Raw genomic sequence first — 40,919 nt, forward strand, 5'->3', positions numbered from 1 at the left:
GACGAGTACGGGAGTCTGTCGGTCGACGGCGTCGGGGCCGGGCAGGCGGGAACCGTCCGTATAGATCATGGCCCGGATGGTCTTGTCGTTCGGTGACTTGACGAATGCGGGTCGGCGGAGTTCGTACGCTTCGTCGATCGGGACCAGGGTGATCTCCCGGAGCGTGACGTCCCGGGGCAGCCCGGCGAGCCAACCGTGTGGGGCCTCCAGCGGGGCGATCCCGAGCAGCGGGGCGACGGCGTCGGCGAAGGTCGGCCCGGCGTGCAGGTGGTCGGCGTGCACACCGGCGGGCACCTCGAAGGTCGAGAGCTGCACGGTGGGCAGCCCTCGCCGATGGGCGGTATCGCGCAACCGCTGAGCCGATGCGGTCAGTCGCGGCGGCAGGACGAGTGTCACGCACGAGGATCTTGCCGCATCGGGTGCCGCTGCCACAGCCGTTATCCGTGGCTGGTCGCCGTCGCGCTGCCGGGGCTGGCCCGGTTTCGCGTGCGAGGATCTGTGGCCATGGGCCTGGCGGACGCTCTCGCTGATTGGACCGACGTGGACGGCGCCCAGTACGCCTTGGGCAGGGCTGTGGGTCTGTTTGTCGATCACACGTTCTTGCAGGTCAAGTGGGTGTTCTGGTCGGACAGTCCGGTTGGTGCGGCACTCTACGACATGCTGCACGCGTTGGTGCGCGCTGGCGTTCTGGACCATCGTGACGAGCCCGACCACCAGTTTCGATGGAAGACGGCGACACCGCCCGATGGCCGGACGGCTGCGCCATGACCCGGCGCCCCGGACGGCCGCGGCGGCCCGGCCCGTCGACCCGTCAGCGGCGTGCCTGCTGTTTCTTGTGGCCAGCCTGGGTCACGGCTGCGTAGCTGACGCCTCCGACGAGGGAACCGAGCCCGGCGAAGAGGATGCCGCTCCAGGACTGGGGTAGCCACCCCTTCAGTGTCGCCGCGGTAGCCAACGCCACCGGTACCGCGGTGATCCACGCGGTGACGATGGCCCGGCCCGAGCGCCGGTCGTCCTGGTGGTGCAGGAAGCCCAACGCGCTGAGGATCGCGAGAAGACCATCATCATCGTAGATCCATGACAGCGCCAGGACGAGGAGGGCTCCGATGGCCAGGCCGACCGACGAGCGCCGGAGAGCCTCGCGTACGGAAACCCCGTCCCGCCGAGACGCGTCTGTCCGACCTGCCGGGTCATCGGGTCCGTTCGGCACCGATGACTGCTCGTCCACCGAACGATCGTCGCAACGCCCGACCAACGCTCGGGTGCTGCCAGGCCAACACCAGCGGTACGCGGTCGGTCCGACCGGAAGCTTCCGCTACGCCCGCGGGTCGACGTCGATGATCCCGCCGCACCACGCGCCAGCTCAGGCGTTGTCGAGCACGAACGCCCGCATGAGGTCGGCGCATTCGGCCGCGTGTGTCTCCAACAGGAAGTGCCCGCCGTCGTAGATGTGCGCGTCCATCCGTTCGAGAGCACGGTGGTAGGCGAGGACCTCCTCGACGTCGAAGAACGGGTCGTGCCGTCCCCAGAGGACGAGCGCCGGCGGCTGGTGGGCGCTGTGGTAGTCGGCCAGCTCGGCGAAGCGGGCGACGTGGTTGGCGTAGTCGGTGAACAACGCGAACTGGGCGTCGATGTTGCCGGGTCGTCGCATGCGCTCCCAGTCGAGGTGCCACGACTCGGGAGGTTGCCAGGCACGCACGTCCTCGGGCAGCCCGGCGAGGTACTGGTCCCGGGTGCCGGCGAAGGTCAGCCAGTCCGGCAGCGCGGCGCGCCGCTGGTCGGTCGGGTCGGCCCAGTACGCCTTGGCGTCGTCCCACTGCTCGCCGAGACCGTCGGAGTGCGCGTTGCCGCTCTGCACGATGAGGCCGCGGATGCGATCCGGGGCGCGGGTGGCCAGGTGGTATCCCACCGGTGCGCCGAAGTCGTGCAGGTAGACGAAGAAGCGCTCGACGCCGAGCTGGTCGAGCAGGTTCTCGATCGTCCGGGAGAGGTTCTCGAAGGTGTAGTCGTACTCGTCGACGGTGGGCGACGAGGACATGCCGAAGCCGGGGAGATCGGGTGCGATCACGTGCGCGACGTCGGCCAGCGTGGGCATCACCTCGCGGAAGGTGTGCGACGAGCTCGGGAACCCGTGCAGCAGAAGTACGGCCGGCTGCCCGGTCCGCCCCGCCTCGCGGAAGAACACCTCCAGGCCGTCGACGTCGGCCTGTCGGTGGCGGATCTTCTGGATGGCCTGCATCGCGTCCTCCTCCCACCGCGGTCGGCGCGGGCCCACCGGGTGTCCGCCGCGCAGCACCGGCAGCGGGGTCCATTGTTCCCTGCCCGGCCTGGCCGCGCTGGCATTGTCGGTCCAACCCGCCCGTCAGACCGGGCCGCTCGATGACGATTGCCCGGCGTGGTCGCCCGCGTCGGTGTCGATGGGGGCGGCTCGCCGTCACCGGGTCCGGCCGCCGGCCGGCGACGCGACCGTGAACAGCACGGTGAGCAGGGCCAGGACCGCGATGCCGGTGCTGACCTGGAATGCGCTGCGCATGCCGTCGGCGATGAGCGACGCGGTGGGTGCGGCGCCCGTGACCTGCGGGGTGTCACCGACGACCGAGGTGTACACCGTGGACAGGACCGCCACCCCGAGTGTCGCACCGGCCATCATGATCGCTTGAAGTAGCCCGGACGCGGCCCCGGCGTTCTCGGGGTCCACCGTCGACATGACGGTGACGTTGAGCGCAACGGCCACGAGGCCGAGGCCCGCGCCGGCGAGCAGCAGTGGCCCGAACAGGCCGGCGAGGTAACCGGTGGTGGCGGTGATCGTGGTCAGCCAGGCGGTGGCGATCAGGAGTACGACGACACCCGTGGCGGCCGTCGTCTTCGCGCCGTATCTGCCCAGTGGCCTGGCCGCGTTCCGGGCGGTGACCAGCAGCCCGGCCGCCATCGGCAGGAAGGCGAGGCCGGCCTGTAGCGGGCTGAAGCCGGACACCTCCTGCACGAAGAGGATGAGGAGGAACTGCATGCTCAGGGTCACCATGGGCACCAGCAGTAGGCCCAGGTAGGCCCCCGCGCGGGAACGGTCGGCGAACACGCCGAGCGGCATGATCGGCTGCGGTGCCGTTCGTTCGATCACGACGAACGCGATCAACGACAGGACGCCAACGCTCAGTCCGACCAGGGTGAGCGGGTCGTTCCAGCCGTGTTCGGCGGTGCGCACCAGCCCGAACACGACGCCGACCATGCCGACCAGGGAGGTCGCCGCCCCGGGAAGGTCGAGACGGCCGGCCGTCCGTGGTGACTCGTCGACGAATCGGCGCGCGAAGAGCAGCACGAACAGGCCGACCGGAACGTTGACGAACAGCACCCAGCGCCAGGAGGCCAGGGTGACGATGACGCCGCCGAGGATCAGGCCGAGAGTCATCGCCGACGCGGTCGTCGACGAGTAGATGCCGAGCGCTCTGGTCTGTGCGGCGCCCCGAAAGCTGATGACCAGCAGGGCGAGGGTGCTCGGCCCGGCGAGTGCCGCGCCGACGCCTTGCAGCGTCCGCATGGCGACCAGCCACTCCGCGCTCTGGGCCAGGCCGCCGAGCAGGGACGCCACGGTGAACAGCGCGATGCCGACCAGGAACACCCGGCGTCGACCGAGGATGTCGCCGGCTCGACCACCGAGCAGCAACAGGCCGCCGAAGGCGAGGAGGAAGGCGTTGACCACCCAGGAGAGGCCGGCGGTGGAGAAGCCCAGGCCGTCTCTGATCACCGGAAGCGCGACGTTGATGACGGTGCCGTCGAGCATCAGCATGACCTCGCAGGACACCAGGATCGTCAGGGTCAGCGTGGCCGCCCGGCCGGTCCTCGGGGCCGACGACCGGGTGGTGTCCGCGGTGCGGGGCGGTGAACTCGACACGGATCCTCCTGCTTGAATAGCGTGGAGACGAGTGAGCCAATAGTGAACGCTTCCGTCTACTATATGGGCCGCGGTGTGACCGTGACAAGCTGTCTCCGCGCGCGGAGGCAGAGAGGTGACCGATGACGACTCCGACCGCAGGGGCGGACCAGGCGGCCCGGGTCCAGGGGCGGCGACGGGGTGCGGATCTCGAGCGCGCGATCTTCGAAGCGGTGATCGACCAGCTCGGCACCGTCGGCTACGCCAAGCTCAGCATGGAGGGCGTGGCGGCGGCGGCCCGCACCGGCAAGGCCGCCCTCTACCGCCGCTGGGACAACCGGGACGAACTCATCCGCGACGCCCTGGGCACCCTGCTGCCGGGGCCGCCCGACGTGCCGGAGTCGACCTCCCTGCGTGCGGGTCTGCTGATGCTGCTGCAGTACTTCGACTCGGCACTGTTCGGGTCCAGGGGCGCCGCGTTCCAGGCGGTCGCCGCCGGGAGCGGCAACGACGTGACGATGCTGCGTGCCCTCTTCCAGGCTCGGGTGACCGACCCGTGCCAGGAGCAGATCCTGGCGCTGCTGCGCCGGGACGTGCCGACCGGCGGCGCGTCGACGATTGACGAGGCGCAGGCGAGGGTGTTCGCCACGGTCGGGCCCGCGATGCTGACGTACAACTGCGTCAACGGGCAGGACAGGAGCACCGACCAGCAGATCGAGTCCATCGTGGATGCCGTGCTCCTGCCGCTGGCACACGCGCACCGGTCATCGGTTGGGCAGAAGCCCGGATAACCCGACGGTCCGGGACGTCGAGAACGGCCGGGCGGTTCCGTCCCAGTGATGAGCGGCCACCAGGGCCGCACCAAGGAGAGGCAGGCCCGGCATGGCGATCCAGCGGATGGACAACGTCCTCATCGTTGTCGACGATCTTGACGCGGTCATCGCGTTCTTCGTCGAACTCGGCATGGAGTTGGAGGGCAGGGGTCCGGTCGAGGGGCGCTGGGTAGAGCGGGTGATCGGGCTCGACGACGTTCGGCAGGAGGTCGCGATGCTGCGGACCCCGGACGGCCACGGCAAGGTCGAGCTGGCGATGTTCCACACGCCGGCGGCGGTCCGGGCCGAGCCGGCGGACGCGCCCGCGAACACCCTGGGCATTCGTCGGATCATGTTCGCCGTCGACGACGTCGAGGACGTCATCGCCCGCCTGCGTCCGCACGGGGCCGAACTCGTCGGTGAGTTGGCGCAGTACGAGAACAGCTACCGGCTCTGCTACGTCCGTGGTCCGGAGGGCATCATCGTCGGCCTGGCCGAACAGCTCGGTTGAGGGCCAGCGCCGCGAGGGTCAGGCGCGAATGTCGGTGACCATCGTGTCCGCGTTCTCGAACGACTCGATCGTGCGGAACCCTTCGGCGGCGTAGAGCTTCGCCGCGAAGTTCGCACGCTCCACACTCAGTGACACCCGAGGGATGCCGCGCGCGCGTGCGGCATCCCGGGCAGCGCGCAGCAGCATCCGGCCCACCCCCCGACCCCGCCACGACTCCACCACGCCGATGGTCAGCTCCGGCACGTCGTCGCTCACATACCCGTAGCCCGGGTCCGCGGCGGTCAGGTGCCGCAGCCAGGCCGCGCCGACGGGCTGACCGGCGGGCTCCACCGCGACCACCCCGACGTCGTCCGGCCGCATCCACCCGGTGACGTAGTGCGCCAGCGCGGGGTCGGCCAGGATCCGTTCGCGAGACCAGTCGCGCTCCGGCAGCCAGTTCACGGCCTCCACCAGCATGTCGACCAGGAACGCGAGATCGGACGGAGTGGCGGCGCGGATATCGACGTTCTGCACCGCCACACCCTGCCACAGGCCCAGACCCGGCCGCCATTGACGAGAAAGTGACTCGCCGAGGTGGGCGGTCGTAGTACCAACTGATGAGGTCTTCTTCATTCCCGGTGTCGATGGCACGGCCGTATGTCGGCGCCAGAGTGGACGCAGTGTCGCCTCGCTGGCCGCGGCCGTCATCGACGGGTCGAGGTCCGGACAACCACATCGAGAGAGGGCAGTACGTGAGCGGGAACGAAGAGCAGAGGAGCACGTGGGCGCCCTGGTGGGTCTACCTGTGTGTCATTCTCGGCGGCAACTACGTGAAGCAGTACCTGGTTCGGGACCTGCCCGTGGTGGTCAACGCCGCCATCACCATCGTGCTCGTGGGCACGCTCTTCGTGGTCATCACGGCGGTCTACCGTGGTGTCCGACGCGTCGACCGTTAGCGGCGCGGCGCGTGCCCGCGCGGTGGCGGCTTCCGGCTTCCTCGTTACGCTCGGGGCATGTTCCGTGCGGCTCGGCCTGATGACTTCGCGCAGATCATCCGCCTCTACCGGCAACTGAACCCGGACGATCCGGTGCTCGACGACGGATCCGACGAGCAGGTCTTCCACCAGATCGTGGACACACCGGGGCTGCGTCTGTTCGTCCTCGAACTGGACGGGGTCGTCGTCGCCACGACGTACCTCAACGTGATCCCCAACCTCAGCCGGTCGGCGTCGCCGTACGCCGTGGTCGAGAACGTGGTCGTCGAGGAGTCGCGGCGCGGCACCGGGCTCGGCCGGCAGATCATGGCCGGCACCCTCCAGGCCGCCTGGGACGCGGGCTGCTACAAGGCGATGCTGATGACGGGGTCGCGTACCCCGGCGACGCACGCCTTCTACCGCGCCTGCGGGTTCGCGCCCGACGTCAAGACCGCGTACCTGGCGCGACCACCGGCATCCGAGAGCCAGGCGCGCGGTCCAGCGCGGGCGGGCCGCGCTGGTGAGACAGCCTAGACGGGGAAGGTCTCGCGCAGCGCGGGGTCCAGTGACCGGCCGGTCGTCGGCTCGACGAACAGCTCGGCGAGCAGAAGGCCCGCGAGGTGGGTCACGTTGATGCCCGACTCCTTGCCCCCGAGGCCCTGCAACGCGCCGCCGAGTCGGAACGCGGCCTTCGCCACGCCGGCCGGCAGTCGGCCCACCCGGCGACGTCGGCCGACCGCCTCGGCGATACGCCCGATCATGTCGTCCCAGGTCAGGTTCTCGTCGGCGACCGGAATGTCCGCGCCGCTGGCCTGCTCCAAGGCGTCCGCCGCGATCTCGGCGACGCTGCGCACCGCGACCGCGGCGCTTCCGCCGGTCGGCACCACCAGCGGGGTACGCGACCGCGCCCACCGGTCCAGCGGCCCGGCCCAGTTCGGCAGCCGGTCACCGGCCCGACCGAAAACGAAGGGCAGTTCGAGAACGGCGACCGGCAGATCCGGGCCGGCGGCCGCCCGCCCCTCCCGGGCCTGCTCGACACGGCACCGGATGTACGTGTGCCGCTCGGCGAGCCGCCACTGCGGATGCAGCCGGTCGAAATAGGTGTAGTAGGAGCCCATCACGACCCCGCGGGTGAGGCCCTCCAGGCGGGCGGCGGTGCACAGGCGTACCACCGGTTCGACGTTGTCGCGGCGGAACTCCGGGTAGATCGGCTTGCGCAGCGGCCGCTGCTCGTCGGTGCGGGTGGCGTACACGACGCCGTCGTGACCGGCGAGCAACGGCCGCAGGTCCTCGATCGAGGCGGACCCGACATCGAGGCGGTGATCGACCCCCGGCTGGGCGGTCCGCGCCACCGTGGTGGTGGCATGGCCGCGCTCGCGCAGCACGTCCACGACATGAGCGCCGATCAGGCCACTGCCACCCACCACGAGAATCCGCACGGTGCATCGTCCACTCTGGAGCCGGGTGCTTGTCAAGCCACCGTGGCCACCCGGTCCGTTGCGCCGGCTGCACCGCCGCGGCGAACGCCCACCCAGCAGCCGCTCAACCCACCTCACTTAGCCCAGAGAAGAACCGGGGCGGACGGTTTTCACCGTCCGCCCCGGACTCCCGCCGTTCGGCGGCCCCGGCCGCCGACCAGGCCGGGCACCGCCGGCTAGCTGGTCAGGATGAACCTCTCCCACGACCCGACCGACGTACGGTTGGCGATCAACGCGCCCGCCCCGGCGTTCTCGGCGGCCACGATCTGGTTGTTGGCCAGCGCCCGCAGGCCGACCGTGCCGTCCGAGTTGTTGATGATCGTGAAGGTCTCCCACGGCCCGACCGTCGTACGGCTCGCGATCAACGGACTCGCGCCGGCGTTGTCAGCGCAGACGTACAGCCCGTTGGCGCGCGAGCGCAGGGCGATGTTGCCGTTGCCGGCGTCCACCCGGTCGAACTGCTCGGTCGTCGAGACGCTGGCCTTGTTGGCGATCAGCGGGTTGGTGCCGACGGCCGATACGTACTGGTTGTTGACCTGCGCCCGCAGCGTGATACCTCCGCTGGGGGTGGTGGTGCCGGTGGTGAAGGTGAACGCGTCTACATCGAACAGGTAGCCGGACCCGCCCTTGAACACCAGGTACAGTGCGGTCGACGCGCTCGGCGGGTTGCTGATCGTGCCGGACGACTCGACGAAGGTCTCCCAGTTACCGGTCACCGGCACCGTGACGGTGCCCAGCAGGGTGCCGGTGGCCGACCCGGCCCGGACCTCGATGGTGCCACCGGCGCCGGCCGACGACGCCCGGACGGTGATGCGGTTGGCGTTGGACAGGTTGTACGGCTGGTACGAGATCCAGTCGTTGTTCTCGATGAACCCGGCGGTGCGGCCACCCTCGGCGCTGGTGTGGTCGGTCGCCTGGACACCGGACTGGGCGCTGAAGTGCTCACCCTGACGGTGCTTCGGCTGCAGGGTCTTGATGCTGTGCGTGGTGAGCCCACCGTTGTCGGTGTAGGCGGCGTCGAAGACTCCGTAGATGTTGGCCGCGGAGTCGTGCTCCCCGTCCGTCGGGACGGTGATGGAGCCGCTGCAACCGGTCTTCGAGGTGATCTGGTGCGCGTGGCTGTCGTGGCCCAGCGCGTAGGTCAGGCTCACCTTCGAGCAGTCGATCGTGCCGTCCTGCGGGTCGCTCACCGAGATCTGGTACGACACGGTGTCACCGAAGCTGAACAGCTGCCCGTCGGCCGGCGTGGTCAGCGTCACCGTCGGCGCGGTGTTCCCCACGGTGATGACCAGGCTCGCCGTGCCGGATAGGCCGGTCGGGTCGGTGACCTTCAGGGTGGGGGAGAAGGTGCCGTTCGTGGTGTACGTCTTCGTCGGGTTGGCCGCCGTCGACGTGGTGCCGTCGCCGAACGTCCACAGGTAGCTCAGCGCCCCACCCTCCGGGTCGGAGGAGCCGGCCGACGAGAAGTTGACGGTCAGCGGGTTCGACCCCGAGGTGGGGTTGGCCGAGGCGACCGCGATCGGGTTGCGGTTGCCGCCACCGATGTACTCGATCCGGAAGAGCGCCTGGTTGTTCGAGCCGGTGCCGTAGTCCAGCACGTAGAGCGCGCCGTCCGGGCCGAAGGCCATGTCCATGACCTGGGTGCCGCTCCACGGGAAGCTGGAGATCTCCCCGCGCGAGCCGTCGGAGTTGACCTTGATCGGCTTGATCCACCGGCGGCCGTACTCGCCGGCGAAGAACTGGCCGTCCAGCGACTGCGGGAACTTGATGCTGGAGTTGAGCGAGGCGTTGTACCGGTACACCGGGCCGCCCATCGGCGACTCCGAGCCGCTGCCGAACTCCGAGGGCGACCCGGAGTCGCCGGCGTACTTGATCCAGGCCGGCTTCGCCGCGGGCAGCGTGCCGAGGCCGGTGTTGCGGAACGAGTTGTTGGTCGGCCCGCCCGTGCAGTTGTACTTGGACTGCGACGGCCCGGACGGGAAGGTGTATTCGTTGTACGTTTCGGTGCTGCTGTTGCTGCCGGTGCAGTACGGCCAACCGAAGTTGCCCGGTGCCGCGATGCGGTTGAACTCGACCTGACCGGAGGGGCCGCGGCTGGAGTTCGTGGACCCGGAGTCGGGGCCGTAGTCGCCGAGGTAGACGACGCCGGTGGCCTTGTCGACGCTCATCCGGAACGGGTTACGCAGGCCCATCGCGTAGATCTCCGGGCGGGTGTTCGCCGTGCCGGGGGCGAACAGGTTGCCCGACGGGATGGTGTACGTGCCGTCCGCCTGCGGCTTGATCCGCAGCACCTTGCCCCGCAGGTCGTTGGTGTTGCCCGCGGAGCGCTGGGCGTCGAACTGTGGGTTGCGGTTGGTCCGCTCGTCCAGGGGCGCGTAGCCGGACGACTCGAACGGGTTGGTGTCGTCGCCGGTGGTCAGGTACAGGTTGCCCGCGGCGTCGAAGTCCAGGTCACCACCGACGTGGCAGCACTGCCCACGGTCGTTGGCGACCTGGAGCACGATCTTCTCGGTGCTCAGGTTGAGCGTGTCGTCGCTGTTGAGGGTGAACCGGGACAGCCGCAGGTGCCCCTTCCACCGGTCCCAGTCCGACTGCGAGCCGGTGGTCGGGGCGTCCCCGGACGGGGTGCTCAACGTCGGCGAGTAGTACAGGTAGATCCACCGGTTGGTGGCGAAGTTGGGGTCGACGGCGACGCCCTGCAACCCCTCCTCGTCGTGCGTGTAGACCGACAGGGTGCCGGAGGTCTTGGTGTTGCCGTTCACGTCGGTGACCCGCAGGACACCGTTGCGGGCGGTGTGCAGCACCGAACGGTTGGGCAGCACGGCCAGGGACATGGCCTCACCCAGCTCGGCGGAGCCGGTGGCGAGTTTGACCTGCTGATAGTCGGAGGCGGGGATGACCACCGCCTGCGCGGTGGACGGTGCGGCGGCCACGGCCAGGGTCACGCTCGCGACGGTGGTGACCGCCGCGATGAGTGCCCGGGACCAGCGCCGGGGGTTCGAAAGCATGATCGTCCTTTCTCGACGACCAGGGCCGGGGCGTGCGGGGGCGCACCACGGCCAGGTGGGGGTGGTGAAGAGCGCGTCGAGACGCGATCAGTTGGTGGTGACGAGGTCGAACTTCTCCCACTGACCGATGGAGGTCCGGTTGGCGATCAGCGGAGAGCCACCACCGTTGTCGGCCGCGACGTAACGGTTGTTCACCGTGGCCCGCAGGCTCACCGTGCCGTCGGAGTTGCGGACGAGCTGGAAGGTCTCCCAGGCGCCGGCGCTGCCCCGGTTGGCGATCAGCGCGGAGGCTCCGGCGTTCTCCGCCGCGACGAACTGACCGTTGCTCTTGGCGCGCAGCGCGACGTTGCCGTTGGCCAGGCTGACCACGTCGAACCGCTCGCTGGTCCCGACGGAGGTCTTGTTGGCGATCAGCGCGGTGGTGGCGTTGGGCGCGCTCACGTACTGGTTGTTGGCGCGAGCCTTCAGGGTGGAACCGACGGCCGCGGGCGGCGGGGTGGTCGGCGGGGCCGTCGTCGGCGGCGCGGTGGTCGGCGGCGCGGTGGTCGGCGGGGCGGTGGTCGGCGGCGGGGTGGTCGGCGACGTCCCCGGCGAGCAGTTGGCGCTCACGGAACCCGCGGCGACCTGCAGGCCGCCGAGCAGCATCCGGGTGAAGTTCGGGTCGGTGTACGACGCCTCGGTGTGCCCGAGGCCCGTGTACCACGCCCGTCCGCTGCCGACCGTCTTGCACCAGGTGATCGGGTGGTCGCCGCGCATGTTGCCGCCGCTGTAGGACGACTCGTCGAGGCTGGCGAGGACCCGCACGGTGGACCGGGGGTTGGTGCGGTAGTTGTACCACTCGTCGGAGCGCGACCAGGTGCTCGGCAGGTGCGCGGTCGACGGGTTGGTGCGGTCCTCGATCTTCACGGTCGCCGTCTGGATCGCCGGGTGCGAGTCGAACCACGCCCCGACCAGCGCGCCGTACCACGGCCAGCTGTACTCGGTGTCGGCGGCGGCGTGCACGCCGACGTACCCGCCACCACCGGCGATGTACGACTCGAACGCCGTCTGCTGGCTGGCGTTGAGGACGTCACCGGTCGTCGACATGAAGACCACCGCCTGGTACTGGGCCAGGTTGGAGGTGGTGAACTGGCCGGCATCCTCGGTCGCGGTCACGCTGAAGCCGTTGGCGGAGCCGAGCTGCTGGATCGCGGCGATGCCGTTGGGGATGGCCGAGTGGCGGAAGCCGGCGGTCTTGCTGAACACCAGGACCTTGGTCAGCGGTGCGGCCGAGGCCTGCGTGGGCAGGGTTATCAGGCCGGCCACCAGCACGGCCAGGCCGGTGATGAGAGCCAACAAACGGGGACGGGAACGCATGGTCTTGCTCCTCTGCTGAGCGTCGACCTCAGGCTGTGCACGGGGGCAGGCCGGGGCCGCAGTGGCGGTGGTGCGGAAGCCGGGCCGCCGATGCTCGGCTGAGGTGGTGCGGGGGGTGGTGGGGTGATGGGGGACGGGTCACTGCGCCAGTCGGCCGACTCGACCGACACTGTGGACGATCAATTGTATCGACTGGCATCGCTGACGCAGTAAACCTCCGATGTCTGGCCCTCGTCAAGCCCACGTGCTCCGGCCCCGGGGTCCGTCGACGCGGACGGCGCGGGCGCTGCGGCGCGGCGCGTGGTCGGCGGCAGGTCCACCCGCCAAGACGAGAACTTCGCGTCGAACAGGGCGCGGCGCTGCCGGTTTGACCCGCCGACCCCGGTGCGCGTCGGGCGGTTAACCCCGCTCGTCCGACGCGCCACCGCGAGTGCCCCGGGTCGCCATGAGGATGAGGTCGGCGATCGTCTCCGGGTGGGTGACCATGGCAAGATGCGACGATTCGACCTCGATCGTCGTTGCGTCCATCCGGTCGGCCAGGAACCGTTCCAGCTCCGGCGCGGTCGTGCGGTCCTGCGTGGAGATCGAGTAGTAGCAGGGTCGGTTCCGCCAGGCGGCCGTCGTCGTGCGGCCCTGGAACAGGTCCCCGGCGATCGGCCCCTGCACCGCGTAGAGGGCGCGGGCGCGAGCCTCCTCCACCCCGCCGGCGAAATCGGTCAGAAAAGCACTCTCGCTGAGCTGGGCGTACCCGTCGTGGTGCACGAGACCGGCGTTCGCCGGCGGCGTGGGGTACTTTGCCGCCAGCGCGGTGAAGTCCTCGCCGACGTCCGGCGCGCGGGCTGCCACGTACACCAGGGCGCTCACCCGGGGATGGTTACCGGCGTCGCTGATGACCGTGCCGGCCCAGGAGTGGCCCACCAGCACCGTCGGCCCGTCCTGGCGGTCGAGGGCACGGTTGGTGGCGGCGACGTCGTCGGCCAGGGAGGTCAGCGGATTCTGCACCGCGGTGACGGTCAGCCCGGCGCGCTGGAGCAGGGGGATGACGTCGGACCAGGAGGAGCCGTCGGCGTACGCGCCGTGGACCAGCACGACGTTGCGCGCCTGCATGGCGGGGGACTGGTCGCTCATCTGAAACCTCCGCGGGCGGGGCGACGCCGTGCCACCGCTGGGTCGTCGACGACAGCTCTCGCCTGCCACTCTTCCCCAGGACGGTCCCGCCGGTGGGCGAAACGCCGACGCTCGCGCCCTCAGCGCACCGGGTCCGGTGCGACCGCCCGCCAGTCCAGGCGGTCGCGGTAGTGACGACGGACGACCAGCCAGCCGACCGAGAACGGGATCGCGCCCATGGCCACGACTCCCAGGACGGCCGAACCGGTGACGTCGAAGACCGCTCCGACGTCACCGAACAACTGGGCGACCGTCTGGAAGGCCACGTGGAAGCCGATGCTCGCCCACACGTCGCCGGTGGCGGCACGGAAGGCGCCCAGCAGGAGAGCGAAGACGAGGAACAGCGCGATCCGGTCGACGGACCGGGCGGCCCCGATGAGGAACCCGAACACGGTGAACAACACCGCCTGCCCGATCACCGCCCGCCCGGCCGGCCACCGGGTGGCGAGGTTGTGCTGCAGGTAGCCACGGAAGACGAGTTCCTCCGGCAGCGCCTCTTTCAGCCCGACGAGCACGACCAGCAACGCCGCCACCCGAAGCGCGTCCCCGACGGACGTCCGAATGCTGATCTCGACCCAGCCGAGACCGAGGCAGAGCGCGAACCCGAGGGCGGCGGGCAACAGCCAGCAGGCCATGCCGAGCAGCAGGCGCCGCCAACCGGACCGCAGCGAGGGCAGGCCGAGACCGGCCCAGGGGCGCCGGTCGAGCCGGTGGCGGGCAACCACGACCAGGGGTACGACGAGCGCCGTCGTGAGGACCGCCCCGGCGGCATGGGTCGGACGGTCGTACTCGCGGTCGAGCAGAGCCCCGAGCGCCAGCCACACCAGCACGGCGCCCGCGTAGACGACGAGGATCCGCCCGGGCAGGGCGACGCGAGGGTTGCCGTTCACCACCGGCAGCGTAGCCAGCGGCGGCAACACGGGCCGTCAGCGACCGAGGACGAGGTAGGCGAGCCCGAGGATGCCCCGGTAGCCGTCGACGTACTCGCGCAACCTGTCGTCGAGCTGCGTGCGGACATCGGCCGCGCGGGGATCCTCCGGGTACGTCAGCAGCCACTCCTGGCGGCCCGCGAGCCAGGTGGACTCGAAGTCGTCCCACTCCCGTTGGTCGGCGGTGCTCAGGTGCAGCACCCGCCAGCCGCGTTCCCGGGCGGCCTCGACCAGCCCCGGGAGGGTCACCACGTCCCGGCCGAAGATCTCCTCGACCTCCGGTGTCGGAGGGCGCTCCCAGTACGCGTCACCGAGCAGGAGTCGGCCACCGGGTCGGACCACGGCGGTGAGCGCGTCGAGCGCGGGCAGGGTACCGCCGAAGGCGTGCGCCGATCCGATGCAGAGCACCCGGTCGGCCGGCTCCTGCCAGGCCGCCGCCTCACCCTCGACGAAGGTGACGTGCCGGTTCAGCGACCGGTCCGCGGCCAGTCGCCGTCCCCGCTCCAGGGCGTCGCCGTCGGTGTCGACGCCGACGCCGCGCGTCGCGACCGGACCGGACACGCCCCCGGCGGCGACCGCGCGCAGCAGCAGCTCACCCCAACCGCAGCCGAGATCGAGCACGCGCGCGCCGGGGCGGACGTCGAGTCGTTGCAGCAGCAACGCCGCGTGCTCCGGTGCCAGCGGCGTGTTCCAGCGCATCCGGGCGTGGCGGCTGGCGGCGAGGTGGTCGGCTGACTGCATCCGTGGATGGTGCCACGTCGTGATCATCGGCGTGCGCCGCGTCCGGTGCCCGCGCGTACGGCAGGATCGGTGGGGTGGACGCGCAGCGGGCGGGGCCGTTTCGGCGGCCGACCCCGCAGGAGGTGGCGGCGGCGGCCGGCCGGGGCCTGGCCGACGTGATCGGCCCCGGCCTGCGGGTGCTGTTCTGTGGCTTCAACCCGGGTCTCTACTCCGCCGCCGTGGGGTTGCCCTTCGCCCGCCGGGGCAGCCGGTTCTGGCCGGCCCTGCACGGTGGCGGGTTCACCGACCGGGAGCTGCACCCGTGGGAGCACGACGAGTTGCTTCGCCAGGGACTGGGCATCACCAGCCTGAGCAACCGGGCCACCGCCCGCGCCGACGAGCTGACCTCGGCGGAGCTGGTGGCCGGGTTGACGGGGTTGGCGGTGAAGGCCGAGCGGTACCGGCCGCGGTGGGTGGCGATCCTCGGGGTGACCGCGTACCGGATCGCCTTTGTCCGACCGAAGGCCGGGCTGGGTCCGCAGCCGGATCGGCTGGGTCCGGCCCGGGTGTGGGTGCTGCCCAACCCCAGCGGCCTGAACGCACACTTCCCCCTGCCCACGTTGACCGCCGAGTTCGCCAGGCTGCGGCGGGAGCTCGACCCCTAGGGCGTGTCTCGCGAGTGCTGGCCGGCCAGCGCGACACGGAGGTCGGCGAGCGTCGCGACCGCCCAGCGGCCGACGGCGTCGGGATACTCCGCCTCCGGTCGCTCCGTGACGTCCTGGGCCGTGACCGACCACGACACCGGCCAGCGCTTGTCGAGGTGCGAACGATCGGTGGGCGGCGCCGACCGGGTGACCTTCCGCGAGCCGGCCGCGAAGCGGCCCATCTCGCGGCGCAGGTGCGCGATCGGAGGCGCGCCGGGACCGGTCATCTCGTCGACCGCGGCGTGCAGGCGGTCGAGCGTCTCGGTCGTGAGCCGGGACGGATGCTGGAGCTGGTACGTGGCCACCGCGAAGAAGTGCGCGCGCATCCCCGCCTCCGGTTCGAGAGCGGGTAGCACGCGGGTCTCGATCTCCAGCAGCTCGTGCAGCCGCGTCCAGCAGTCGCCGGTCGCCGGCAACGCCCCTCCGCACTCAGGGCAACGCGCGTGCACGGGCGCCCCTCCTCGGTGAGCTGCTGCCCCTCACTGCCGGCCCTCGTTCACCAGCTGCCCGGCGAGCCCCTGGTAGTAGGGCTGCATGGCGGGGTGGTACTCGTCGAACTCGGGCCGGGGTGAGCCGTCCCGGGAGGCGACGAGCAGGTCCAGGTAGTACTCCCAGCCGGCACCGACCTCGGCGATGCCCTCCACGCTCGTGAGGTGCTGGACGAACCGCAACTCGGTGGTGCCGTCGGTCTCGGTCAGCGCCAGCTCCAGCCGCCAGGTGCCGTAGCTGTCGATCAGCGAGACGGCGAGGCGTCGCGGTGGCTCGCACGCGTCGATGTGGACCTCAGACCAGGGCTGTTCCTCCTCGAAGGCCATCTGGAGCCGGACGGTCCGTCCGGGCGCGGCGTCGCCCTCCCACGGGCCGTACCAGCGGGCCGTGCGCTCCGGCTCGGTCAGACTGGCCCAGACGTCCTCCGCCGGGGCGCGGAAGGTCCGGGTGAGGACGAGGTCGTGGCCGGCGTCGGTGCGAAACAGGCGTCCGGTGGGCGTACGGGTCATGCCGTGTGCTCCCTTCGATGCTCCGCCGGGCCGCTGCTGCGGCGCTCTCGGCGGGTGCGATAGATCTCGGTCTCCAGCGCGTCGAGGTGTCGCTCCCACCGGTCGGTGCCGACCAGCCCGGCGAGCCAGTCGGCCAGCGGGGCGAGTGGGCCGGGGTCGAGGCGGTAGATCCGGTGTCGGCCCACGACCTCGTCGCGGACCAGCCCGCTCTCGCGCAGCACCCGTAGGTGGCGGCTGATGGCGGGTCGGCTGATCGCGAACCGTTGGGCGATGTCGCCGGCAGAGAGGGGTTCGGCGCGCAGCATGGTCAGGATGTGCCGTCGCACCGGGTCCGCGATTGCGGTGGCCACCTCGTCCACACCAGAAGCGTAACCCATGGGTTACGGGTTTGGTGACCCGCCTGCGTCGATGGTGGGCACATGATCAGGTCGCCTGGCACTCTGTACGCCATGGCCACCCTGCTTCGCTCCCGGATGACCGACTGGACCGTCGCCGTACCCGTGCTCGCCGTGCTGGTGCTGCTCGCCACCTGGGGGCGGGACCTGCCGGCTCCGATCATCGTGGTGGTCGCGGTGCTGCTGGGAGGTGCGGTGCTGGCGGCCGTGCACCACGCGGAGGTGGTCGCCCACCGGGTGGGGGAGCCGTACGGGTCGCTGGTGCTCGCCGTCGCGGTCACCGTGATCGAGGTCGCCCTCATCGTCACGCTGATGATCAGCGGCCCGGAGAAGACCCAGTCGCTCGCCCGCGACACCGTCTTCGCCGCCGTCATGATCACCTGCAACGGCATCCTCGGCCTGTCGCTGCTGCTCGGGGCGCTGCGCCGGCGCGTCGCCGTGTTCAACCCGGAGGGCACCGGCGGCGCGCTGGCCACCGTGATCACCCTGGCCACGCTGAGTCTGGTCATCCCGACCTTCACCACGGCCCGGCCCGGCCCGGAGTTCAGCCCGGCCCAACTCACCTTCGCCGCCGTCGCGTCGCTGGCCTTGTACGGGCTGTTCGTGCTCGTGCAGACCGGCCGGCACCGCGACTACTTCCTGCCGGTGGACAGCCAGGGCCGGGTGATCGACGCCGAGGAGCACGCCAAACCGCCGACGACCCGAGCGGCGCTGATCAGCCTGGGGCTGCTGCTGGTGGCGTTGATCGCGGTGGTGGGCGACGCGAAGACGGTCTCCCCGACCATCGAGGCCGGTGTCGCGGCCGCGAACCTGCCGCACGCGTTCGTCGGTGTGATCATCGCCCTGCTGGTGCTGCTGCCGGAGACCCTCGCCGCCGCGCGCGCCGCCCGCCGCGACCGCGTACAGATCAGCCTGAACCTCGCCCTCGGCTCCGCGATGGCCAGCATCGGCCTGACTATCCCGGCCATCGCCATCGCCTCGATCTGGCTGGACGGCCCCCTGCTGCTCGGCCTCGGCGGCACCCAGCTCGCCCTGCTCGCGCTGACCGCGGTGACCGCGGTGCTGACCGTCGTGCCGGGCCGGGCCAACGTGCTGCAGGGTGGCGTACACCTGGTGTTGCTGGCCGCCTTCGTCTTCCTGGCCGCGAGTCCCTGACCGTCCGCCGCCCGGCTCAGCCGGCGGGCGGCGGGTCGCCCCCGAGACGGTCCGCGCGGGCGTTCAGGTAGCGCTGCTGCGCCAGGTTCGTCGAGCGCGCCGCCGCCATCCGGTACGCCTCCCGCGCCGCGACCCGCTCACCCCGCAGCTCCCACAGGTGGGCGCGGGCGGCCGGCAGCCGCGGGTCGTCGGCCAGCCGCGGGTCGTCGGCCAGGTCGGCGAGCAGCGCCAACCCGGCCGGCGTGCCCCGACTCATGGCCACCGCCACCGCGTGGTTGAGCGCCACCACCGGATTGTCGGACATCTGGAGGAGCACCTCGTACAGGGCGGTGATCTGCGCCCAGTCGGTGGCTGCCGCGCTGGGTGCCTCATCGTGCACGGCCGCGATGGCCGCCTGCACCTGGTACGCCCCGACGACCCCGCGCGGCAGCGCCGCGCTGATCAACCCGACCCCCTCGGCGATCTGGTCGGCCCGCCACCGGGAGCGGTCCTGCTCGGCCATCGGCACCAGCTCGCCGTGCGCGCCGATCCGGGCCGGCGCTCGGGCGTCGGTGAGCAGCATCAACGCGAGCAGCCCGGTCACCTCGGGATCCTCGGGCACCAGCCGGTGCACCAGGCGGGTCAGCCGGATCGCCTCGGAGGTCAGGTCGGCGCGCAGCAACCCGGGCCCGGCCGTGCGGGCGTACCCCTCCGTGAAGATCAGGTAGAGCACGTGCAGCACGGCGGCGAGCCGGTCGGCGCGCTGCGGGCCGGTCGGCGGCGCGAACCGCAGCCCACTGTCGCGGATCCGCTGCTTGCCCCGACTGATCCGCCGGGTCATCGTCGCCTCCGGCACCAGGAACGCGCGCGCCACCTCGGCGGTGCTCAACCCGCCGACCGCCCGCAGTGTGAGCGCGATCTGCGACGCCGGCGACAGCGCCGGGTGGCAGCACAGGAACAGCAGGATGAGTGTGTCGTCGGCGTCCGCGGGCTGCTGGTCGGCCGCCGGAGCGCGCCACTGCTCGGGCAGCACCCACCGCGCCACCGTGTCCTCCCGCCGCATCCGGGCCTGCTCCCGGCGCAGCAGGTCGGTCAGCCGGCGGGACGCGACGGTGATCAGCCAGCCGCGCGGGTTGTCCGGTACGCCGTCGCGCGGCCAACCGTCGGCCGCGGCGATCAGCGCCTCCTGCACGGCGTCCTCAGCGGTGTCGAAGTGCCCGTAGCGACGGACCAGCGCGCCGAGGACCTGCGGCGCCAGCGCGCGCAGCAGGTCCTCGACGGGTGTCTGCGGCATCGGTCAGCCGGCCAGGTCCTCGATGCCCTCCAGCACCGGCCGCACGTCCACGTACCCGCCGGGGGCGTCCGGGTCGACCAGCCCGGCGGCGATCTCGGTGGCCCGGTCGAAGCTGGCGCACTCCACGATCGTGTAACCGGCCAGGACCTCCTGCGTCTCCGGGTACGGGCCGTCGGTGACCACGGGTGCGCCCTCGCGTACCTGCACCCGGCGCGCGTGCACGGGCTCGCTCAGGCCCTGGGCGTCCACCAACTCCCCGGACTCGGCCAGCGCCTGGTGGAACGTCTCCATGTGCTGGTGCATCGCCGCGATCTGCTCGGCCGACATCGCGGGCCGGTCGGAAGCCCGCCCCGACAACACGTCGTAGTCCTGCTGGGAGCCGTACAGCAAAATCATGTACTTCACGGGTGTCTCCTCGTGTCGCTGGCACCGCCTCCGGCGCCGCTCACCAGAAACGTCGAAGCCCAACCCCCAACCCGGACACCCACCCCCGGCCCCCGCCCGATTCGATCCGTTGATCATGAGGTTATAGCTCCGACACGCCGATGCGAGTGGCAATAACTCCATGATCAACGGGGGAGGGGTGGGGTGGGGTGGTCTAGGTTGGTGCCATGGCGGTGGTTTGGGCTGTGGTGGGAGGTTTCGCTGCGGTGGCTGTTGCCGCGTTCGGGGTTGTGGTTCGGCGGGGGCGGCGGACCGGCGAGGTCGGGAACGACGAACGCACGGCCGGTCGGGATGCCCTCGGCCGGCAGCAGCGCTACGAGGCCGAGCGACACGGCGACCAGGGCGACACCTGGCAGCGCGGCGGCGCTGCCGGCGGCTGACGGCTCACTGACCGTAGGAACGGCGGAGCCGGTCGTTGATCAGGTAGTTGAGCCGGTGCCGCAGGTACCCCAGTGTGCTCTCGCTCGGCACGTCCCCGCCGGTGGTGAGCGTCCACCGCAGCGCGCACTCCGGGCCGGGTGGGTCGGCGGCCAGGTCGAAACGGATCCGGTCCAGCGGCCGGTGCGGCCACAGCGACGACCAGATCAGCAGTACGGGCGCGTAGCTGGCGAGCACCCGGGGCGCCACCTCGTCGTCACGCAGCTCCAGCCAGGGCCGGGCACCGACCTCGTACGGGTCGCGCAGCGAACGCCACACGACGTGTGGCGGGGCCGGCTGACGGCGACGGCGGCTGCCCAGCTCGTGCACGACGACCCTCCTCGCCGGACGGCCGCACCCGCCCCGGCTCATTCTGGCCGTACGACACGGTTGCCGTGAACCATCCGCAGCCGCCGCACGTGAATCCGGTGCGTGGGCGTGGGGTCGTATCGTCGGGGTACTACCAGCGCGAGCACGGATGTCTGGGGAGGCACAGTGGGCACACGGTCAGGACGCGCCGCCCGGGGACCGCTGGCGGCCCTGCTGATCGCCGCCCTGCTGTCGCTCGCCTGCGCCGGGGGCGGGCTGGCCGAGCCGGAGGGCGAGCGCCCCGCGCCGGCCCGTTCGCAGGGATCCCCGGCGCCGAACACCACCCGGGCCGACGGCACCACAAGTGTCGCCGAATTCGAGCAGGACGTCGCCGACGCGCAGACGATCGCCGAACGGTACTGGGCGGCCCAGTTCAAGGAGTCCGGGCAGCGGTTCCAACCGATCCGGCGGATCACCCCGTACCAGCGGGCGGGCGAGGTGTCCTGCGGGGGAGAACCGCTGCCCCGCAACAACGCCGTCTACTGCTCCCGGGGCGACTTCATCGCGTACGACATCGCCTGGTCGGTGGCGGCGTTCCGCCAGGTCGGTGACGCGTTCGTGTTCTACCTGCTCGGCCACGAGTACGCCCACGGCATCCAGGTGCGGCTCGGCATCAACTACAGCTTCACCATCCAGCAGGAGTTGCAGGCCGACTGCATGGCCGGCGCGTACCTCGGCGACTCGGTGCGCGCCAAGGTCCTGACCCTGGCCGACGGTGACCTCGACGAGTTCCGTGAGGGGCTGGCGGCCGTGGGCGACGACCCGGACCAGCCGTGGTTCGCGGAGGGCTCGCACGGCACCGCCGAGCAGCGCACCGACTCGTTCTTCCGCGGCTACGAGCGTTCGCTGGAGGCCTGCGACCTGGGCTGAGCGGGTTGCCCGGATCACGTCGGCGCCCATCGCGGTCACCAGCGGGGTGCCGGCCTGGCAGGATCGCCGGTGTCGGCCACGACCCTGGAGGATCCGCTGAGCAGCCACCACCTTGCCGCCGTGCTCTTCGACATGGACGGCACGCTCGTCGACAGCGAGAAGCTGTGGGACGTCGCGCTGCAGGAACTCGCCCGGGAGTACGGCGGGGAGCTGTCCGAGGACGCCCGCCGGTCGATCATCGGCACTGCCATGGCCGAGTCGATGCGCATCCTGCACGACGACCTGGGGCAACCCGAACGGGATCCGGAGATCAGCGCGGCGTGGATCAACGCCCGGATCCTGGAGTTGTTCCGCACCGGACTGCCCTGGCGGCCCGGCGCCTTCGAGTTGCTGCGCGCGGTCCGCTCGGCGGGGATCCCCACCGCGTTGGTCACCTCCAGCCCCCGGGCGCTCGTCGAGATCGCCCTGGACACCCTGGGCCGGGACACCTTCGACACCGTGGTCGCCGGCGACGAGGTGGTGGCGGCCAAGCCGCACCCCGAGCCCTACCTGACCGCCGCCCGGCAGCTCGGTGTGCCGATCGAGCGTTGCGTGGCGATCGAGGACTCGCCGACCGGGGTGGCCAGCGCGCTCGCCTCGGGTGCGGCGGTGCTGGCCGTACCGGCGGAGGTGGCGCTCGCGCGCACTGCCGGCGTACATCAGGTGGAGAGCCTGACCGGCGTGGACCTGGGGCTGCTCGCGGCGCTGCTGACCGACCGGGCCGCGGCGACCGGCTGAGAGGCCGGCGCCCCGCCGCCTGAGCGTCGATCGGGGACGAAACGCCCCGGGACGGCCGACGCCCCCGATCGCACTGGCGACCGGGGGCGTCGGCTGTTGCCGATCAGTCGTGGGCGATCGCGCCCAGGACGTTGATCCGGGCCGCCCGGATGGCCGGCACCACGGCCGCCACCACACCGATGATCGCGGCGAGACCGAGGAAGACACCCATCTGCCCCCAGGGCAGGATCAGGTCGGTGATGCCCTCGTCCTTGAGCGCCTCGACCACCGCGGCGCCGAGACCGGTGCCGACCGCCACGCCCAGCAGCGCGCCGAACACGGAGATCACCACCGCCTCCACGGTGATCATGCCCATCGTCTGGCCCCGGCGCAGACCGATCGCCCGCAGCAGACCCAACTCCCGGGTCCGCTCCAGCACCGACAGCGCCAGGGTGTTGATGATGCCGAGCACGGCGATCACGATGGCCAGGGCCAGCAGGATCTGGATCATCGTGAGCAGCCCGTCGAGCTGACCGGTCTGCTGCTTGATGAACGCGTCCCGGTCGGCCACCGACACCTCGGGGCTGTCCGCCAGCAGCGTCTCCACCTGGGGCTGCACGTCGGCGACCCGGGCGCCGGGGGCGAGCTGGATGAAGCCCTGGCTGGGCTGCGGGATGGTGAAGTCCTTCGCGGCCTGCACCGGCAACGTCACCGGGTTGGTCAGCTGGGACGACTCGTAGATGCCGCTGACGGTGTACGTCCGCGCCTCACCCCGGGTCAACTGCACCTTGACCGTCGAACCCACCGACCAGCCACGCGAGGTGGCCGTGTCCGAGCTGGACAGCATCTGGGTCGGCCCGAGCCGGTCGATGTCACCGGCCGTGGCCTTCGCCCCGAAGATCTGCCGCAGCGACGCGATGTCACTGCTCGCCGCGACCCAGGTGCTCTCGCCGTCGAGCTTCGCCATGTCGCCGTACTCGCCGTCGACCAGCTGCACGCCGGGCAGGGCCTTGGCCTTGTCCAGCACCGCCGGGTCGAAGCTCGGCGGACGCGGACCGCCCTGCTGACCGGAGATCACCAACTCGGCCTTGATGGTGTCCTGGGCGAGCGCGCTGATGCTGCCCTTGGCCGAGTCGAGGATCACCGTGACGCCGGTGACCAGCGCGATGCCGACCATCAGCGCCGCGGCGGTGATCGCGGTGCGGCGCGGGTTGCGCCCGGAGTTGAGTCGGCCCAGCTTGCCCGGCACCGACCAGGAGAAGATCGCGCCGAGCAGGTTCACCACCGGCCGGCTGATCAGCGGGGTCAGCAGCGCCACACCGATGAAGGCGAACAGCACCCCACCCAGGATGGTGGGCAACGTGCTGCCCCGGGCGTTGCCGCTGAGCCCGAGGAACAGCAGCACCGCGCCGATCCCGGTGACCAGCGACCCGGTCACGGTGATCTTGGTCAACGGTCGGTCCGGGGTGGCCACGTCCTGCATGGCCGCGATCGGCGGGATCCGCGACGCCCGCAACGCCGGCAGCAGCGCCGCCACCACGGTGATGACCAGACCAACCGCGAACGAGCCGATCACCGCGGCCGCCGGTACGCCGATCCCGGCCAGGGTGAGCCCACCGGCCAGCTCGCCGAACAGGAACGCCAGCAGCGCCCCCACCCCGATGCCGGCGGCGAGACCGAGCACCGAGGCGATCAGCCCCACCGCGATGGCCTCCAACACCACCGAGCCGATGATCTGCCGACCGCTGGCCCCGATGGCGCGCATCAACGCCAACTCCCGGGTGCGCTGCGCGACGATGATCGAGAAGGTGTTGAGGATCAGGAACGTGCCGACCAGCAACGCCACCGCGGCGAAGCCGAGCAGAATCTTGTTGAAGAAGGACAAGCCCTCCTTCAGGCCGGCCGACGCGTCCGCGGCCACCTGCTCACCGGTCTTCACCTCGAAGTCCGGCCCCAGCGCGCGGGCCACGTCGTCGCGCAGCGTCTCGTCGGAGACCCCACCGGCGGTGCGGACGGTGACACTGCTGAACGTGTCCGGCTCGCCGAGCATGAGCCGCTGCGCCACCGGCGTGGTGAAGAAGACCTCGTTGACCCCGCCGATCGAGTCCCGGTCACCGCTGTAGCCCATGATGCCGACCAGGGTGAAGTCCCGCTTCTTCGACTCGAACGCGGTGAGCACGCCCACCTTCTGGCCGACCTGCACCTTCGCCGCCGTGGCCAGCGCCTTGTTGAGCACGACCTCGTCCTCGGCCTGCGGCGCGCGCCCCTCCCGCAACTGCATCAGGTCGCTCTCGCCGATCCAGTTCTCACCCAGCTGGGGCGGACCGAACGAGGTGATCACCTTGCCGTTGCTGCCGACCACGCGGGCGCCGTCGGCGTTGACGATGCCGGTCGCCGAGGCCACCCCCGGCACCTGCTTGACCCGTTCCACCAGGGCGGCGGGCAGCGGGGCGGAGGTCTGCTCGCCCTCCATCTCGCTGAGCTCCACCTTCGGTTTCGCCGCGACGTTCACGTCGATCTCGGAGAAGCCGTCGGCGAAGACGGAGTCGAACGAACGCCCCAGCGTGTCGGTCAACACGAAGGCACCGGAGACGAACATCACCCCGAGCACCACCGCCAGACCGGACAGGATCAGCCGGACCTTGCGGGCCAGCAGACTCTTCAGTGTCGCCCGGAACATCAGTTGCCCACCTCGGCCGGAGTGTCCAGCTTCTTCATGGTGTCCAGCACCGTCTCGGCGGTCGGCTCGATCAACTCCGAGACGATCTGCCCGTCGGCGAGGAAGACCACCCGGTCGGCGTACGCGGCGGCGGTCGGGTCGTGGGTGACCATCACGATCGTCTGGCCGTGCTCGCGGACCGAGCTACGCAGGAAGTTGAGCACCTCCGCGCCGGAGCGCGAGTCCAGGTTGCCGGTCGGCTCGTCCGCGAAGATCACTTCGGGGCGGGAGACCAGGGCACGCGCGCACGCCACCCGCTGCTGCTGCCCGCCGGAGAGCTGCGCCGGCCGGTGGTCCAGCCGGTCCTTCAGACCAACCGTGGTGATCACCGTGTCGTACCAGGCCGGATCCGGCTTGCGCCCGGCGATCGACAACGGCAGCAGGATGTTCTCCTTGGCGGTCAGCGTGGGCAGCAGGTTGAACTGCTGGAAGATGAAGCCCACCTTGTCGCGGCGCAGCTTCGTCAGCCCCGCGTCGCCCAGCCCGGTGACTGTCGTCTCACCGATCGCCACCGTCCCCCGGGTCACCGAGTCCAGACCGGCCAGGCAGTGCATCAGCGTCGACTTGCCCGAACCCGACGGCCCCATGATCGCGGTGAACCGGCCACGTTCGAACTCGGCGCTGACCCCCCGCAGCGCGACGACCTGAGCCTCGCCGCTGCCGTACACCTTCCACACGTCGTTCGCCCGGGCCGCGGCCTGCGCTTGGCCTACCGTCGCGGTCACGTCATCTACCTCTTCCGTCTGTCCGTCTGCTCACGCCGCCCCCCGATGGTCCGGCGTGACTGTTCCATCATCGGCGCTGCTCACGCCCGTTCCGTCCGCCCCTGGGGGGACCCGGCGCGGATTTCCCGCTGCGGGTGGCCCCCGATGCCGGATCAGGGTTGCCCCTGACCCGACGACCGGTCGACCCGTTTCCCGCGACCGGTGGACAGCGCCGAACCCGAGACTGCCCCCTCACGCCACAGGAGGGTCAACCGCGCCGAGCCGTCTCCGGTCACGGTAGGTGAGCACGGCAACAAGGCCGTCCCCCCACGGAGGGATTTCCGAGTACGCCGAGTGGGGTAGCCGCCGGACGTCGGCTACGCCCCGGGGCGGATCAGACCCGACTCGTACGCCAGCACCACGGCCTGCACCCGATCGCGTAGTCGCAGCTTCGTCAGCAGGCGCCCGACGTGGGTCTTCACCGTGGTCTCGCTGACCGACAGCACCGCCGCGATCTCGGCGTTGGACAACCCCCGAGCCACCTGCACCAGCACCTCGCGTTCCCGGTCGGTGAGCGCGTTGAGCACCGGTGCGGGCGTCGCCGCCGGATCGGGCAGCAGGTCGGCGAAGCGCTCCAGCAGCCGGCGCAGGATCCGCGGCGAGACCACCGCGTCCCCGCCGGCCACCGTGCGGATCGCCGCGATCAACTCCTCGGCGGGCACGTCCTTGGCCAGGAAGCCGCTGGCGCCCGCGCGCAGCGCCCCCACCACGTACTCGTCCAGGTCGAAGGTGGTGAGCACCAGCACCCGCACCGGCAGCCGGGAGTCGACGATGGCCCGGGTCGCCGCCACCCCGTCCATCCGGGGCATCCGGATGTCCATCAGCACGACGTCGGGCAGCAGCCGGCGGGACAGCTCCACCGCCTCCACACCGTCGCCGGCCTCGGCCACCACATTCAGGTCACTCTCGGCCCCCAGCACCATCCGGAAGCCGGTGCGCAGCAGCGGTTGGTCGTCGGCGAGCAGGATCCGCACCGGCCGCGCCGAGGCCACCCGATCCGTCATCTCGTCTCCCGTTCCGCCGACGTCGTGCCCGCACCGCTCATCCTCGCGTACGGCGGACGTGCGTCGCGGACCACGGTAGAGGCCTCCCCGCCGCGGTGTCGTCACCGACGCGGCACCGCGTCGGCCCCCGCCACGGTGCCCGCGGCGGGGGCGGTCAGCGACCGGCCGGACACACCGCGGCGCGCACGAGTGGCCCGCGGCGGTGTGTCACTCGTCGGCGCCGGGCACCACCGGCGCGGACCGGGCGTCGCGCAGCGGATCAGCGGACGCCGCCGCCACCGGGAACGGCGGCGGGGTGCCGCCGAAGCTCGGGCACAGCGCCTGGTGACTGCACCAGTCGCACAGCTTGCTCGGCCGCGGCCGGAAATCCTGCCGGGCGGTGGCCTGCTCGATCGCGCGCCACAGCGCCACCACCGTGCGCTCGAAGCGGACCAGCTCGTCGGCGTCCGGCGTGTAGTCCAACACCTCGGCGTCGCGCAGGTAGAGCAACCGCAGCACCCGGGGCACCACCCCCCGGGTACGCCACAACACCAGGGCGTAGAACTTCAGCTGGAACAGCGCCCGCGCCTCGAACGCCTCCCGGGGCGCGCCCCCGGTCTTGTAGTCGACGACCCGCAGCGCGCCGTCCGGAGCGACGTCGAGCCGGTCGAGGTAGCCCCGGATCAGCAACTCGTCGTCGACCACCGCCGAGATCAGGCTCTCCCGCTCGGCCGGCTCCAGCCGGGTCGGGTCCTCCACCGCGAAGTAGCCCTCCAGCAGCCCGGCGGCCGAGCGCAGGAACTCCACCGGACCGGCCGGCTCCGCGCCGTCGAAGATCGCGGCCAGCTCCGGCTGCTCGGTGACCAGCCGGTCCCACTGGGGGGCCACCAGGTCGCCGGCCGCCGCCGGCGTGCGGCCGGTCGCCGGCAGGTCGAACAGGCGCTCCAGCACCGCGTGCACCAACGTGCCCCGGGCCTGCTCGATCGTGGTGCGCTCGGGCAGCCGGTCGATGCTGCGGAACCGGTAGAGCAGCGGGCAGGTCTTGAAATCCGCCGCCCGCGACGGCGACAGCGAGGCCCGCACCGGCGGTGGTGCCTGCGCCGCGAGGGAGGGCTGGGGGGTGGTGACCGATTCCGCCGTCATGTCGGCAAAGGTTAGGGCACCGGTGTGACACCGACCGCCGCCCGCCCCGCGCGGCGACGGTCCGTAGCATCGTGGCGATGGAGCAGACATCCCCGCCGCCGCGCCGACCCGACCGGCGTCTCGGCCTGAACGTCGGCCGGGTGTTCGGGGTGCCGCTGCACCTCAACGGCTCCATGGTCCTGTTCGCGGTGCTCATCGCCGTCCTGTACGCCGAATTCGCCCGCCGACAGCTCGACCTGCCGCAGATCAGCGGCTACCTGATCGGCTTCGGGTTCGTGGTGTCGCTGCTCGGCTCGGTGCTGCTGCACGAGCTGGGCCACGCCCTCACCGCCCGCCGGTACGGCATCGGTGTGCGCGGAATCACCCTGGAACTGCTCGGCGGCTACACCGAGATGGACCGGGACGCCCCGTCCCCCCGTGTCGACCTGCTGGTCTCGCTGGCCGGCCCAGCGGTCTCCGCGGTGCTCGGAGTCCTCGCCGTCGCCGCCACCCTCGCCCTGCCCGAACGGACGGTGGCGCACCAACTCGCCTTCCAACTCGCGGTCAGCAACGTCATCGTCGCGGTGTTCAACAGTCTGCCCGGGCTGCCGCTCGACGGCGGCCGGGCGCTGCGCGCCGCCGTGTGGGGGCTGACCCGCGACCGGCACCTCGGCACCGAGGTCGCCGGCTGGGCCGGCCGGGCCGTCGCGGTCGGCACCGCCGCCCTGGTCGGGCTGCTGACCGTGGCCGACGTCCTGTCGCCGCTGGCGCTGCCGCTGATGCTGCTGGTCGCCGTCACCCTCTGGCGGGGCGCCGGGCAGGCCATCCGGGCCGCCCGGGTCAGCCGCCGGTTCCCGCTGATCGACCTCTCCCGGCTGGCCCGCCCGGTCTGGCCGGTGACCACCGGTACGCCCCTGGCCGAAGCCCAGCGCCGACGCGCCGAAGGCGGGCAGCCCGCCTCGGCCCTGCTGGTCACCGACTCCACCGGGCGGCCGGTGGCGCTCGTCGACCCGGCCGCCGCCGACGCGGTGCCCGTCGACCGCCGACCATGGCTGGCGGTGGACGCCGTCGCCCGCGCACTGGGCACACTTCCCGCGCTGTCGGTCGGCTGGGACGGCGAGCGGGTGATGGAGGCCGTACAGACCTACCCGGGCGCGCAGTACGTGGTGACGTCAGGCGAAGATGTCGTCGGCATTCTGCACATCGCGGACCTTGCACAGCTCCTCGAACCCAACCGGAAGATGACACCGTGACCGCAACTCCCTCCACCGTCGGAGCCGACCCCACCACCCCGGCGCTGACACCCGTGCACCGTGGGCCGTTCCGGCCCGGCGACCGGGTTCAGCTGACCGACCCCAAGGGGCGGATGCACACCGTGACGTTGGAGCCCGGCAAGGAGTTCCACACCCACCGCGGCATCCTGGCGCACGACACGCTGATCGGGCTCCCCGACGGCAGCGTGGTCACCACCGCCGGTGGCGGCACCGCGTTCCTCGCGCTGCGGCCCCTCCTGTCGGACTATGTGCTGTCCATGCCGCGCGGCGCCCAGGTGATCTACCCGAAGGACTCGGCGCAGATCGTCGCGATGGGTGACATCTTCCCCGGCGCCAAGGTCCTCGAGGCCGGCGCCGGCTCCGGCGCGCTGAGCTGCTCCCTGCTGCGGGCCGTCGGCACCGAGGGTGAGTTGCACTCGTTCGAGCTGCGCGACGACTTCGCCCAGATCGCCAAGCGCAACGTCGAGGCGTTCTTCAACGGGCCGCACCCGTCGTGGCACCTGCACGTCGGTGACGTCGCGCAGTGCCAGGAGACCGGCTTCGACCGGATCATCCTGGACATGCTGACCCCCTGGGAGACTCTCGACATGGTCGAGCGGGCGCTGGTCCCGGGCGGGGTGTTCATCGGCTACGTCGCCACCACGCCGCAGCTGTCCGAGCTGGTGGAGGCGCTGCGCGAGCGCGGCGGCTGGACCGAGCCGCGCGCCTGGGAGTCCCTGGTACGCGACTGGCACGCCGAGGGCCTCGCCGTCCGGCCGGACCACCGGATGATCGCGCACACCGCGTTCCTGGTGTCCGCGCGCAAACTGGCCCCCGGGGTCACCGCGCCGCCGCGCCGACGCAAGCCCAGCAAGGGCACCGAGGCGTACGCGCAGCGCCGCCAGGACCTCCGCGCGGCGGAGGCGGCCCGACAGGCCGCCGCCCAGGTGGCGGACGCGCAGTCCAACGGTGCGGGGGAGATGGACAGGCCGTGACCATCGAGCTGGCCGGAGGCACCGCCGAGCAGGGGGAGGCGCTGGCATGAGCCGACCGGGCTACGGCGGCGGTGACCTCCCCGCGGTCTTTCCCGACTGGTCGCCCTACCAGGATCTGGAGTCGGCGGCGCGGGCCTACCTGCGCGACCCGGACGTCGCCCTGGAGGCGCTCGGCGGCGTGCTGCGCGGCGCGTCCGTGCTCGGCTTCACCCTGGAACGCTTCGTCAACGAGGTCAACGGCGTGTGGCAGGAGGTCGTCGTCTGCGACGGCAGCCGGCTGATCCTCTGGCACGGCGAGGACGTGCCGCCGGAGGAGGGCCCTCCCGGCTCGATGACCTCGTCGTTGCGGGTCGTGCCGGTCTCCACCGTCACCGAGGTCGGCTGCCGGCGGCGGCTCAACCGCGCCGACAGCGGCGAGATCCGGGTCGACAGCATCGACGTCTACCTGCTGCTCACCTCACTGGACGAGGCGCCACCGAGCGAGGAGATGGTGGGCACACCCCGGCACGACGCGCTGCGCTTCGGCAAGACCCTCGACGACGGGGGAGCCGGGCAGATCGCCCGGCTGGAGGAATTCGCGCGGCTGGTCGCCTCGGTGGTCGGCCGTCCGATGCTCTGAGGCGTACCCCTCCCGGGTCCGGCCGGGCCGCGCGGCCCGGCCGGTGGGTGCCTCAGTCTTCCTCGGCGTCCGGACCGGCGACCTCGACACCGTCGCCGCGCACCACGTGGATGCAGTCGCCCGGGCACTCCTTCGCCGAGTCGATCACCTCGAGGCGCAGGTGCTCGGGCACGTCGACACGGCTGCCCGGCGCCGCCAGCAGCTCACCGTCGGCGCCCTTGACGTACGCCAGACCGTCGATGTCGAACTCGAAAACCTCCGGCGCGTACTGCACGCAGAGCCCATCGCCCGTGCACAGATCCTGGTCGACCCAGACCTGCAGCTGATCGGTCGCGACCTCGGTCACCGGTGCACCCCCCATGTTCTCCCGTCCTACACTCCGACGGTACCCGAACGCCGGTAACCGCCCGTCAGGCCACCCTTGGCGATCAAGGTTCGGTGACGAGGGTGTTGCGTGGGACCGAATCGGCCTCATAGCGGCTAGTGTTAGGGCAGAACGTTCAAGCCCCCCGGGGAGGTGGGACGTGGCAGCACGCAGCGACGACGCGGACTCGCGCGCCGCACGGTGGGAGAAGGAAGCCCACGATCTCTCCACGCAGGTCGCGTTCCTTCAGGAGGAACTCGCTCTGGTGCGGCGCAAGTTGACCGAAAGCCCCCGACACGTCCGGCAGCTCGAAGAGCGGCTGGCGGCCACCCAGGCACAGTTGGCGCGGCTGACCGAGAACAACGACCGGCTGGTGAGCACCCTCAAGGAGGCTCGCACGCAGATCGTGACGCTCAAGGAGGAGATCGACCGGCTCGCGCAACCGCCGAGTGGCTATGGCGTCTTCCTGGCCAAGCACGACGACGGCTCGGTGGACGTCTTCACCGGCGGTCGCAAACTACGGGTCGCGGTCTCACCCTCGCTGGATGTGGGTGACCTGCGCCGTGGCCAGGAGGTCCTGCTCAACGACGCGCTCAACATCGTCGACGCGTTCGGCTATGAGCGGGTCGGCGAGGTCGTGATGCTCAAGGAGATCCTGGAGGGACCAAACGGCGGGCCGGGTGACCGGGCGCTGGTGGTCTCGCACTCCGACGAGGAGCGCATCGTGCACCTCGCCGAGACCCTCATCGGCTCCGCGATCCGAGCCGGCGACTCGCTCATGATCGAGCCCCGCTCGGCGTACGCGTACGAGCGGATCCCGAAGAGCGAGGTCGAGGAGCTGGTCCTGGAGGAGGTGCCCGACGTCGACTACGGCGACATCGGTGGCCTCCAGTCGCAGATCGAGCAGATCCGCGACGCGGTGGAGCTTCCCTTCCTGCACGCGGACCTGTTCCGTGAGCACCAGCTCCGCCCGCCCAAGGGCATCCTGCTCTACGGCCCGCCCGGCTGTGGCAAGACGCTCATCGCCAAGGCGGTGGCCAACTCGCTGGCCAAGAAGATCGCCGAACGGCAGGGCAAGGAGAAGCACACCAGCTTCTTCCTCAACATCAAGGGCCCCGAGCTGCTCAACAAGTACGTCGGCGAGACCGAGCGGCACATCCGGCTGATCTTCCAACGGGCACGGGAGAAGGCCGGCGAGGGCACCCCGGTGATCGTGTTCTTCGACGAGATGGACTCGATCTTCCGGACCCGTGGCTCCGGTGTCTCCTCCGATGTGGAGAACACCATCGTCCCGCAGCTGCTCAGCGAGATCGACGGCGTGGAGGGGCTGGAGAACGTCATCGTCATCGGCGCCTCCAACCGGGAAGACATGATCGACCCGGCGATCCTGCGCCCCGGTCGGCTCGACGTGAAAATCAAGATCGAGCGACCGGACGCCGAAGCGGCCAAGGACATCTTCTCCAAGTACATCCTCGCCGGGCTGCCCCTGCACCCGGACGACCTGGCCGAACACGGCACCGACCCCCAGGCCACCGTCGCGGCGATGATCGACGCCGTGGTGCTGCGGATGTACTCCGAAACCGAGGAGAACCGCTTCCTCGAAGTCACCTACGCCAACGGTGACAAGGAAGTCCTCTACTTCAAGGACTTCAACTCCGGCGCGATGATCCAGAACATCGTCGACCGGAGCAAGAAGATGGCCATCAAGGAGTTCCTCACCTCCGGTCGCAAGGGGCTGCGCCTGCAGCACCTGCTCGACGCCTGCGTCGACGAGTTCCGCGAGAACGAAGACCTCCCCAACACCACAAACCCCGACGACTGGGCGCGCATCTCCGGCAAGAAGGGCGAGCGGATCGTCTACATCCGCACGCTCGTCTCCGGTGGCAAGGGCGCCGAGGCCGGCCGGTCCATCGAGACCGCCAGCAACACCGGCCAGTACCTCTGACCGCCAGCGGCGGCACCGGACCTCGTCCGGTGCCGCCGCTGCGTGCGTCCCACCAGCCCGCGCGTCCGCACCCCGCCCACGGCGGCCCGTCGCGGCCGACCCGCGGGCCATCGACGGCATTCACGCGCGCAACGGGCGCGCCGCGCCGGCGGAGCGGGGTGCCACCGCGACCCGCCACGGCACGGCAGCTGCGCCGCGCCGACCGGCAGGGCCGCGCGGTACGCCACCGCGCAGACTAGTCTCGATGGTGTGAGCGGCGGGTACGCCGGCTCCAGGGGCGAGCGAAGCGAGTGGTCGCATGACGGTACGTCGGATCATGGGCACCGAAGTCGAGTACGGAATCTCCGTGCCCGGACAGGCCGGAGCCAACCCGATGGTCACCTCATCACAGGTGGTCAACGCCTACGGGGCACGCCCCGAGCTCAACCGGGGTGGTCGAGCCCGCTGGGACTACGAGGAAGAGTCGCCGCTGCGCGACGCCCGCGGATTCACCTACTCCGGGGCCGCCTACGATCCCGCCGAGGCCCTCGCGGACGAGGACCTCGGCCTCGCCAACGTGATACTCACCAACGGCGCCCGTCTCTACGTCGACCACGCCCACCCCGAATACTCCACCCCGGAGGTCACCACCCCCCGCGACATCGTGCGCTGGGACAAGGCCGGCGAGCGGGTGATGGCCGAGGCGTCCCGCCGGGCCGCCACCATCCCGGGCAGCCAGCCGATCCACCTCTACAAGAACAACACCGACAACAAGGGCGCCAGCTACGGCGCCCACGAGAACTACCTGATGCGCCGGCAGACCCCGTTCGCCGACATCGTGGCGTACCTGACGCCGTTCTTCGTCACCCGCCAGATCGTCTGCGGGGCGGGCCGGGTCGGCATCGGTCAGGACGGCGGGCAGAGCGGCTTCCAGATCTCCCAACGCGCCGACTTCTTCGAGGTCGAGGTGGGCCTGGAGACCACCCTCAAGCGGCCCATCATCAACACCCGCGACGAGCCGCACGCCGACGCCGACAAGTACCGCCGGCTGCACGTGATCATCGGCGACGCCAACCTCTCCGAGATCTCCACCTACCTCAAGGTCGGCACCACCGCCCTGATCCTCAACATGATCGAGGAGAAGGCGCTCGGCGCCGACCTCGGCATCGCCGACCCGGTCAGCGAGCTGCGCGCGGTCAGCCACGATCCCGGCCTGGCGCACCTCATGCGACTGCGCGACGGTCGCCGGCTCACCGCACTCGACCTGCAGTGGGCGTACCTGGAGCGCGCCCGGTCCTTTGTCGACGACCGCTACGGCACCGACGCCGACGAGCAGACCGTCGATGTGCTCGACCGCTGGGAGAGCGTGCTGGACCGGCTCGGCCGGGACCCGATGCTCTGCGCCGACGAGTTGGACTGGGTGGCCAAACTGCGGCTGCTCGAGGGTTACCGGGAGCGGGAGAAGCTCGGCTGGGGGGCGCACAAGCTGCAACTGGTCGACCTGCAGTATTCCGACGTCCGGCCGGAGAAGGGCCTCTACCACCGCCTGGTCACCCGAAAGGCGATGAAGACGCTGCTCACCGACGACGAGACGCGTACCGCGATGACCGAGCCGCCGGAGGACACCCGGGCCTACTTCCGGGGCCGCTGCCTGGCCCAGTACGCGTCCGAGGTCGTCGCCGCGAGCTGGGACTCGGTGATCTTCGACGTGGGCCGGGAGTCGCTCGTCCGGGTGCCGATGATGGAGCCGGAGCGCGGCACGCGCGCGCACGTCGGGGCGCTGTTCGACCGCTGCGCCAGCGCGAAGGATCTGCTGGAGACGTTGACCGGCGGCTGAACGCACGTCCTTATGCCCGCCGCGTGCCGCAAGCCGGCGCGCGGCGGGCTTTTCGTCGCCCGCGCGAGGTAAGTTCATCGCAGACGATCGTGGAGGAGGCAGCAATGGCCACTCATGACAGCGGCGGCCAGTCGCAGTCCGGCAAGTCCCGTCAGGGCGAGGAAATCGAGGACGTCACCACCGAGGCCAACCCCGAGGTGGCCGAGCGGCACGCCGAGATCACCGAGGACGTCGACGACCTCCTCGACGAGATCGACTCCGTCCTCGAAGAAAACGCAGAGGAGTTCGTGAGGGGCTACGTGCAAAAAGGAGGTCAGTGAGCATATAGGGTCAATTCGGACATGCCTAGAGCGAGTGATGATCGGGATGGCCTTCGCCGCTGCCGAGACTGCAGTGAATGGAAGCCGCTCGATCTGTTCTGTGCGAGTTCCAAGAGACCGGATGGGCGAGGCAGTTACTGCAAGCCCTGCTTCAACGAGCGATCCAAGGCAAGTTACGCGCGTCGGGTGAAGGCAAAGTTCGACCGCGAGGTGCGCGAAGGCCGCGTCGTGCCCGAGGGCCACAAGTTCTGTCCGACCTGCGATGCGGTCAAGCCGTTCGATGCCTTCCCCCGTAACCGGGCGGACACCTCCGGATATGCCACCTACTGCAAGCCCTGCCACAACACGAGGACCAGAGAGACCAAAGAGCGGCTGTACGGGGGTAACCGCGAGTACCACCTGCGGCGGCGGTACGGCGTCGGGGAGAAGGAGTTTCAGGAGCTCCTGGCCGAGCAGGGCGGGGTCTGCGCGATCTGTGGCGGCGCGGACCCGCAACATCTGGACCACGATCATCGCACCGGGTGGGTGCGCGGGATACTCTGCTTCAACTGCAACGGTGGTCTTGGCCAGTTCCGTGACAGTCCCACGAGGCTGGCCAGGGCGATCACGTATCTGAGAGGAACCACGTGGCAGCGGGCTTTGATCCATCCGGGCGTCTACCAGATGTGTTCACCAACGCGGGGACGTCCTCCTTCACGACGTTCCTGAGTCGGGTGGCCCCCGAGATGCTGCCCGGCCGGCGGCCGTTGCCGCCGGGCATGGCAGCGGACCTGGCGCCGCACGCGACCACCATCGTGGCGATCTCGGCCGCCGGTGGCGTCGTGATGGCCGGCGACCGGCGGGCCACCATGGGCAACCTGATCGCCCAGCGTGACATCGAGAAGGTGCACCCGGCCGACGCGTACTCCCTGGTGGGGATCGCGGGCACCGCGGGCATCGGGATCGAGCTGATGCGACTGTTCCAGGTGGAGCTTGAGCACTACGAGAAGATCGAGGGCGCGATGCTCTCGCTCGACGGCAAGGCCAACCGGTTGGCGTCGATGATCCGCGGCAACCTGGGTGCGGCCATGCAGGGCCTGGCCGTGGTCCCGCTGTTCGCCGGGTTCGACCTGGCCGCCGCCGATCCGGCGCGGGCCGGTCGGATCTTCAGCTTCGACGTGACCGGCGGTCCGTACGAGGAGACCGGGTACGACGCGATCGGCTCCGGCTCGCTCTTCGCGAAGTCGGCGCTGAAGAAGCGCTTCCGGGCCGGTGTGTCGGTCGACGACGCCACCCGCCTCGCGGTCGAGGCGCTCTACGACGCGGCGGACGACGACACCGCGACCGGCGGACCGGATCTGACCCGTCGGATCTACCCGGTGGTGATGACCGCTACCGCCGAGGGCACCCGCCGGTTGACCGACGCCGAGACGGCGGCGATCGCCGAGGGCGTGGTCGCCGGTCGGATGGAGAACCCGGGCGGGTGAGCCCCGTCCACCCCCACCAGTCAGCAGTCGTCAGCACCGCGCCGTAAGGAGAACCGCCGCCGTGGCCATGCAGTTCTACGCCTCGCCCGAACAGATCATGCGCGACCGCTCCGAGTTGGCCCGCAAGGGCATCGCTCGGGGTCGCAGCGCCGTGGTCCTCAGCTATTCCGGCGGGGTGCTCTTCGTCGCGGAGAACCTCTCCAGCGCCCTGCACAAGGTCAGCGAGATCTACGACCGGATCGGGTTCGCCGCGGTCGGTCGGTACAACGAGTTCGAGAATCTGCGCCGGGCCGGTGTGCGGATGGCCGACCTGAACGGGCTCAGCTACGACCGGCGGGACGTCACCGGGCGGGCTCTGGCCAACGCGTTCGCGCAGACGCTCGGTGCGATCTTCACCGAGCAGTCGAAGCCGTTCGAGGTGGAGATCTGCGTGGCGGAGGTCGGGGCGACCGCGGACGACGACGAGTTGTACCGGCTGACGTACGACGGTTCGGTCAACGACGAGCCGGGGCGGATGGCCATGGGCGGCCAGGCTGAGGCGATCACCGGTGTGCTGAAGTCCCAGCACCGTGCGGACATGTCCCTCGGCGAGGCGGCCCGGGTGGCGGTGCAGGCGTTGAGCACGGTTGGTGGTGAGGGCGGCGCGGCCCGGACGATCGCCGCCAACCAGTTGGAGGTGGCGGTGTTGGACCGTCACCGGGTGGGGCGTACGTTCCGCCGGATCACCGGTGCGGCGCTGACCGCGTTGCTGGACGGCGATGTGTCCGCCGCGGAGCAGCCGGCGGAGGCGGGTGGCCCGGACACTCCGGCGCAGCCCACCACCGAGTCGCACAAGCCGACGACGTCGGCGGCATCCGCTGACCTGGAGGACAAGCCGGCGGACGGCAAGTAACACCTGTTGGTACGGCGGCGGGCGGTCCGGTGTTCGGGCCGCCCGCCGCCGTACGTCCAGCATCTGCGGCGGCGGGCGTCCCGAGCGTCGCGGGCCGGTGTGGCCGTGATGCGTGGGGGTGTGGCCCAGGTCAGGGTCCTGCGGTCACTCCCGGCGCGGCGGCCTCGAAGGTCGGGGCGGCGGTGGGTGCTGCCGGGCGGGCGGCGTGGGTGCGCAGCAGCACGGCCATGACGGCGGCGACCACGACGGAGCCGATGGCGTAGCCGAGCTCGACTCGCAGCGCGGTGGAGACCGGGGCGAGCGTCGCGGCGACCAGGGCGGCCACCCCGATGGCCCAGGCGAGGGCCTGTGCCCGGTGCCGGTCGAGGGCCAGGAGTGCCTGGCCGAGGACCATCGCCCACAGGTAGGCGAGGGTGGCGACGGCGAGCCAGGCGAAGTCGGCGTGGCCGAGGACTCCGGGCGCGTCGAAGAGGGTCTGCACCAGTTGTGGGCCGACAAGCACGGCGAGGACGGCACCGGTGAGGCCGAGGGCGCTGACGATGCCCAGGGCGCGGCGCAGCAGGCTGTGGAAGCCGGTGAGGTCGCCGGTGCTGGCCGAGGTGGAGAGGCCGGGCAGCAGCGATGCCTGCAACGAGGCGAAGACGAACAGCGGGATCCGGACCAGCACCAGCGCGGAGAGCAGCGCGCCGGCGGTCGCCTCGTCGGATGGGTCCAGCACCTTGACGTTGATCACGCCGATGTTGACCACGACCTGGGCGAGCAGGCTGGAGGCGATGAGGAGGCCGAGGCCGCGCACCAGGCTCGCCCAGGTCACGGGAACGCCGCCGCCGACGGCGCGCAGGACCGGTGGTGCAGTGAGGATGGCGCCGGCGACGGGCGCGATGACCAGCACCGCGCCGTACCAGACGGGGTCGGTGACACCGTTCAGGCCGAGGACGGTGACCAGCGCGATCCGGAGGCCGCCGTCGATGCCGAGTTGGGTGCCGTACCAGGGGAACAGTTGCAGGCCGGAGAGGATGCCGCGGGTGGTGTGCGCGACGGCGAGTCCGGCCAGCGCGCCGATCAGGACGGTGACCATGGTGCCGTCGCCGGCGAAGAGCCGGTCGGCGAGCGTCTCCCGGAAGACGACGATCAGCGCGACGACGGCGGCGAGCAGGCCGGCGGCCAGGGCCGCCCCCCGGGCCAGTACCGGCCCGGGGGGGAGGCCCTGGCTGTGCCGGGCGGCGACGAGTCGGGCGACCTCCTGCTCGACCGGCATGAACAGGCCGATGCCGAGGGTGAAGACGATCGTCCAGAGCACGGAGAGGGAGTTGTAGTCCGCCTCGGTGAGACTGTGCCCGGCGACCGCCAGGTGAACGTAGGAGGCGAGTCCCAGCAGGGCGAGACCGGCGCCGACGGCGACGGTGCCCGGTGGGACCAGACTCAGGAGCCGGCGGATCACCGGCGAATGAGCGCCAACGTGAGGACGGCGAAGGCGCGGCCGAGGTAGATCATGGCCTTGGCGGGGGAGTGGCTGGGGGTGCCCGCCATCCGCTTGCGCATGGCCACCGGCACCTGGCGGATGGTGTAGCCGCGTCGGGCGGTGTGCACGAGCGTCTCCACGGTGTCGCCCAGGTACTCCACCGGGTACCAGGTGGCGAACATCTCGATCACCCGACGGTTGGCGGCCCGGAACCCGGAGGTGGTGTCGGTGAGCTTGGTGTGCGCGACGCGGGACAGCACACCGGAGAGCATGACCATGGCCCAGCGGCGGGGGCCGCGGACGTTGTAGTCACCCTCGCCGGCGAACCGGGCGCCGATCACCAGGTCGGTCTCGTCGAGCAGGTCGACGAGCTTCGGCACGTACCGGGGGTCGTGCTGGCCGTCCGCGTCGATCTGGATGGCGACGTCGTAGTCGTGGTCGCGCGCGTACCGGTACCCGACCCGCATGGCGCCGCCGACGCCGAGGTTGTACGGCAGCTTGGCCACGCGGGCGCCGGCCGCGGCGGCGACCGCGGCGGTGCGGTCGGTGGAGCCGTCGTCGATGACGATCACGTCGACGCCGGGCAGCTCGCCGCGGACCTCGCCGACCACGTCGGCGATCGAGCCGGACTCGTTGAGCGCCGGGATGATGATCAGGACCCGCTTGCCGTTAACCATCGTGGGACACCAGTTCGTTTCGGGCCGCTCGCTCGGCGTCGATCTCGGTACGGAGCAGGGCGAAGTCTTCGGCCAGGGTGCGGGTCTCTTCTTCCAGGTGGCTGACCTCCCAGCTGAGGTGCACGCAGACCAGCAGCAGGAAGACGATGCCGAGGAAGAGCACGAGGCTGACGCCGGAGGCGACGCCGAGCAGTTCGGCGACGTTGTCCAGCAGGCGGGGGAAGAGCGACAGGGGGATGACGATCACCAGGACGCCGAGCCAGAGCATGCCGTACTTTTCGCGAAGCTGCCGGCGGCGCAGCAGCTCGACGATGGTGGCGAGCAATATCAGGCCGGTCAACCCGGTGACGAGGGTGAGCTTCATGCGACCTTCCACGGAGCGGGCGGAGCGGGGGAGTCGAATGCGTCGACGAGAGTGGCATGCCAGTCGGGGAGCGACGGCAGACCTGCGGCCGCCCAGCGGCTGTGTGCTAGCACACTGTACGCCGGACGGGGGGCAGGAAGAGGATACCGGTCACTGGTGGTGGGTCGGATCCGGTCGGGGTCCAGACCGGCCAGCGTGAACGCCGCGCGGGCGAGCCCGTACCAGGTGGTCTGGCCGGCACAGGTGCTGTGGTAGACGCCGGCGGCGGCCTGGCCGGCGAGGGCGGCGTCGGCGAGTGCGACGAGCTGTTCGGCGAGCCGGTAGGACCAGGTGGGCTGGCCGTGCTGGTCGTCGACCACGCTGATGAACTCCCGCTGGCCGGCGAGCCGGAGCATGGTGGCCACGAAGTTCGGGCCGTGCGCGCCGTACAGCCAGGCGGTGCGGACCACGTAGCCACTGTCGGGCAGTAGTCGGGCGACCGCCTGCTCGCCGACCAGCTTGCCCCGGCCGTACGCGTTGACCGGCGCGGTGGGGGCGTCCTCCGGGTAGGGGGACTGGGCATCGCCGGCGAGGACGTAGTCGGTGGAGATCTGGATGAGCCGGCTGCCGCTGGCGGCGCACGCCGACGCGAGGTTCGCGACGCCGTTGCCGTTGACGGCGGTGGCCGCCGCCTCGTTGGTCTCGGCGCCGTCGACATTTGTCCACGCCGCCGTGTTGATCACGATGTCGTGCTCGGCGACGGCCTCGCGGACGGCGGCGGGATCGGTGATGTCCAGGTCGGCCCGGCTGGCGGCGGTCACCTTGAGGTCGGGCCGGGTGTGCAGCACGGTGACCAGGTCCCGGCCGAGCATCCCGCCGGCGCCGGTGACGAGTAGGCGGGTCATGCGGTGGGTGTGGTCTTGAGGGGTTCCCACCAGGTGCGGTTGTCGCGGTACCAGGTGACGGTGTCGGCGAGGCCCTGGTCGAGGGTGATGC

General features: G+C 71.0%; 44 protein-coding genes and 1 pseudogene (1 of these 45 only partly in view). 19 read left to right on the forward strand and 26 right to left on the reverse strand.

The window, feature by feature from the left end:
- Positions 1-396, reverse strand: the 5' portion of a protein-coding gene (locus AB0C01_RS28620; RefSeq protein ID WP_357254200.1) for an ATP-grasp domain-containing protein. Its footprint begins 357 nt before the window's first position; only the first 396 of its 753 coding nucleotides appear in the window; it begins with the start codon at positions 394-396; the stop codon falls past the left edge of the window.
- Between the two features lie 108 nt (positions 397-504).
- Between AB0C01_RS28620 and AB0C01_RS28625 the strand changes: the two genes are divergently transcribed.
- Positions 505-768, forward strand: coding sequence for a hypothetical protein (locus tag AB0C01_RS28625; RefSeq protein WP_357254201.1), 264 nt, complete (start codon positions 505-507; stop codon positions 766-768).
- 43 nt (positions 769-811) lie between these two features.
- On the opposite strand, the gene AB0C01_RS28630 is transcribed toward AB0C01_RS28625, so the two are convergent.
- From AB0C01_RS28630 to AB0C01_RS28640, 3 genes are all read right to left on the reverse strand, one after another.
- Positions 812-1,228 carry a hypothetical protein gene (locus AB0C01_RS28630; protein WP_357254203.1) on the reverse strand — a complete coding sequence of 139 codons (417 nt, stop codon included), beginning with the start codon at positions 1,226-1,228 and terminating at the stop codon, positions 812-814.
- Positions 1,229-1,363: 135 nt separating this feature from the next.
- Positions 1,364-2,239: an alpha/beta hydrolase gene (locus AB0C01_RS28635; protein ID WP_357572600.1), complete on the reverse strand. Its 876-nt coding sequence runs from the start codon at positions 2,237-2,239 to the stop codon at positions 1,364-1,366.
- Positions 2,240-2,434: 195 nt separating this feature from the next.
- The gene (locus tag AB0C01_RS28640; protein WP_357572601.1) at positions 2,435-3,889 is read right to left on the reverse strand and encodes an MFS transporter; all 1,455 of its coding nucleotides are present in this window, start codon (positions 3,887-3,889) and stop codon (positions 2,435-2,437) included.
- Between the two features lie 122 nt (positions 3,890-4,011).
- Here AB0C01_RS28640 and AB0C01_RS28645 point away from each other — a divergent pair, with 122 nt between their 5' ends.
- Positions 4,012-4,659 carry a TetR family transcriptional regulator gene (locus AB0C01_RS28645; RefSeq protein ID WP_357254208.1) on the forward strand — a complete coding sequence of 216 codons (648 nt, stop codon included), beginning with the start codon at positions 4,012-4,014 and terminating at the stop codon, positions 4,657-4,659.
- 91 nt (positions 4,660-4,750) lie between these two features.
- Entirely contained in the window at positions 4,751-5,191 is a 441-nt protein-coding gene (locus AB0C01_RS28650) for a VOC family protein (RefSeq protein WP_357572602.1), read from the forward strand.
- 18 nt (positions 5,192-5,209) lie between these two features.
- On the opposite strand, the gene AB0C01_RS28655 is transcribed toward AB0C01_RS28650, so the two are convergent.
- Positions 5,210-5,704 (reverse strand): GNAT family N-acetyltransferase, encoded by a 495-nt coding sequence (locus tag AB0C01_RS28655; RefSeq protein ID WP_357254212.1) that lies wholly within the window; start codon positions 5,702-5,704, stop codon positions 5,210-5,212.
- A gap of 218 nt (positions 5,705-5,922) precedes the next feature.
- Between AB0C01_RS28655 and AB0C01_RS28660 the strand changes: the two genes are divergently transcribed.
- Together AB0C01_RS28660 and AB0C01_RS28665 are read left to right on the forward strand one after the other, a co-directional pair.
- Entirely contained in the window at positions 5,923-6,126 is a 204-nt protein-coding gene (locus tag AB0C01_RS28660) for a hypothetical protein (RefSeq protein ID WP_357254214.1), read from the forward strand.
- Positions 6,127-6,183: 57 nt separating this feature from the next.
- On the forward strand, positions 6,184-6,678 hold the full coding sequence (locus AB0C01_RS28665; protein WP_357254216.1) for a GNAT family N-acetyltransferase: 495 nt from the start codon (positions 6,184-6,186) through the stop codon (positions 6,676-6,678).
- On the opposite strand, the gene AB0C01_RS28670 is transcribed toward AB0C01_RS28665, so the two are convergent.
- The 6 genes and pseudogenes from AB0C01_RS28670 to AB0C01_RS28695 all read right to left on the reverse strand — a co-directional run bounded on the left by AB0C01_RS28670 (position 6,675) and on the right by AB0C01_RS28695 (position 14,823).
- Positions 6,675-7,583: an NAD-dependent epimerase/dehydratase family protein gene (locus tag AB0C01_RS28670; RefSeq protein WP_357254218.1), complete on the reverse strand. Its 909-nt coding sequence runs from the start codon at positions 7,581-7,583 to the stop codon at positions 6,675-6,677. The two genes, AB0C01_RS28665 and AB0C01_RS28670, sit on opposite strands and share 4 nt — an antisense overlap.
- A 215-nt stretch (positions 7,584-7,798) precedes the next feature.
- Positions 7,799-10,630, reverse strand: coding sequence for a PQQ-dependent sugar dehydrogenase (locus AB0C01_RS28675; protein WP_357572603.1), 2,832 nt, complete (start codon positions 10,628-10,630; stop codon positions 7,799-7,801).
- Between the two features lie 588 nt (positions 10,631-11,218).
- A pseudogene (locus AB0C01_RS28680) lies at positions 11,219-11,986 on the reverse strand (ThuA domain-containing protein); the annotation flags it as partial.
- 399 nt (positions 11,987-12,385) lie between these two features.
- Entirely contained in the window at positions 12,386-13,114 is a 729-nt protein-coding gene (locus AB0C01_RS28685) for an alpha/beta hydrolase (RefSeq protein ID WP_357572604.1), read from the reverse strand.
- 119 nt (positions 13,115-13,233) lie between these two features.
- A complete protein-coding gene (locus AB0C01_RS28690; protein WP_357572605.1) occupies positions 13,234-14,043 on the reverse strand; it encodes a CPBP family intramembrane glutamic endopeptidase in 810 nt (269 codons plus the stop codon).
- A 36-nt stretch (positions 14,044-14,079) separates the two neighbouring features.
- On the reverse strand, positions 14,080-14,823 hold the full coding sequence (locus tag AB0C01_RS28695) for a methyltransferase domain-containing protein (protein ID WP_357254226.1): 744 nt from the start codon (positions 14,821-14,823) through the stop codon (positions 14,080-14,082).
- Positions 14,824-14,897: 74 nt separating this feature from the next.
- On the opposite strand from AB0C01_RS28695, the gene mug reads away from it, so the two are divergent.
- Positions 14,898-15,467 carry a G/U mismatch-specific DNA glycosylase gene (gene mug / locus AB0C01_RS28700; RefSeq protein ID WP_357254228.1) on the forward strand — a complete coding sequence of 190 codons (570 nt, stop codon included), beginning with the start codon at positions 14,898-14,900 and terminating at the stop codon, positions 15,465-15,467.
- Here the strand turns inward: mug and AB0C01_RS28705 are convergent.
- Genes AB0C01_RS28705 through AB0C01_RS28715 form a run of 3 tightly spaced genes read right to left on the reverse strand, consistent with a single transcriptional unit; the run spans position 15,464 to position 16,863 of the window.
- Positions 15,464-15,955 carry a DUF5946 family protein gene (locus AB0C01_RS28705; protein WP_357572606.1) on the reverse strand — a complete coding sequence of 164 codons (492 nt, stop codon included), beginning with the start codon at positions 15,953-15,955 and terminating at the stop codon, positions 15,464-15,466. The two genes, mug and AB0C01_RS28705, sit on opposite strands and share 4 nt — an antisense overlap.
- A gap of 30 nt (positions 15,956-15,985) precedes the next feature.
- A complete protein-coding gene (locus AB0C01_RS28710) occupies positions 15,986-16,504 on the reverse strand; it encodes an SRPBCC family protein (RefSeq protein ID WP_357254230.1) in 519 nt (172 codons plus the stop codon).
- The gene (locus AB0C01_RS28715) at positions 16,501-16,863 is read right to left on the reverse strand and encodes a metalloregulator ArsR/SmtB family transcription factor (RefSeq protein ID WP_357254232.1); all 363 of its coding nucleotides are present in this window, start codon (positions 16,861-16,863) and stop codon (positions 16,501-16,503) included. Before AB0C01_RS28715 ends, AB0C01_RS28710 begins: the two co-directional genes overlap by 4 nt.
- Positions 16,864-16,953: 90 nt before the next feature.
- Between AB0C01_RS28715 and AB0C01_RS28720 the strand changes: the two genes are divergently transcribed.
- Positions 16,954-18,054, forward strand: coding sequence for an ionic transporter y4hA (locus AB0C01_RS28720; RefSeq protein ID WP_357254273.1), 1,101 nt, complete (start codon positions 16,954-16,956; stop codon positions 18,052-18,054).
- 16 nt (positions 18,055-18,070) lie between these two features.
- Here the strand turns inward: AB0C01_RS28720 and AB0C01_RS28725 are convergent, their stop codons facing one another.
- Both AB0C01_RS28725 and AB0C01_RS28730 read right to left on the reverse strand, forming a co-directional pair.
- On the reverse strand, positions 18,071-19,327 hold the full coding sequence (locus AB0C01_RS28725; RefSeq protein WP_357572607.1) for a sigma-70 family RNA polymerase sigma factor: 1,257 nt from the start codon (positions 19,325-19,327) through the stop codon (positions 18,071-18,073).
- A 3-nt stretch (positions 19,328-19,330) separates the two neighbouring features.
- A complete protein-coding gene (locus tag AB0C01_RS28730) occupies positions 19,331-19,723 on the reverse strand; it encodes a YciI family protein (RefSeq protein ID WP_357254275.1) in 393 nt (130 codons plus the stop codon).
- A 254-nt stretch (positions 19,724-19,977) separates the two neighbouring features.
- Here AB0C01_RS28730 and AB0C01_RS28735 point away from each other — a divergent pair, with 254 nt between their 5' ends.
- Positions 19,978-20,151, forward strand: coding sequence for a hypothetical protein (locus tag AB0C01_RS28735; RefSeq protein ID WP_357254236.1), 174 nt, complete (start codon positions 19,978-19,980; stop codon positions 20,149-20,151).
- Positions 20,152-20,155: 4 nt separating this feature from the next.
- Here the strand turns inward: AB0C01_RS28735 and AB0C01_RS28740 are convergent, their stop codons facing one another.
- Positions 20,156-20,518: a hypothetical protein gene (locus AB0C01_RS28740; protein WP_357572608.1), complete on the reverse strand. Its 363-nt coding sequence runs from the start codon at positions 20,516-20,518 to the stop codon at positions 20,156-20,158.
- A 108-nt stretch (positions 20,519-20,626) separates the two neighbouring features.
- Here AB0C01_RS28740 and AB0C01_RS28745 point away from each other — a divergent pair, with 108 nt between their 5' ends.
- Positions 20,627-21,427 carry a neutral zinc metallopeptidase gene (locus tag AB0C01_RS28745; protein WP_357254239.1) on the forward strand — a complete coding sequence of 267 codons (801 nt, stop codon included), beginning with the start codon at positions 20,627-20,629 and terminating at the stop codon, positions 21,425-21,427.
- 120 nt (positions 21,428-21,547) lie between these two features.
- On the forward strand, positions 21,548-22,204 hold the full coding sequence (locus AB0C01_RS28750; RefSeq protein WP_357572614.1) for an HAD family phosphatase: 657 nt from the start codon (positions 21,548-21,550) through the stop codon (positions 22,202-22,204).
- A 103-nt stretch (positions 22,205-22,307) separates the two neighbouring features.
- Here AB0C01_RS28750 and AB0C01_RS28755 read toward each other — a convergent pair whose 3' ends face one another.
- From AB0C01_RS28755 to AB0C01_RS28770, 4 genes are all read right to left on the reverse strand, one after another.
- On the reverse strand, positions 22,308-24,863 hold the full coding sequence (locus tag AB0C01_RS28755) for an ABC transporter permease (RefSeq protein WP_357254241.1): 2,556 nt from the start codon (positions 24,861-24,863) through the stop codon (positions 22,308-22,310).
- Entirely contained in the window at positions 24,863-25,627 is a 765-nt protein-coding gene (locus tag AB0C01_RS28760; RefSeq protein ID WP_357254243.1) for an ABC transporter ATP-binding protein, read from the reverse strand. The genes AB0C01_RS28755 and AB0C01_RS28760 overlap by 1 nt, the downstream gene beginning before the upstream one ends.
- A 356-nt stretch (positions 25,628-25,983) precedes the next feature.
- Positions 25,984-26,670, reverse strand: coding sequence for a response regulator transcription factor (locus tag AB0C01_RS28765; RefSeq protein ID WP_357254245.1), 687 nt, complete (start codon positions 26,668-26,670; stop codon positions 25,984-25,986).
- A 207-nt stretch (positions 26,671-26,877) separates the two neighbouring features.
- Positions 26,878-27,792 (reverse strand): PD-(D/E)XK nuclease family protein, encoded by a 915-nt coding sequence (locus AB0C01_RS28770; protein WP_357254247.1) that lies wholly within the window; start codon positions 27,790-27,792, stop codon positions 26,878-26,880.
- A 140-nt stretch (positions 27,793-27,932) separates the two neighbouring features.
- Between AB0C01_RS28770 and AB0C01_RS28775 the strand changes: the two genes are divergently transcribed.
- Genes AB0C01_RS28775 through AB0C01_RS28785 form a run of 3 tightly spaced genes read left to right on the forward strand, consistent with a single transcriptional unit; the run spans position 27,933 to position 30,638 of the window.
- Complete coding sequence (locus AB0C01_RS28775) at positions 27,933-29,024, forward strand: site-2 protease family protein (RefSeq protein ID WP_357572615.1); 1,092 nt, start codon at positions 27,933-27,935, stop codon at positions 29,022-29,024.
- Positions 29,025-29,068: 44 nt separating this feature from the next.
- The gene (locus AB0C01_RS28780) at positions 29,069-30,019 is read left to right on the forward strand and encodes a tRNA (adenine-N1)-methyltransferase (RefSeq protein ID WP_357254281.1); all 951 of its coding nucleotides are present in this window, start codon (positions 29,069-29,071) and stop codon (positions 30,017-30,019) included.
- Between the two features lie 46 nt (positions 30,020-30,065).
- Entirely contained in the window at positions 30,066-30,638 is a 573-nt protein-coding gene (locus AB0C01_RS28785) for a hypothetical protein (protein ID WP_355029057.1), read from the forward strand.
- Between the two features lie 52 nt (positions 30,639-30,690).
- Here AB0C01_RS28785 and AB0C01_RS28790 read toward each other — a convergent pair whose 3' ends face one another.
- The gene (locus AB0C01_RS28790; RefSeq protein WP_357254249.1) at positions 30,691-30,984 is read right to left on the reverse strand and encodes a ferredoxin; all 294 of its coding nucleotides are present in this window, start codon (positions 30,982-30,984) and stop codon (positions 30,691-30,693) included.
- Positions 30,985-31,162: 178 nt separating this feature from the next.
- Here AB0C01_RS28790 and arc point away from each other — a divergent pair, with 178 nt between their 5' ends.
- The 6 genes from arc (at position 31,163) to prcA (ending at position 37,441) form a co-directional block, all read left to right on the forward strand.
- Positions 31,163-32,947 (forward strand): proteasome ATPase, encoded by a 1,785-nt coding sequence (arc, locus tag AB0C01_RS28795; RefSeq protein WP_357254251.1) that lies wholly within the window; start codon positions 31,163-31,165, stop codon positions 32,945-32,947.
- Between the two features lie 298 nt (positions 32,948-33,245).
- Positions 33,246-34,763, forward strand: a complete 1,518-nt coding sequence (dop, locus tag AB0C01_RS28800) for a depupylase/deamidase Dop (protein WP_357254253.1) — start codon at positions 33,246-33,248, stop codon at positions 34,761-34,763.
- Positions 34,764-34,867: 104 nt separating this feature from the next.
- Positions 34,868-35,083, forward strand: coding sequence for a ubiquitin-like protein Pup (locus tag AB0C01_RS28805; protein WP_030332902.1), 216 nt, complete (start codon positions 34,868-34,870; stop codon positions 35,081-35,083).
- 186 nt (positions 35,084-35,269) lie between these two features.
- Positions 35,270-35,791: an endonuclease VII domain-containing protein gene (locus AB0C01_RS28810; RefSeq protein WP_357254255.1), complete on the forward strand. Its 522-nt coding sequence runs from the start codon at positions 35,270-35,272 to the stop codon at positions 35,789-35,791.
- The gene (prcB, locus tag AB0C01_RS28815) at positions 35,710-36,549 is read left to right on the forward strand and encodes a proteasome subunit beta (protein ID WP_357254257.1); all 840 of its coding nucleotides are present in this window, start codon (positions 35,710-35,712) and stop codon (positions 36,547-36,549) included. The genes AB0C01_RS28810 and prcB overlap by 82 nt, the downstream gene beginning before the upstream one ends.
- Before the next feature lie 61 nt (positions 36,550-36,610).
- The gene (gene prcA / locus AB0C01_RS28820) at positions 36,611-37,441 is read left to right on the forward strand and encodes a proteasome subunit alpha (protein ID WP_357254258.1); all 831 of its coding nucleotides are present in this window, start codon (positions 36,611-36,613) and stop codon (positions 37,439-37,441) included.
- 130 nt (positions 37,442-37,571) lie between these two features.
- Here the strand turns inward: prcA and AB0C01_RS28825 are convergent, their stop codons facing one another.
- Genes AB0C01_RS28825 through rfbD form a run of 4 tightly spaced genes read right to left on the reverse strand, consistent with a single transcriptional unit; the run spans position 37,572 to position 40,828 of the window.
- Positions 37,572-38,882 carry a polysaccharide biosynthesis protein gene (locus AB0C01_RS28825; RefSeq protein ID WP_357254260.1) on the reverse strand — a complete coding sequence of 437 codons (1,311 nt, stop codon included), beginning with the start codon at positions 38,880-38,882 and terminating at the stop codon, positions 37,572-37,574.
- Positions 38,879-39,580, reverse strand: a complete 702-nt coding sequence (locus tag AB0C01_RS28830; RefSeq protein ID WP_357254262.1) for a glycosyltransferase family 2 protein — start codon at positions 39,578-39,580, stop codon at positions 38,879-38,881. Before AB0C01_RS28830 ends, AB0C01_RS28825 begins: the two co-directional genes overlap by 4 nt.
- A complete protein-coding gene (locus tag AB0C01_RS28835; RefSeq protein ID WP_357254264.1) occupies positions 39,573-39,944 on the reverse strand; it encodes a DUF2304 domain-containing protein in 372 nt (123 codons plus the stop codon). Before AB0C01_RS28835 ends, AB0C01_RS28830 begins: the two co-directional genes overlap by 8 nt.
- Complete coding sequence (rfbD, locus tag AB0C01_RS28840) at positions 39,941-40,828, reverse strand: dTDP-4-dehydrorhamnose reductase (protein ID WP_357572609.1); 888 nt, start codon at positions 40,826-40,828, stop codon at positions 39,941-39,943. Before rfbD ends, AB0C01_RS28835 begins: the two co-directional genes overlap by 4 nt.
- Positions 40,829-40,919 lie beyond the last annotated feature (91 nt).

The sequence above is a fragment of the Micromonospora sp. NPDC048905 genome, from assembly GCF_040649655.1.
In the GTDB taxonomy this organism is placed as follows: Bacteria; Actinomycetota; Actinomycetes; order Mycobacteriales; family Micromonosporaceae; genus Micromonospora.

Excerpts from the sequence above, each read along its gene's own strand:
- AB0C01_RS28675 (WP_357572603.1), bottom strand. The coding sequence starts at position 10,630 with ATGCTTTCGAACCCCCGGCGCTGGTCCCGGGCACTCATCGCGGCGGTC.
- AB0C01_RS28695 (WP_357254226.1), bottom strand. The coding sequence starts at position 14,823 with ATGCAGTCAGCCGACCACCTCGCCGCCAGCCGCCACGCCCGGATGCGC.
- AB0C01_RS28710 (WP_357254230.1), bottom strand. The coding sequence starts at position 16,504 with ATGACCCGTACGCCCACCGGACGCCTGTTTCGCACCGACGCCGGCCAC.
- AB0C01_RS28625 (WP_357254201.1), top strand. The coding sequence starts at position 505 with ATGGGCCTGGCGGACGCTCTCGCTGATTGGACCGACGTGGACGGCGCC.
- AB0C01_RS28725 (WP_357572607.1), bottom strand. The coding sequence starts at position 19,327 with ATGCCGCAGACACCCGTCGAGGACCTGCTGCGCGCGCTGGCGCCGCAG.
- AB0C01_RS28835 (WP_357254264.1), bottom strand. The coding sequence starts at position 39,944 with ATGAAGCTCACCCTCGTCACCGGGTTGACCGGCCTGATATTGCTCGCC.
- AB0C01_RS28650 (WP_357572602.1), top strand. The coding sequence starts at position 4,751 with ATGGCGATCCAGCGGATGGACAACGTCCTCATCGTTGTCGACGATCTT.
- AB0C01_RS28685 (WP_357572604.1), bottom strand. The coding sequence starts at position 13,114 with ATGAGCGACCAGTCCCCCGCCATGCAGGCGCGCAACGTCGTGCTGGTC.
- AB0C01_RS28665 (WP_357254216.1), top strand. The coding sequence starts at position 6,184 with ATGTTCCGTGCGGCTCGGCCTGATGACTTCGCGCAGATCATCCGCCTC.
- AB0C01_RS28755 (WP_357254241.1), bottom strand. The coding sequence starts at position 24,863 with ATGTTCCGGGCGACACTGAAGAGTCTGCTGGCCCGCAAGGTCCGGCTG.
- AB0C01_RS28720 (WP_357254273.1), top strand. The coding sequence starts at position 16,954 with ATGGCCACCCTGCTTCGCTCCCGGATGACCGACTGGACCGTCGCCGTA.
- AB0C01_RS28765 (WP_357254245.1), bottom strand. The coding sequence starts at position 26,670 with ATGACGGATCGGGTGGCCTCGGCGCGGCCGGTGCGGATCCTGCTCGCC.
- AB0C01_RS28730 (WP_357254275.1), bottom strand. The coding sequence starts at position 19,723 with ATGATTTTGCTGTACGGCTCCCAGCAGGACTACGACGTGTTGTCGGGG.
- AB0C01_RS28805 (WP_030332902.1), top strand. The coding sequence starts at position 34,868 with ATGGCCACTCATGACAGCGGCGGCCAGTCGCAGTCCGGCAAGTCCCGT.
- AB0C01_RS28785 (WP_355029057.1), top strand. The coding sequence starts at position 30,066 with ATGAGCCGACCGGGCTACGGCGGCGGTGACCTCCCCGCGGTCTTTCCC.
- AB0C01_RS28830 (WP_357254262.1), bottom strand. The coding sequence starts at position 39,580 with ATGGTTAACGGCAAGCGGGTCCTGATCATCATCCCGGCGCTCAACGAG.
- AB0C01_RS28770 (WP_357254247.1), bottom strand. The coding sequence starts at position 27,792 with ATGACGGCGGAATCGGTCACCACCCCCCAGCCCTCCCTCGCGGCGCAG.
- AB0C01_RS28635 (WP_357572600.1), bottom strand. The coding sequence starts at position 2,239 with ATGCAGGCCATCCAGAAGATCCGCCACCGACAGGCCGACGTCGACGGC.
- AB0C01_RS28645 (WP_357254208.1), top strand. The coding sequence starts at position 4,012 with ATGACGACTCCGACCGCAGGGGCGGACCAGGCGGCCCGGGTCCAGGGG.
- dop (WP_357254253.1), top strand. The coding sequence starts at position 33,246 with ATGACGGTACGTCGGATCATGGGCACCGAAGTCGAGTACGGAATCTCC.
- rfbD (WP_357572609.1), bottom strand. The coding sequence starts at position 40,828 with ATGACCCGCCTACTCGTCACCGGCGCCGGCGGGATGCTCGGCCGGGAC.